The organism is Rhabdobacter roseus (assembly GCF_014202275.1).
Taxonomy (GTDB): Bacteria; Bacteroidota; Bacteroidia; order Cytophagales; family Spirosomataceae; genus Rhabdobacter; species Rhabdobacter roseus.
In genome coordinates this window covers 115,343-173,013 of sequence record NZ_JACHGF010000003.1, presented here as the reverse complement: position 1 = coordinate 173,013, position 57,671 = coordinate 115,343, and the positions used below count along the sequence as shown (strand labels likewise).

General features: G+C 54.5%; 44 protein-coding genes (2 of these 44 running past the window's edge). 33 read left to right on the top strand and 11 right to left on the bottom strand.

From position 1 onward, the window contains the following. Positions 1 to 542, bottom strand: the 5' portion of a protein-coding gene (locus tag HNQ92_RS10715; protein WP_184174023.1) for a LacI family DNA-binding transcriptional regulator. Its footprint begins 577 nt before the window's first position; 542 of the gene's 1,119 nt are visible here — the first part of the coding sequence; it begins with the start codon at positions 540 to 542; its stop codon lies beyond the left edge, outside the window. 171 nt (positions 543 to 713) lie between these two features. Between HNQ92_RS10715 and HNQ92_RS10710 the strand changes: the two genes are divergently transcribed. From HNQ92_RS10710 to HNQ92_RS10590, 25 genes are all read left to right on the top strand, one after another. Beyond that, positions 714 to 3,776: a SusC/RagA family TonB-linked outer membrane protein gene (locus tag HNQ92_RS10710; RefSeq protein WP_184174022.1), complete on the top strand. Its 3,063-nt coding sequence runs from the start codon at positions 714 to 716 to the stop codon at positions 3,774 to 3,776. 21 nt (positions 3,777 to 3,797) lie between these two features. Beyond that, positions 3,798 to 5,285: a RagB/SusD family nutrient uptake outer membrane protein gene (locus HNQ92_RS10705; protein ID WP_184174021.1), complete on the top strand. Its 1,488-nt coding sequence runs from the start codon at positions 3,798 to 3,800 to the stop codon at positions 5,283 to 5,285. A gap of 179 nt (positions 5,286 to 5,464) precedes the next feature. Beyond that, positions 5,465 to 8,824: a DUF4450 domain-containing protein gene (locus HNQ92_RS10700; RefSeq protein ID WP_343062985.1), complete on the top strand. Its 3,360-nt coding sequence runs from the start codon at positions 5,465 to 5,467 to the stop codon at positions 8,822 to 8,824. A gap of 86 nt (positions 8,825 to 8,910) precedes the next feature. Beyond that, complete coding sequence (locus tag HNQ92_RS10695; protein ID WP_184174019.1) at positions 8,911 to 9,663, top strand: SDR family NAD(P)-dependent oxidoreductase; 753 nt, start codon at positions 8,911 to 8,913, stop codon at positions 9,661 to 9,663. Positions 9,664 to 9,666: 3 nt separating this feature from the next. Further along, positions 9,667 to 10,887 carry an MFS transporter gene (locus HNQ92_RS10690; protein WP_184174018.1) on the top strand — a complete coding sequence of 407 codons (1,221 nt, stop codon included), beginning with the start codon at positions 9,667 to 9,669 and terminating at the stop codon, positions 10,885 to 10,887. Further along, positions 10,884 to 12,053 carry a galactonate dehydratase gene (dgoD, locus tag HNQ92_RS10685; RefSeq protein WP_184174017.1) on the top strand — a complete coding sequence of 390 codons (1,170 nt, stop codon included), beginning with the start codon at positions 10,884 to 10,886 and terminating at the stop codon, positions 12,051 to 12,053. Before HNQ92_RS10690 ends, dgoD begins: the two co-directional genes overlap by 4 nt. 52 nt (positions 12,054 to 12,105) lie before the next feature. Further along, complete coding sequence (locus HNQ92_RS10680; protein WP_184174016.1) at positions 12,106 to 14,310, top strand: DUF6259 domain-containing protein; 2,205 nt, start codon at positions 12,106 to 12,108, stop codon at positions 14,308 to 14,310. A 460-nt stretch (positions 14,311 to 14,770) separates the two neighbouring features. After that, entirely contained in the window at positions 14,771 to 16,921 is a 2,151-nt protein-coding gene (locus tag HNQ92_RS10675) for a hypothetical protein (RefSeq protein ID WP_184174015.1), read from the top strand. A gap of 78 nt (positions 16,922 to 16,999) precedes the next feature. Continuing rightward, positions 17,000 to 17,497: a hypothetical protein gene (locus HNQ92_RS10670; RefSeq protein ID WP_184174014.1), complete on the top strand. Its 498-nt coding sequence runs from the start codon at positions 17,000 to 17,002 to the stop codon at positions 17,495 to 17,497. Positions 17,498 to 17,804: 307 nt separating this feature from the next. Further along, positions 17,805 to 18,581, top strand: coding sequence for a hypothetical protein (locus HNQ92_RS10665; RefSeq protein ID WP_184174013.1), 777 nt, complete (start codon positions 17,805 to 17,807; stop codon positions 18,579 to 18,581). Between the two features lie 35 nt (positions 18,582 to 18,616). Then, positions 18,617 to 20,173, top strand: a complete 1,557-nt coding sequence (locus HNQ92_RS10660) for a sulfatase family protein (protein ID WP_184174012.1) — start codon at positions 18,617 to 18,619, stop codon at positions 20,171 to 20,173. Between the two features lie 450 nt (positions 20,174 to 20,623). Beyond that, on the top strand, positions 20,624 to 22,729 hold the full coding sequence (locus HNQ92_RS10655) for a right-handed parallel beta-helix repeat-containing protein (RefSeq protein WP_184174011.1): 2,106 nt from the start codon (positions 20,624 to 20,626) through the stop codon (positions 22,727 to 22,729). A 96-nt stretch (positions 22,730 to 22,825) separates the two neighbouring features. After that, positions 22,826 to 24,073, top strand: a complete 1,248-nt coding sequence (locus HNQ92_RS10650; RefSeq protein ID WP_184174010.1) for an SGNH/GDSL hydrolase family protein — start codon at positions 22,826 to 22,828, stop codon at positions 24,071 to 24,073. Positions 24,074 to 24,288: 215 nt separating this feature from the next. After that, on the top strand, positions 24,289 to 26,196 hold the full coding sequence (locus tag HNQ92_RS10645; RefSeq protein ID WP_184174009.1) for a PAS domain S-box protein: 1,908 nt from the start codon (positions 24,289 to 24,291) through the stop codon (positions 26,194 to 26,196). Beyond that, positions 26,193 to 26,600 carry a response regulator gene (locus tag HNQ92_RS10640; RefSeq protein WP_184174008.1) on the top strand — a complete coding sequence of 136 codons (408 nt, stop codon included), beginning with the start codon at positions 26,193 to 26,195 and terminating at the stop codon, positions 26,598 to 26,600. Before HNQ92_RS10645 ends, HNQ92_RS10640 begins: the two co-directional genes overlap by 4 nt. Before the next feature lie 596 nt (positions 26,601 to 27,196). Beyond that, positions 27,197 to 28,222, top strand: a complete 1,026-nt coding sequence (locus HNQ92_RS10635) for a cytochrome C (RefSeq protein ID WP_246439971.1) — start codon at positions 27,197 to 27,199, stop codon at positions 28,220 to 28,222. Positions 28,223 to 28,303: 81 nt separating this feature from the next. Then, positions 28,304 to 29,122: a ZIP family metal transporter gene (locus tag HNQ92_RS10630; protein ID WP_184174007.1), complete on the top strand. Its 819-nt coding sequence runs from the start codon at positions 28,304 to 28,306 to the stop codon at positions 29,120 to 29,122. Between the two features lie 732 nt (positions 29,123 to 29,854). Next, on the top strand, positions 29,855 to 30,379 hold the full coding sequence (locus HNQ92_RS10625; RefSeq protein ID WP_184174621.1) for an RNA polymerase sigma factor: 525 nt from the start codon (positions 29,855 to 29,857) through the stop codon (positions 30,377 to 30,379). A 10-nt stretch (positions 30,380 to 30,389) separates the two neighbouring features. Next, positions 30,390 to 31,211, top strand: coding sequence for a zf-HC2 domain-containing protein (locus tag HNQ92_RS10620; RefSeq protein ID WP_184174006.1), 822 nt, complete (start codon positions 30,390 to 30,392; stop codon positions 31,209 to 31,211). Between the two features lie 34 nt (positions 31,212 to 31,245). Then, positions 31,246 to 32,109: a DUF4097 family beta strand repeat-containing protein gene (locus HNQ92_RS10615; protein WP_184174005.1), complete on the top strand. Its 864-nt coding sequence runs from the start codon at positions 31,246 to 31,248 to the stop codon at positions 32,107 to 32,109. Between the two features lie 38 nt (positions 32,110 to 32,147). Beyond that, on the top strand, positions 32,148 to 32,981 hold the full coding sequence (locus HNQ92_RS10610) for a DUF4097 family beta strand repeat-containing protein (protein WP_184174004.1): 834 nt from the start codon (positions 32,148 to 32,150) through the stop codon (positions 32,979 to 32,981). 104 nt (positions 32,982 to 33,085) lie between these two features. Next, positions 33,086 to 34,603: an alpha/beta fold hydrolase gene (locus tag HNQ92_RS10605; protein WP_184174003.1), complete on the top strand. Its 1,518-nt coding sequence runs from the start codon at positions 33,086 to 33,088 to the stop codon at positions 34,601 to 34,603. 218 nt (positions 34,604 to 34,821) lie between these two features. Further along, positions 34,822 to 34,983 carry a hypothetical protein gene (locus HNQ92_RS10600; protein WP_184174002.1) on the top strand — a complete coding sequence of 54 codons (162 nt, stop codon included), beginning with the start codon at positions 34,822 to 34,824 and terminating at the stop codon, positions 34,981 to 34,983. Positions 34,984 to 35,040: 57 nt separating this feature from the next. After that, a complete protein-coding gene (locus HNQ92_RS10595) occupies positions 35,041 to 35,976 on the top strand; it encodes a hypothetical protein (RefSeq protein ID WP_184174001.1) in 936 nt (311 codons plus the stop codon). A 30-nt stretch (positions 35,977 to 36,006) separates the two neighbouring features. Beyond that, entirely contained in the window at positions 36,007 to 36,366 is a 360-nt protein-coding gene (locus HNQ92_RS10590; RefSeq protein WP_184174000.1) for a hypothetical protein, read from the top strand. Between the two features lie 17 nt (positions 36,367 to 36,383). On the opposite strand, the gene HNQ92_RS10585 is transcribed toward HNQ92_RS10590, so the two are convergent. The 3 genes from HNQ92_RS10585 to tsaD all read right to left on the bottom strand — a co-directional run bounded on the left by HNQ92_RS10585 (position 36,384) and on the right by tsaD (position 39,177). Next, complete coding sequence (locus HNQ92_RS10585) at positions 36,384 to 37,226, bottom strand: hypothetical protein (RefSeq protein WP_184173999.1); 843 nt, start codon at positions 37,224 to 37,226, stop codon at positions 36,384 to 36,386. Positions 37,227 to 37,292: 66 nt separating this feature from the next. Next, positions 37,293 to 38,126, bottom strand: coding sequence for an MOSC domain-containing protein (locus tag HNQ92_RS10580; protein ID WP_184173998.1), 834 nt, complete (start codon positions 38,124 to 38,126; stop codon positions 37,293 to 37,295). Positions 38,127 to 38,178: 52 nt separating this feature from the next. Further along, positions 38,179 to 39,177, bottom strand: a complete 999-nt coding sequence (gene tsaD, locus HNQ92_RS10575; RefSeq protein ID WP_184173997.1) for a tRNA (adenosine(37)-N6)-threonylcarbamoyltransferase complex transferase subunit TsaD — start codon at positions 39,175 to 39,177, stop codon at positions 38,179 to 38,181. 75 nt (positions 39,178 to 39,252) lie between these two features. Between tsaD and HNQ92_RS10570 the strand changes: the two genes are divergently transcribed. Beyond that, positions 39,253 to 43,845, top strand: coding sequence for a translocation/assembly module TamB domain-containing protein (locus tag HNQ92_RS10570; RefSeq protein WP_184173996.1), 4,593 nt, complete (start codon positions 39,253 to 39,255; stop codon positions 43,843 to 43,845). Positions 43,846 to 43,878: 33 nt separating this feature from the next. Here HNQ92_RS10570 and HNQ92_RS10565 read toward each other — a convergent pair whose 3' ends face one another. Continuing rightward, entirely contained in the window at positions 43,879 to 44,277 is a 399-nt protein-coding gene (locus HNQ92_RS10565; protein WP_184173995.1) for a hypothetical protein, read from the bottom strand. A gap of 70 nt (positions 44,278 to 44,347) precedes the next feature. On the opposite strand from HNQ92_RS10565, the gene HNQ92_RS10560 reads away from it, so the two are divergent. The 5 genes from HNQ92_RS10560 to HNQ92_RS10540 all read left to right on the top strand — a co-directional run bounded on the left by HNQ92_RS10560 (position 44,348) and on the right by HNQ92_RS10540 (position 51,875). Then, positions 44,348 to 44,809 (top strand): DUF2147 domain-containing protein, encoded by a 462-nt coding sequence (locus HNQ92_RS10560; RefSeq protein ID WP_184173994.1) that lies wholly within the window; start codon positions 44,348 to 44,350, stop codon positions 44,807 to 44,809. A gap of 165 nt (positions 44,810 to 44,974) precedes the next feature. Beyond that, positions 44,975 to 47,767 (top strand): M16 family metallopeptidase, encoded by a 2,793-nt coding sequence (locus HNQ92_RS10555; protein ID WP_184173993.1) that lies wholly within the window; start codon positions 44,975 to 44,977, stop codon positions 47,765 to 47,767. 222 nt (positions 47,768 to 47,989) lie between these two features. Beyond that, complete coding sequence (locus tag HNQ92_RS10550) at positions 47,990 to 49,360, top strand: leucine-rich repeat domain-containing protein (RefSeq protein ID WP_184173992.1); 1,371 nt, start codon at positions 47,990 to 47,992, stop codon at positions 49,358 to 49,360. 18 nt (positions 49,361 to 49,378) lie between these two features. Beyond that, positions 49,379 to 50,815: a leucine-rich repeat domain-containing protein gene (locus tag HNQ92_RS10545; protein ID WP_184173991.1), complete on the top strand. Its 1,437-nt coding sequence runs from the start codon at positions 49,379 to 49,381 to the stop codon at positions 50,813 to 50,815. A 145-nt stretch (positions 50,816 to 50,960) separates the two neighbouring features. Then, on the top strand, positions 50,961 to 51,875 hold the full coding sequence (locus HNQ92_RS10540) for an EamA family transporter (protein WP_184173990.1): 915 nt from the start codon (positions 50,961 to 50,963) through the stop codon (positions 51,873 to 51,875). A 3-nt stretch (positions 51,876 to 51,878) separates the two neighbouring features. On the opposite strand, the gene HNQ92_RS10535 is transcribed toward HNQ92_RS10540, so the two are convergent. From HNQ92_RS10535 to HNQ92_RS10520, 4 genes are read right to left on the bottom strand one after another with little or no spacing between them, the layout of a single operon-like run. After that, positions 51,879 to 52,526, bottom strand: a complete 648-nt coding sequence (locus tag HNQ92_RS10535) for a response regulator transcription factor (protein WP_184173989.1) — start codon at positions 52,524 to 52,526, stop codon at positions 51,879 to 51,881. Beyond that, on the bottom strand, positions 52,523 to 53,338 hold the full coding sequence (locus tag HNQ92_RS10530) for a sensor histidine kinase (protein WP_184173988.1): 816 nt from the start codon (positions 53,336 to 53,338) through the stop codon (positions 52,523 to 52,525). Before HNQ92_RS10530 ends, HNQ92_RS10535 begins: the two co-directional genes overlap by 4 nt. After that, on the bottom strand, positions 53,302 to 53,961 hold the full coding sequence (locus tag HNQ92_RS10525; protein ID WP_184173987.1) for a hypothetical protein: 660 nt from the start codon (positions 53,959 to 53,961) through the stop codon (positions 53,302 to 53,304). The genes HNQ92_RS10530 and HNQ92_RS10525 overlap by 37 nt, the downstream gene beginning before the upstream one ends. 42 nt (positions 53,962 to 54,003) lie before the next feature. Beyond that, the gene (locus tag HNQ92_RS10520; RefSeq protein WP_184173986.1) at positions 54,004 to 54,657 is read right to left on the bottom strand and encodes a hypothetical protein; all 654 of its coding nucleotides are present in this window, start codon (positions 54,655 to 54,657) and stop codon (positions 54,004 to 54,006) included. Positions 54,658 to 54,973: 316 nt separating this feature from the next. Here HNQ92_RS10520 and HNQ92_RS10515 point away from each other — a divergent pair, with 316 nt between their 5' ends. Further along, positions 54,974 to 55,303: a LytR/AlgR family response regulator transcription factor gene (locus HNQ92_RS10515; protein ID WP_184173985.1), complete on the top strand. Its 330-nt coding sequence runs from the start codon at positions 54,974 to 54,976 to the stop codon at positions 55,301 to 55,303. 8 nt (positions 55,304 to 55,311) lie between these two features. Here the strand turns inward: HNQ92_RS10515 and HNQ92_RS10510 are convergent, their stop codons facing one another. Continuing rightward, the gene (locus HNQ92_RS10510) at positions 55,312 to 56,475 is read right to left on the bottom strand and encodes an MFS transporter (RefSeq protein ID WP_184173984.1); all 1,164 of its coding nucleotides are present in this window, start codon (positions 56,473 to 56,475) and stop codon (positions 55,312 to 55,314) included. Between the two features lie 331 nt (positions 56,476 to 56,806). Here HNQ92_RS10510 and HNQ92_RS10505 point away from each other — a divergent pair, with 331 nt between their 5' ends. Then, entirely contained in the window at positions 56,807 to 57,562 is a 756-nt protein-coding gene (locus HNQ92_RS10505; RefSeq protein ID WP_184173983.1) for a murein L,D-transpeptidase catalytic domain family protein, read from the top strand. On the opposite strand, the gene HNQ92_RS10500 is transcribed toward HNQ92_RS10505, so the two are convergent. Next, positions 57,544 to 57,671, bottom strand: partial view of a L,D-transpeptidase family protein gene (locus HNQ92_RS10500; protein ID WP_184173981.1) — the final stretch only. 1,039 nt of this gene lie beyond the right edge of the window; the window shows 128 of its 1,167 coding nt (coding positions 1,040–1,167); its start codon lies beyond the right edge, outside the window; it ends in the stop codon at positions 57,544 to 57,546. The two genes, HNQ92_RS10505 and HNQ92_RS10500, sit on opposite strands and share 19 nt — an antisense overlap.

Genomic DNA, 57,671 nt, shown 5'->3' with positions numbered 1-57,671 from the left:
TTTTCGGTCAGGGCAAAACCCAGCGCTTCGTCCTCAAAAAGAACCCGGTGCCCCGCTACGTTTTCAGGGGCCCGGTCAAAAAACACGCAGGGGGTACCTTGCTGCTTGAGGTGCCGGAAGTGATCCGTTTTCTGCGTTTGCTCCGAGAGGCAGACCAGCATCCCGTCTACCAGATTCGACAACGCGTAGACCTGCACCAATTCCCGCTGGTAGTTTTCGCCCGATTTACAAACCATTACCTGGTACCCTTTCTGAAACGCCACTTCCTCGATGCCGTTCAGGACCGACGCGTAAAACGAGGATTGGATTTCGGGCAGCACCAGGCCGATCATTTTCGTCCGGCGCTCCCGGAGGTTCTGAGCCATGGTGTTGGGCTGGTAGTTCAGCTTCTTGGCCATTGCTTTAACCGCCTCTATGGTTTCCTGGCGGATGTCCGGGTGGCCCCGGAGCGCCCGGGACACGGTGGAGGCGGAAATAGATAGCTTTTCGGCAATGTCATAAATCGTTACACTGGTGCGCCGATTTCGGGCTAGACGGGGCATAAAGAATCTGGAGTAGGGGTAGCCATTCAATTTTTCAAAGCTACTTAAATTTATTTTTAACCGCAACCGATAACGCAATCGCTTGCATAATTTTGTTTATTTTTTTATAAGAAATGTTATATTAGTATTGCCCCTATAAACTATTCCTATACCCACTTTAACGACTACTGTATGTTGCATTTTTTAATTAAAATTCCCGGCAAGTACCTGCTATTGCTGGGGCTTTTCGTGTCGTCGGCTTACGCCCAAACGCCGGGCAATCTGACCATCAGTGGCATCGTGACGGGCCGGGCAGACGGCCAGCCGCTGGCCGGGGCTACGGTAGTAGTGGGCTCCACCACCCAAGGTACTACCACCGACGCTAACGGCCGCTATACCCTCTCGGCTCCCGCCGAAGGTACCCTGACGGTGAGTTTTATTGGTTACCTGGCCCAAAACGTACCGATCAACCGGCGTACCGAAATTAACGTGGCTCTGGCGGCCGATCCCAATGAGCTTTCGGAAGTAGTAGTAGTAGGGTATGGTACCCAGCGCCGCCGCGACCTGACCGGCTCCATCGTGTCAGTATCGGCGGAGGCTATCAAAGAGATGCCCATTACGTCGGCCGAGCAGGCCCTGCAAGGGCGGCTGTCGGGCGTACAGGTGATTCAGGGCAACTCCTCACCGGGCGGCTCGTTGAGCATCCGGGTACGCGGCGGTAACTCGGTACGCGGAGGCAGCGAGCCTTTGTACGTTATCGACGGTTTCCCGGTGTACAACAACATTGGGACCAACGACGGCCAAAGCCAGCCGATCAATCCCATGTCGGCCATCAATCCCAACGACATTACCTCCATCGAGGTACTTAAGGATGCCTCGGCTACGGCCATTTACGGCTCGCGCGGGGCCAACGGCGTGGTGATCATTACCACCCGGCGCGGGCAGGTAGGCGCGGGGCGCGTTGAGTTTGAGGCCTACTACGGCCAGCAGACCGTACGGCGCAAAATCCCGATGCTGAACGCCCAGGAGTACATGGAGCTCACCAACGAGCGGGCCCGCAACATTGGCGGCAATGTACCTTATCCCGATTTTAGCCGCTGGACGGCCGACACCGACTGGCAGGACGCCATTTTTCGTCCGGCCCCGATCAGCAACTACACCCTGACTTTTTCGGGCGGCTCGGAAAGCAGCCGGTACAGCATCTCGGGCAACTGGTTCGACCAGCAGGGCATTGTGGAGGGGTCAAGCTTTCAGCGGGGCTCGGTGCGGCTCAACCTGGACAACCAGCTCAGTTCTAAATTGAGCCTCAGTACCAACATTACAGCCTCGCGCGCCATGACCGACCAGGCCCGCACCAGCATCAACTTCACCAACGGAATTGTGTACAGTGCGCTGGTAGCACCGCCCGTGGCGCCCATCACCAACCCCGACGGGAGTTACTTCAACATCGGCACCGTACCCACGGCCGACCCCGCCTGGAACAACCCGGTGGTGCTGGCCGAGGGCTTCTCAAACGGATTGGTCGCGAACCGGTTTTTGGGAAATACCAACCTGACCTATTCCATCCTGCCCGACCTAACGTTCAGCGTGCGGCTGGGGCTGGACTACACCGTGAACCGCCGCGATAGGTACCTGTCGCGGCTGCTGCCCGGTTCTACCGGCAACGCCACCATCACGGGGAGCGATAACTCCACCTACCTGAACGAAAATATTCTTTCCTACCGCAAACAATTTAACAACCACAGCCTGAACGCCGTGGGCGGTTTTACCTGGCAGGAGACGATGGCTAGTTCTTTCTCGGCCAATTCGCAAAATTTTGCCCTGGATATTTTCGGTACCGACAACCTGGGCGCGGGAAGTACCCTGGGAGCCCCGACTTCCAGCCGCAGCCTCAACACGCTGCTTTCGTGGCTGGGACGTGTCAACTACGTATTCAACGACAAGTACCTGCTCACCGTTTCGGCCCGGGCCGATGGCTCCTCGCGCTTCGGCACGGGCAACAAGTGGGGCTTCTTCCCGTCGGCCGCGCTGGCCTGGCGCTTGTCGGAGGAGGCGTTCCTGAAGCAGGTAGACTGGCTGAGCGAACTAAAAGTACGCACCAGCGTGGGCGTGACGGGCAACCAGGAAATCGGGAACTACAACTCACTGGCGCGGTTGGGTTCCGTAGCGGCTATTTTTGGGGCCAATCAAGGGCGTGTCATTGGCTACGCTCAAACTTCCATGCCCAACGCCAACCTGAAGTGGGAAACCACGGCGCAGTACGACGCCGGGCTGGACATCGGCCTCTGGAGCGGCCGTGTCAACGTGAATCTGGACTACTACGTAAAAAACACCACCGACCTGCTCACCTCCGTGCCCGTTGCGATTTCCTCGGGCTATGCCAGCATCCTGTTCAATTCCGGCTCCATTCGCAACCAGGGCTTTGAGGTAGCCGTGGACGCCACGGTACTCAACAAAGAGCGGCTGCGCTGGAATATGGGCGTCAATTTCTCGACCAACAAAAACGAGGTAGTGAGCGTGGCCGTGGAAGGCGGACAATTCTTTGCGCCTAACATCTCCTCGCCCGTAGATCTACCCGTAAACGTCGTGCGGGAAGGAGAGCCACTGGCGGCTTTTTACGGCTACGTATCGGACGGCCTGTGGGAAACCAACCAGGCGGCGGGGAGCATCATGCCCAACGCCAAGGCGGGCGACCTGCGCTACAAGGATTTGAACGGCGACGGCGTAATCAATACTGCCGACCGCACCATCCTGGGTAAGCCCAATCCGGACTTTATCTACGGCATTACGTCCCAGCTCACCTTCGGTCCCTTTGACCTGAATGTGCTCTTGCAGGGGCTGGAAGGCGCCACGGTTTTCAACGCCAACAAGTACAGCATCGGCGATGCCTTTGCCCGGAACGCCAACCAACTGGCCGAAGTAAAAGACCGCTGGACGCCCGAAAACCCCAACCTGAACGCCAAGTACCCCCGGCTTTCCAACGTAAATCCGCTCGTGTCGGATCGGTTCTTTGAGGATGCGTCCTACTTCCGGCTGCGCAACATTCAGCTGGGCTACACCCTACCGACCTCGATCAAGTGGTTCCGCTCGGCCCGGGTGTACGTGAGCGGACAAAACCTCCTCACCTGGACCAGCTACACAGGCTACGATCCCGAGGTGGATTCGGTGGGCGGCGGCGATCTGCGCCAAGGCGTCGACGTAGGCGCCTACCCTTCGGCCAAGACGATCACGTTTGGGGTTAAATTCGGTTTTTAATTTCTTTAAATTCAGCTTACTATGAACTTGCTAACGCATCTACATACCCGGAAGTCCTGGCTCACCCTGTCGCTTTCCGTGGGCCTGCTTACCAGCTGTAACGAGCCGCTCCAGGAAGAGGTATTCAGCTTTATTTCAACGGTCAATTTTTATAAAACCGCCGCCGATGCCGACGCGGCCGTCATTGCCGCCTACGAGCCCTTTGTTTCGGACAACTACTACCGGCGTAATTTGTACAACGTGTGCCTGCTGGCCGACGACCAGGTTACGATCGGTCGGAACCCGCAGTTTCAGGAGATGGATAACTTCAACATGGCCGCCGACCACCCCTTCACCACCAACCTCTGGGTGCAGATGTACCGGGGCATCAACCGTGCCAATACGGGCATCAAGCGCATTCCGGGGATCGACATGGATGCCACCCGGCGGGCGTCGTTGATGGGGGAGTGTTACTTCATCCGGGCCTACAACTACTTCAACCTCGTGCGGCTCTTCGGCGGAGTACCTTTTACTACCGACGAGATCGAAACCGTAGACCAAACCAACAGCCCCAAGGCCAGCAAAGAAGTTATTTACGAGCAGATCATCGCCGACCTGCTGCAAGCCGAAAGTACCCTGCCCACGAGCCGTACGGGCATTGAAGTAGGGCGCGTGACCAAGAGCGCGGCCCAGACGCTCCTGGCCGACGTGTACCTGACCCTGGAGCGCTGGCCGGAAGCCGCCAGCAAGGCCAAGGCGGTGATGGATGTGGGCAACCACCAACTACTTACAGACTTTACGCGGGTTTTTGCCGTAAACAACGAGAACAACGCCGAAATTATCTTCTCGATCCAGTTTGATGGCAACACCATCGGCAACTGGCTGGCGTCGTTTGCCCACGCGGGAGGTACTACCAACCCCAACTGCGCCAACGGCGTACAGGTGTGGTCGGTGGAGGAGAAGTCGGACATGTGGCTGAACTGGGACGAAAACGACAAGCGGCGGGCCTTTACGGTCTACGATCGCTTCGTCAACAAAGCCGGACAAACCATCAACGTGTATAACACGGAGCGCCCCTTCCCGGCTTTTGGCAAGTACAACGCCCCCAACGAAGTGAACGAGTCGAGCTGTCCGCTCAACCCCATCGTGTACCGCTACGCCGACGTGCTGCTCATCTACGCCGAGGCGGCTTCGCAGGCGGCGGGCGCTCCCACGGCTGAGGCCTACGCGGCCATCAATCAGGTACGTCGGCGGGGCTACGGGCTGCCGCTCGGCACCGTATCGGCGCAGGATCTACCCGCCGGACTAAGCCGGGAGGCCTTCCGGTCGGCCGTACTCCGGGAGCGGAGCCTGGAGTTTGTGATCGAAAACCGCCGGTTGTTCGACCTGATGCGGACGGGACAGTTTCCGGCCATTCTGAAAACCCAGGGCAAGAATATCAACGAGCGGGCCACCCTGTTCCCCATTCCGCTGGCCGAAATCAACGCCAACACTTCCCTGACCCAGGCCGACCAAAATCCGGGGTATTGAGGAGGGAGAAGCAGCCGGGGGTACCTGATGGGACAAGCCAGCCAAGTACCTGGTGGCCTAAGCGGCTGCACGACTGGCCGGCCTACCCAAAGCCCCAGGTACGTTTGGCTCAAAAGAAGGTACCTGGGGTAGTTTTAAAATCAGCGGTCGGATACTGACAGCGAGTTGACAAGGTTGAAATGATAAACATAAAGCCCCCTAGTGCACTGGTGTTCCTGCTGATTATGGGTAGTTATTTTACTGCTTATGGTCAGCTGGATGGGCCAAGAACCCCTTATTTTGCGGAAGGTACTCGTGTGGTTGGGTTAAATAAAGGGTACTTTAATAATCGGCCCCTCTACGGCTCTAAGGCCGGTACCTTTGTTCTGGCGGGGGATAAACCTTTGATTCGGCTTGTATCAAGTCCATACCTATGCGGTACTTTTATGGCCGGGTTTGCCCGAGACGGAAAATCCAAATTATTGATTGATTTCAAGAAGTCGAAATCTAGTTATAGTGGCAATAGGATCGAGTGGATCTTAGAAGACCCGGCGTTTCCCAATTTGGTACTCACACTTGCCGTAGTACCTATGGACTCTTTAACGGGCTGCGCTATTCGCCTTTCGGTCAATCAGGCCCAAGCATCCGATAAGCTCTTTTGGGCCTACGGAGGAATTAGCTATAAAAGCAAGAAAAATAGGGGCAAGGAAGTAGATAGGAACTTGGCCTGGGAGCTTGATATAATGGGGTATCCGGAGCTTTCAAAATGGAATTTTAGCGCCGAAGAATGTAAAAATAACAGCATTGAAATAGAGGAGAAACGGCTTTTTATAAGATCAACCGTTGGGGGTAAATCCAGCGATGTATTCGTGGCGGGCCAATTTCCTAAGGAGTCAGAGGTACTGGTAAAAGAGGCCGATGTCATTCGTGATTTTACTACCTGGGATGATCTGACGGAAGCTAAAGTACCCCTGGCGGTGGGTGAGATTGATTTAAAAAAGGAAGCGCTGGATTTTTACTGGGCTTTTGAAGTACTTACCAACCCCACCGGCATTCCGTCCGAAGTGTCAGCCCGTGCCCTGTGGGATACCTCCTGCCGAAACGCGACCAGGATCACCGAGCAGGTAGCGGTTGCTACGCCGGACCACCACCTCAATGCGTTGGCCCCCTTGTCGAATACGGTGATCAGCAGCCTGTTTAAAGATTCGGTTTATTTGCACGGAGCCATGTTGTGGAACGAACCCTATCCTGGCTGGCGGACCGTCTACGGTGGGATTATGTACGGTTGGCACGAGCGGGTATTACAGCAAGCGCACTACTACCTCCCTTATCAGATACAGCAATCGGACAAGACCCGGCCCGCCGCCGACGAAACCAAGCTTTTGACCAAACAAAGTAATCAATCGAGGTTATACGGAGTGGGATACATTGCTCGGAACCAGGATATTCATAATTTTCAACCGCTCTTTTTTGATCAGCTCATCAGCGCCTGGAGGGCCACGGGGGACACCGCCCTGCAGCGCATCCTAAGTCCAGCGCTAACGCTTCACCTGCAATGGCAAACGGAATGCTTTGACCCGGATGGCGACGGATTGTACGAAAGCTACGTCAATACCTGGCCCACCGACTCGCAGTGGTACAACGGAGGCGGAACCGCCGAAGAAACGTCCTTTGCGTACCGGGGGCACCTGGCGGCGCGGGATATGGCGCGGCAACGCAACGACCAACCCGCCGTTGATTTTCACAACGCCGTACTGGACAAAATACGGACGAGCTTTTTCAGGAACCTTTGGCTCCCGTCAAAGGGCCATTCCGGATCGTACAAGGAGCAGGGAGGCTACCAAAGGGTACATGTAGACCCCTGGCTGTACAGTATATTCCTGCCGGTCGACGTAGGGCTGGTGGATTCGGTGCAGGCCATTTCGTCGCTGTATTATACCAAATACGCCTTGCAGAACGACCCCATGCCCTTAGGGGGGCGGCAGGTGTGGACCTCCAACTGGGTGCCGGGTATTTGGTCCATTCGGGAAAGGTACCCCGGCGACAACTACCATTTGGCGCTCGCCTACTTTCAAGCCGGCCTGGGTGACGAAGGATACGAGGTTTTTAAAGGTACCTACCTGGAAACCGCCTACAATGGAGCCGTTCCCGGCAACCTGGGCGCTGGCAGCGGAACGGATTTCGGCGACTGCGCGCACATGTTCGTCAGGACGTTGGTGGAGGGGCTGTTTGGCTACCGGCCGGACTACCCCAACGGCGTGGTCAAGATAGCGCCTACTTTTCCGGTAGCCTGGGATAGCGCAGCCATTCAGGTACCTGACTACGCCCTGGATTACAAAAGGAGCGATCGCGAAAGCCGGTATTATATCTCCTTGAAAAAAGCCGCCACGTTGAGCTTGTTTCTTCCGGCTGATTTTGAGCATATAACTGCAGTGTTTGTGAATGACAAAAAGGTAGATTGGCAGCTTCGCCCAGGTATTGGCCGTTCAATGATCCATGTAAAGTCGGAGATAACAACAACGGCGAAGATCGTCATCGTAGGAAAAGGGAAACGGGTTTACCATCAGGAAGAAAAAATCCATAAGAAGGTAGGCGAGAAGCTAAGATTAAAAATCAAGCAGGGCGAAATCGTTTCTGTCGCTGATGCGGAGCAAATTCTTCAACATGTAACGTACAAGAAAAACGTACTTGAAGCCAGGGTAGGACAAAATACCGGCAACCACTCCCTAAGCGTATACGTGAAAAACGGGCAGCATCCCCAACTACGCATTTACCGCCTCAAGATCACCGACCCGGAAGGAGAGCAAAAAGAGCACGACAAGTCCCTTAAGGAAGTACCTTTAAACGCATCCTGGGATTGTATAAATATCAAAAATGATCTCAACGCGGATGTTCGGACTATTTATCAACAAAAGTACCTTTCTCCCCGGCCCAATACGGTGTCTGTCCGGATTGGAACGGATGGCTACTCCCCCTGGACTTTTTTGTATTGGGGAAGCAAAGCTCCTGCCATCAAATTGGATTCAGCTAATTTACAGGCAACAGGAAAAAATACAACCTTACTGACCAAGCAAGGAGTCCCATTTCAATGGATGGGATTAGAAAAAAATATTGCCTTTGCTTCTTTATGGGACAACTGGCCAAACGATGTTACCTTTTCAGTCAATAAAAAAGGCAAAGCGGCGTATTTTCTTGTTTGCGGATCGACTAACCCTATGCAGTGTGCCATTGCCAATGCGGTTATTTATTTGAACTACGCCGACGGCTCCCGCGACTCGCTGTCACTCGTTCCCCCACATAACTACTGGAATCTTTCCCCCATTACCTCGTTGGCTCGGGCTCCGGGACAGATGGCCAGGAGTGACTACTTGGCCGAAGTAGATGCATTTTGTGTACCCAGGCCCCTGCCCGAAACGGTGCAGTTAGGCCAGAATTGCCGGGCCATGTTACTCAATAGAAGGCTTAAAAAAGGGGTTGAGTTACAATCGGTTGAGCTCAAGGCTTTGTCGCAGGAAGTGGTGGTCGGTCTGATGGGTATCACGATTTTGCAGACCGATTGAGGTACCTTGGGTCCTCTGTTTGAAAAAAAATAAAAGTACAAATTGCCAAAATAGAATCGTGTTCAAACGTCTCATGATCCACGTTCATGTTAGAATTAGAAGGTAAAATAGCGCTCGTAACGGGCTCGGCCCGGGGTATTGGCAAAGGGATCGCCCTTACGCTGGCCGAAAAAGGGGCGGATATTATTCTCAATGATAAAAAACCCAACCTGGAAGGCGACGTAGTAGCCGCGCGCATTGCCGAAATGGGCCGCCGGGTCACCCTCATCCAGGCCGACGTGAGTGTAGAGGAGGAGGTCAGGGCGATGTTTCAGCAAATCAAGACCGACTTCGGGCGGCTGGATATTTTGGTCAATAACGCGGGTACCTCGCAGGCCAAAACCATCTTCGAGGCCAGCACCGACGACTGGAACTACCTCCTCAGTACCAACCTCACCAGCTGTTTCCTTTGTGCCAAAGAGGCCATGGAGCTCATGTCGGGCCAGCGGTCGGGCCGTATTGTCAACATCAGCTCGGTGGTAGGGGAGCAGGGAGCGCTGTTTGGCCACGTCCACTACGCCGCCACCAAGAGCGGCATGTTGGGCTTTACCAAAACCCTGGCCCGCACGGCCGCCCCGCTGGGTATTACGGTCAACGCCATTGCGCCGGGCATCATCGAAACCGAACTGCTGCTGAAAACCCACGGCCCCGAGGGTATCGAGAAGCTGAGCGAGTCGGTGCCGCTGGGGCTAGGTACCCCCCGGCAAATCGGCCTGGCCGTGGCGTTTCTGTGCGGCGAGGGCGGCAACTACATCACGGGTACCACCCTCGACATCAACGGCGGGATGTACATGCGCTAGCCTATGAAAGATACTTGGTATAAATGGGAACTACTGTTTTGGCTCTGGCTGGCTTTTTTCTTCAACCAGGCCGACCGCCAGATCTTCAACGTCGTGCTGCCCCTCATCAAGGCCGACTTGCAACTGACCGACGCGCAGCTGGGCCTGGTGGCGTCGCTCTTCGTGCTGGTGATTGGTCTCTGCATTCCGGTGGCGGGCGTCGTGGGCGATCGCTTCAACCGCAAGACGATCCTGTGCGTGAGCCTGCTGGTATGGAGCGCGGCTACCTTCGTCACCGGAATAAGTACCCTGCTGTGGCACCTGATCTTCCTCCGAAGTATCGCGGTAGGTGGGGGAGAAGCCTTTTACGCGCCCGCCGCCAACGCCCTCCTGGGCGACCACCACACCAAAAGCCGGGCCGTGGCGCTGTCCATTCACCAGACTGCCCTGTACGCGGGCGTGGTACTGAGCGGCTGGCTGGGTGCCTGGCTCGGCGAGCGCTACGGCTGGAAAACTACTTTCTACGTCTTTGGTGGTGTAGGCGTGGGGCTGGCGGGGCTGCTGATGCTACGCCTGCGCAGCGCACCCGCCCGTGCTACAGGTACCTTGGAGGTACCCGACTGGCGGGCGGGCATCCGGGCGTTTGCCGCCGAGCCCCGCGCCTGGCTGCTGACGGCCGCCTTTGCGGGCATGGTGCTGGTCAACGTAGGGTACCTTACCTGGATGCCCACTTTTCTGCACGAGCAGTTTCGCCTGTCGCTGACCCAGGCGGGCTTTCATTCCATGTTTTACCACCACCTCTTCGCGTTCTTTGGGGTGCTTTTGGGTGGCCTGGGCTCCGACCGGCTGGCGCGCCGTAGCGCCCGGGGACGGCTGGTCCTTCAGGCGTGCGCCCTGCTGCTGGGGGTACCTTTCATCTGGTACATGGGCCAAAGTACCTCCCTGACGGGTACCTACGTGGCGCTGGCCGCCTTTGGCTTCTGCCGGGGCGTGTACGACGCCAACATTTACGCTACGCTCTTCGATGTGGTAGCACCCGCCTATCGGGCTACCTCGTCGGGGCTCATGGCCATGGCGGCTTTTCTGGTGGGCTCCTTGTCGCCGTATTTGCTGGGCGTCATGAAACCTACCTGGGGGCTGTCGGGCGGGTTGTCGAGCCTGAGTGTGGCCTACCTGGTGGCGGGTATTTGCGTAGCCATTACCTGGTTTATTTCTTCTTCCAAAAAAGCAACGACGTTCGTATGATCATCAAAAAAATAGAAACCTACATCTGCCACGCCTACCGCACCAACTGGGTTTTTGTGCGGGTCATGACAGACGTGGACGGCCTCTACGGCGTGGGCGAAGCGACCCTTGAATACAAAGAACTGACAGTGGCGCAGGCCTGCCAGGAGCTGGAGCGCCTCCTGGTGGGGAAAGATCCACGCAACATCGAGGCCCTCTGGCACCAAGTGTACCGCGACGCCTACTGGCGCGGTGGGCCGGTACTCATGAGCGCGCTTTCGGCCGTGGAAATGGCGCTGTGGGATATTTTGGGCAAAGAGCTGAACGTACCCGTGTACCAGCTGCTGGGCGGCAAAGTGCGCGACCAAGTACCCTGCTACGCCAATGGGTGGTTTGCCCCGGCCCGCACGCCCGACGAATTTGCCGAAAAGGCCGCGCAGGCCATCCAGCAGGGTTTCAAGGCCCTCAAGTGGGACCCCTTCGGCTCGGCCTACCTCACCATCGACCAGGGTACTTTGCGGCAGGCGCTCGACTGCGTGGCGGCGGTGCGGGAGGCCACCAGGGGCAAGGCGGATCTGATCATCGAAGGCCACGGGCGGTTCGACGTACCCACGGCCGTCCGGATCGGGCAGGCGCTGGGTACGTTTGATATTCTTTGGTTTGAAGAACCCCTGCCCCCGCAAAACCTCGAAGGCCTGGCCGAAGTGAAGCGGCGGGTGCCGGTACCCATTTCGGCGGGCGAGCGGCTCTACAACCGCTGGGAGTTCCGGTCGCTGTTCGAGCTCAAAGCCGCCGACTACATCCAGCCGGACGTCTCGCACGCCGGGGGTATCAGCGAGCTGCGCAAAATCGCCGCCTGGGCCGAAGCCTACCACATTCCTATTTGTCCGCACAACCCCAGCGGCCCGGTGGCCAACGCCGCCACGCTGCAACTGGCCGCCTGCACGCCCAACTTTTACCTGCTCGAAACCATGAGCAGCGACGTACCCTGGCGCGCCGAAATCAGCACGGAGCAGGTACGTTTCGAGCAGGGCGAGATGGTCATACCCGACCGCCCCGGTCTGGGCATCGATCTCAACCTGGAAGCCCTGAAAAAGTACCCCTACGAGCCCCGCGAGCTGCGCCACTACCAGGGTACCCTCACCGACATCCGCCCCGCCAACGCCCAATCCTATTTTCAAAACTGAGTATTGTAAAGTACCTTAAGCAATAGGTACTTTACCTAAACCTTTTACCACGATGACTAATCCACTGCGCGCTTTTTTTACGCCCTCTCCACTACCTGTTCGTTACTGCCTGCTAGGGGTACTTTGGGCCCTGGGGGGTACTTTGAACGCCCAGCCCTACCAACTCAAGAGCGCAGAAGGTACCTTGGAAATCAGCGCGCAGGGTACCTTTACGCTCCGTCCCGGCCAGGCGGGCCTGCCTACGCTGACTTCCGTCAACAAAGACTGGTGGCTGGTGCAGCTGTGGTTGCCGGATCACCGTGGCTTCGCGGGGCAGACCGTCAACGTGAAGGCTGGAGCGCAGACGCCGCAGTTTCAAGCGCGCGACAACGGCCTGCGGATTTCGTACCCGGAACTCAGGCAGGGAAACCAGGTCTATCAAGTAGCGCTCACGCTGGACATCGCCGTGGTCGACGACGCCTTCCAGATCAGCGGCAGCATCAACAATCAGGAGAAAAGCTGGGTGGTACGGACCGTGCAACTACCCGACTGGGAAAGTACCCCCACGGAAGCCGACTCCCTAACGCTCTACTGGCCCGTGGGCCTGGGCCAGCGCTTCACCGACCTCTCTACCCTGGGCAGCCGCTCCTTCAACTACCCCAGCGGCTCGGGTACCATGCCTTGGTTTACGCTGACCAATCGCCGGGGCGGACTATACGTAGCCAGCCACGACCCCCAGCGCGGGGCCAAGCGCCTCAGCGCGACCTACAACCAGGACAAAAAGGCGTTTTCGTTTTCCGTGCAGCAGCATCCCTTTTGTGCGGGCGGTCAGGAAGTACCCCTCACGCCGGTGGTGATCCGTCCCTACGCGGGCGAGTGGTACCAGGCGGCCCGCCTTTACCGGAGCTGGTTCGATCAGCACCTCCAGCCTGTGCCCATTCCCGAATGGGTGCGCGGCAACTCCGGCTGGCTGCTCGCCATTTTGAAGCAACAAAACGGCGACGTGATGTGGGACTACAACAGCCTCGGCCAACTGGCCGACGTCGCCGACGCCTGGAACCTGGACGTGCTCGGCCTCTTCGGCTGGGCCCACGGCGGCCACGACTACCTCTATCCCGACTACTTCCCCGACCCGCTCATGGGAGGTACTTCGGCGCTCAAAAAGGGCATTCAGGACGCCAAGAACAAGGGCAAGCGCGTGGTACTTTACGCCAACGGGCAGCTCATCGACACCGGCACGGAGTACTACCGCTACAACGGCAACGAGGTCATCATGGTCAACGAGCAGCGCCTGCCGTACACCTCGGCCATCCGCAAATTCCACAGCGCCACGCCGGTTACCTTTGTGCTGGCTTGCAACGCCAGCGTCGGCTGGCGCAAGCGCATGTTGGAGCTGGCCGAGCAGGCCAACGCCCTGGGGGCCGACGGTATTCTGTACGACCAGCTGGGCGTGCAGGGGCCCATCCAGTGCTTCGATACCACCCACCTGCACCAGACCCCGGCCACGGCCTACACCACCGGCCGTTACGAGCTGCTCAAGGACATAGCCGACCACATGCGCGCCAAAAACCCGGACTTTGTCATCATGTCGGAGGGCTTCTTCGACGGCCTGCGCGAGAGCATCGCCTACCACCACGGCTGGGGCGAAGGCTACAATTTCAGCAATCCATTCACGGCCGAAACCGAAGATACCACCGACCTCACGACCCTGATGAAGCGGCGCGTGACCTACCCGGAGCTTTTCCGCTACACCTTTCCGGAGGTAGTTGCTACCCAGCGCCACGCCACGCCCATGCAAAACCGCCTCAACGCCAACTACGCGGCGCTCTACGGCCTGCGCCACGAGCTCGAAAGCCGCTACCGGGCCGACGTACAGTACCTCCTGCACGACTCCCTCCCCGGCCCCGCCGCCTACGCCGATCCCGCCTACTACACCCCCGACGTACCCATGATGCAAAGTACCCCGCCCACCGTGGCCCGCAGCTACATGCAGCTGTTGCTGGCCTTTCAGCGGCGCTTTGCCCGTATGGTGTGGGAAGGTACCTTCATCGACACCGAGGGCATCACCGTATCCACCGACGCCGTGCTGGCCAAAGGCTACCGCCACGGCGACCAGGTGGGCGTCATGCTCTGGAACTTCACCGAAAAGCCGCAGTCCGTGCAGGTAACCGTGCAAGGCCTGAAAGCCCAGGAAGCCCACGAGCCCGAAGCCGGTAACGTACGGCCCGACCAGCTCATGCCGCCACAGTCGGTCAGGCTGGTGTTGTTTGGGAAGTAGATTGGGGAGATGAGGTACTTAGGGTAAGGAATGAGAGAGCACATTAAGGGTAAAGATACCTAAACAGCCAGCTTGGGAGAGTTTTATTGATAAGGGAAAGGGAATAGGTTTGTAAAGTACCCTGGTGCATTTCTCTTGTTTAAGCTGATGGAGTCTTGCCTGCGCAAGAGTTTACAAGCTAACTCACTAATCAATAGTAAATGTACGCGTATTTATGTATTGTTGCAAAAAAGCGGCAACACAAAATGCGCTATGCTTTTTTTTCGGGCTATAAAGACCATAGATTGCAAATATAATATTAATAGTTGATACATAAGTTTTATATGCGAACGGATATAAAATATGGAAAGGTTTACAGGGGACGAAAAATTTGACTTGATCCCTAAAATACGCATATATTTATGAAATGATATATAAACGAGGATGATACTTTAATCATTAAATCTATAAAAAATAATAAATGAAACTATTTAAAATATTTTTAGCCTCACCAGGCGATACAGAACCTGAAAGACTGGCGGCAGAAGCAGCCGTTGATGAAATTAATAAATCAATAGGTTCAAGGGATAATTTCAGACTTGAATTGTTAAAATGGGAGAGTGATACATATCCGTCTGTTGGAGAGGACGGACAAGATGTGATCAATAGACAAATTGGAAATGATTACCAAATTTTCATTGGTATAATGTGGAAAAAGTTTGGTTCGCCAACAAGAAGAAGCGGTTCTGGAACAGAAGAGGAGTTTCGACTAGCTTATACTAAATACACAAAGGAAGGCGATATTCAAATAATGTTCTATTTTAATTCATCACCTATTCCACAAGACTCAGATTTAATACAAGCTCAAAAAGTTAAAGACTTTAGAAGAGAAATAGAAGGATTAGGGGCGTACCATAAGACATTTGATTCAACAAGTGATTTTGAAAAGAAACTTAGAATGGATTTAGTGCGCTATGTTAAAGATGCGCTAAGAGAAGAAAATAAGATAATTGAATTAGTGCCTGATGCGAAAAAAAATAATCTACATGTAATACCTGAAATAAAGGATAGTTTCAAAGAGTTTTTAAATAGTTTTGAAGCAATATTTGCTCATAGTAAAGTAGATAAATTGCAACTAGAAGATATTTATATTCCACCCGACCTTAAAGACTTGAATAATGGAAAGAAGTCTACAATATCTAAGATTGAAAATCTAGATGATTTGACAAGTGCTATTGACGTAGAAGGGATAAAGTTTGTATTTGTTGGACATGATTTAGCGGGTAAGTCTGCAAATTGTAAATATCTATTTCAAAAATATTTTGAACTCGGACTTTACCCAGTTCTAATAAATGGGACAGACTTTGGCTCTAATATACGCCATGAAGTAATACAAAATATTATAAATAATAAAATATCGGAACAGTATGAAACATCTTTTCAGCTTTCAGAAATTGATATTACAAGAGTTATAATCATCATTGACGATTTTCATAAATCAACTAAAGGAAAAAACAAATACTGGCCTGTATTAATGAATAATTTAGAGAAGGTTTATAGCAATATTATTATTACAGGTAATGCATTGATGATTATTGAGAATTTAAATAAACAAGACCCTTTCAAAAATTTTAAACTTTATGCCATTCTAGAATTTGGGCCTAAGTTTCGATACGATTTGGTTAATAAATGGAATACGATTGGGGTTGAATCGCGCTTTCAAGATCATAATGAGATTCTTAGAAAAAATGATGCTTGTATTTCTTATATAAAATCTATTATTGGGAAGAATTATGTTCCATCCTATCCCTTTTACTTGCTTTCTATATTACAAGCGCTTGAGAGTGGGAATATTCAAAACCCTAATTACTCGATACACGGTTTTTATTATGAAGTCTTAATAAACGAATGTTTCAACAAAGCAATTAAAGACAGAAAAGAAATTAGTCTTTATTATAACTACTTAACGCAATTTTGTTTCTTTCTATTTGAGCAAGGCGTAAAAGATGTTTCTCTTGATGAGTTTGATGCGTTTCATAAAATGTATTGTGAAAAGCATGATTTGGTGTATCGTAAAGATGTAATTCTTGAAACATTTGATGCTGCTAAATTGCTCTATGTAAATAGTCGTGTTTATATTAACGAGAAATACGTTTACTACTTTTTTGTGGCAAAATATATTGCTAATGAAATTGCTAACAAGAGAGAAATAAAGGAACTTGTGACAAAAATGTGCTTACGTTTGTTTCGAGATGAATATGCGAGTATCATAATGTTTGTAACACATCTTTCAAAAGATAACTTTATAATTAGTGAGCTAATTAAAATTGCAAATTCATTACTGCCTGAAGCAGATGTGGCGCAATTGCAAGACGAAATAAAAGAAATTAACGAGTTAGTGGAGAAAATACCTCAACAGGTTTTGGAAATTGTGAATGTTGATAAACAGAGGAGTGCAGACCTTCAAGAGCAGGAAGAAAATGAAAGACTTGAAATGGAACTTGACGAAGAAGAGACAGATTATGATAGCTTTTCACTAGAGGATGATATTTCAACCATAGATTTTCTTGCAAAAATTACAGGAGCATTAAAGACAATTGATATCTTAGGGCAAGTCGCCAAGAAACATTGAGGAGAATTAGATGGAGAGCAAAAACTAAATTTAGTTGTTACTACTTATAATGTTGGATTAAAAACATTGGATTTTTATTTGCAATTACTTCAAAAAAATTCTAGAGATATTGTTGAGCATATAAGCCAGCTAATCAGGGAGAAACACTTTAGAGATAGGAATAGTTTAGAAAAAGGAGTTGAAGAAGCCTCAAAGAGTTTTGTGTTCAGGCTCTGTTTTATGACATCATTTGGCATAACGAAAAGAATTTCAAATGCAATTGGGTACGACAAATTAAAAAATAGTTTTGATAAAGCACTTGAAGCACAGCCATACAATTCGGTGAAATTAATCGATCTAGCAATTAAGCTAAGTTATTCAAATATAGTTTCACATATCGATATTATTGAAAAATATAAGGATGATATGGAGAAAAATAAATTGAGCGTTGTTGTACTACAAAATCTCGTAATAGACTATATGTATATGTTCGATGTAGACTATAAAACAAGAAGTAGAATATGTAGTAAGTTAGGCATTAGCGTCCAAGAACAGCGTAAAATAGATCATATTTCAACAATTAAAAGAAAAAAGTAGATAGGAATTAATGAAGATATAAATGTTATTTGTAGTTAAAGGTTTGGTTAATAATTTTACTCTACTGGCTATATATTGAAATGTTCTAGTTGAATAAATCTAAAATACACCATAACTTATTTTAAGTGAAGAGCTAATGGTTATTTGCTAAGAGTGATTTGTGGAAATAGGCAAGTTTTTAAGTAGGGAATGATGAGATATTTTCAAAATACTTATGATAAGTGTCTGAAAATGAGCCTTTTTTACAGATCTACAACCAAATAATCTGCCATTTTTAATCTGACTCATTATTGTTCAATATTTAAAAATGAAAAGACTACTCCACCTTGGATTTATTTTACTTCTTTCTTGCCATAGCCAAACGGAAACCCAGACGGGAGTTGAAAAAGAACAGCCGATAGCGGAGGCTGAAAAGACGGAACAGGAAAATTATCAGGTAGCCTGGGAAGGGAAGATCAACGAAAAGACAGCGGTTTTTCTTCATTATCAAATCCAAGATGAAGTGGTGGTGGGTGAGCTAACCTATGTAGATACAAAAGAAAAAGTACCCATTAGAATCATTGGCACGACGGACGAAGGCGGAGATTTTAGACTTATGGAGTTTGATAAAACGGGGAATATAACCGGAATACTAACCGGTACGTCCAGCGGCGAAGTATTTACGGGTCATTGGTTTTCGCCAAAAACCAGGAAAGAATGGACTTTGACCATGAGCAAGGTCGATACGCTGATACGAGCCGAACGAATAGAAACGAGCGTAGAGAATATCACCGGCGCCTACCATTATCAATACACCGAAGCCGGTCGCCAGGGCGATTTGGACATTGCACAAGTGAGCCCAGGTCACATGTCGTTCGGTATTTTTTCGGTAACGGAAGACCCCGCGCGCAATATGGCGCAAATAGAAACGGATACGGTCAGAGCGGCCACCGATTTTATTTACAAAGTACCCGAAAGCGATGACTGTGCATTTAGAATTCGATTTTTTAAAGAATTTGCCTTTGTAAACTACACAAAAGGCTACTGCGAAGGCATGTTTGGACACAATGCCACCATCGATGGGGTGTTTTATAAAGTGAAGTAAATGAAGGTACTTTTTCCCTAAACCCACTTTATTGAATGAATAGAAGGCATTTTTTTAAAACAACGGGTACCTTGTCGATGGCCAGCCTGGCGCTGCCGGGTTTGCTAGGTACTTTGCTGAAAGAGGAGAAAGCATTCCGCCATATTGTATTCATCATCGGCGACGACCACTCCACCGACGTGCTGGGCTGCTACGGGAATCCGCGCATCCGCACGCCCCACCTCGACGAAATGGCCCGGCGGGGGGTACGCTTCACGCACGCGTTTGCCAACTCGCCCGTGTGTACGCCCTCGCGGCAGTCGTTCCTGACCGGCAAACTACCCCACGCCACGGGCGTTACGCTGCTGCAAACGCCCTTTCCCGAAGAGCAAACGACCCTGGCCGACCACCTCAAGCCGCTGGGTTTCACGAGCGCCGTCATCGGGAAAAATCATTTTAATAATAAATTAAACCACGGCTTCGACCACAGGATCGAAGGCCGCGAGTACCTGGCCCACCGCCAGGCGCACCCGCCGCGCAAAATCCCCGACGAGCTGCGTACCAAAGGTACCTGGCGGCCTTTCAAGGATCCGGCGCGGATCTGGCTCAACGCCGACGCGCTGCCCGCGCCCTACTACGATGCCGACGCCGAGGGTACTTTCTACGCCAACCAGGCGGTGGAGTTTATTCAAAAACACCGCGACGGGCGCTTTTGCCTGTGGCTGGGCTTTAAAGAGCCGCACTCGCCCTTTGACTTCCCCATCGAGTACACGGGCCAGTACAAGCCCGAAGACATGGTGCTGCCGCAGGGGAGTCCCGAGGACGACCGCTGGATTCCGCTGGTATTCAAAGACCTGACCGACGACGAGAAGCGGGGCATCATTGCGGCCTACTACACCTCCGTCACCTACCTCGACAAAAACGTGGGCCTGGTGCTGAACGCCCTGCGCGAGCAGCAGCTGGAGCAGGACACCATCGTGGTGTACATCGGCGACCACGGGTACCTGCTCAACGACCACAAGCGCTTCGAGAAGCACACCATGTGGGAGCCCGCCGTGAAAGCCCCGCTGCTGATCCAGACGGGCGGGCGGCTGGGCGCCAACCGCACCAGTGACGCCCTGGTGGAGTTTATCGACCTGGTACCTACCCTGACCGAAGCCGTGGGGGTGAAGTCCATCGAGGGCGTGCAGGGCAAGAGTCTGGTACCGCTCCTGAAGCAGGCGGAAAAACGGGCTGGTGAAAAACACCAACCCGGCAAGGAACACCGGGAGTACGTTTTCTCCGAATTCCTGGTGGATAATAAAGTGATGCTGCGCAGCCGCGACTGGAAGTACGTATTCACCAGCGGCAAAAGCGACCTGGGCCAAGGCTACGAAACCGGCCACGGCGCGCCGGGCATCACGCACTGGCTCTACGACCTGAAAAACGACCCCCACGAAACCCGCAACCTGGCTCCCTCGGGCCGCCACGACCGCCTGATCCAGACCATGCAGCGCGAGCTGATCGCCCGCTTCCGCGCCACCCACCCCTACCAGCACCAGGTACCTAAAAACCTACCGTTGGTGGAGCAGCTGGTGCGGTTCTGCGAGCCGGTGGAGGAAATGGGGAAGTAGGGGAGAGCACCAGGCCCTGGTACTTTTGAGGGTACCTATCTTTGGTAAGGTACCGGCAGATTTGAGCGAAATGTACTTCTGTAGAAAATTTTGTTACCAACCACCCTGACCCGACCGCCGAGTGGCTTGCGAATGTATAAAGTAACGCGAGCGAGGCGATACGTAATCATGAATGCATGAAGTGCCGTAGGCACGCGATATTTATAGCCAAGGTACCTCAAGACTCCGGCCGCGTGCCTTTGGGTACGCAACAAGTGGTAGTGACGTACCCAAAAGCACGCGAGGTACTTTTATCAACCACAGCCTAGCGCCCGGCGGCCCGGTACCCCGGCGGCCGGAAACATTCAACCGATAAGCGCAGCGGTTTCATTAAAAAACCAGCCCGCTAACCAAGTATGCTTCCGGCTTTGCTCCCCTTTATGGGTAGTCAATCGTTTCTTTTCCTTTTTTATGAAATCCTTTTTCCTGTACCTCTCTTGGCTGTGGCTAGGCCTGGCCGCCAGTGCCTTTTCCCAGCAACTCTACGTAGCCCCCACGGGCAGCGACCAAAACCCCGGCACGGCCGAAAGACCCCTGGCCACGCTGCAAGGCGCGCGCGACAAGGCCCGCCAGCTACGCCGGGCGTCGGCTCCGGCGCGGCCCATTGAGGTGGTGGTGCGGGCCGGTACCTACTGGATGGCCGAGCCGCTGCGGCTCACTACCGAAGACTCGGGTACCGAGGCCAGTCCGCTGGTGTTTCGGGGTGAGGGGAGTGAGGCCCCCGTCTTCTACGGAGGGATGTCCATAGGTACTTTTGAGAAAATCTCGGATAGCCTCTGGAAGGCCGACGTACCCGAGGTGCGCCGCTACGGCTGGCGCTTTGAGCAGCTCTACGTCAACGGCCAGCGCGCTACCCGCGCCCAAACGGAGGGTTTCTTTCAGCCCCGGCGCGTCACCGAGACCGTCCTGGATTCCGCCCGCATCTACCGGGCCGACCTGGCCGTGCAGCGCATTGCCCTACCGCCGGAAAGTACCCGCTGGCTGGCGGGGCTGTCGCCCGCGGAACTGCACGACGTGGTCATTACCTTTTACCACAATTGGGACAATACCCGCAAGTACATCGCGGGCTTTAGTGCCGCCGATACGGCCCTGTACGTGGTGGGTGAGGGCATGAAGCCCTGGAACAAGATCAACGCCAAGTCGCTCTTTGTGTTTGAAAACCTCAAAGCCGCCCTGGATGCGCCCGGCGAGTGGTACCTGGAGCGCTCAGGTACCCTCTACTACCGGCCCCGTCCCGGCGAGCGCCCCGACCAAATGACTGCCCTGGCTCCCCTGAACGAAAAATTTGTGATCATTGCGGGCGACGAAAAAACCGGAAAACGGGTGCAGCACCTGCGGTTCGAGAACCTGTCGTTCCAGGTAGCCAGCTACCAGATGCCCGCCACCGGCGTAGACCCTACCCAGGCAGCGGCCCCCATCGAAGCGGCCATTCAGCTGGATTTCGCCGACCACGTGTCGTTTGTGAACTGCGAAGTAGCCCACACGGGCGGGAGTGGGATCTGGTTTCGGCGGGCCTGCGCCAACGGCCGCGTGGAGCGCTGCTACCTGCACGACCTCGGAGCCAGTGGCGTCAAGATTGGTGAAACGACGCTACGACCCAAGGCCGACGAAATTTCGCACCACATCGCGGTGGACAACAACATCGTGCGGTCGGGGGGGCACGTGTTTCCCTGCGCGGTGGCGCTCATTATTTTTCACGGCCACGATAACGAGCTTACCCACAACGAGGTGGCCGACTTCCGCTATTCGGGCGTGTCGGTGGGTTGGATCTGGGGCTACAAGCATTCGCCGTCCAAGCGCAACCGCGTGGCTTACAACCACATCCATCATCTGGGCTGGGGGGTACTTAGCGACATGGGCGGGGTGTATACGCTGGGGCCGTCGGAAGGTACCGTCGTGAACAACAACGTGATCCACCACGTGTACTCGTTCGACTACGGCGGCTGGGGCCTCTACACCGACGAAGGCTCTACGGGCGTGGTGATGGAGAACAACCTGGTGTACCAGTGCAAAAATTCGGGCTTTCACCAGCACTACGGCAAGGAGAACCTCATCCGCAACAACATCTTTGCCAACAACCTCCGGGCGCAGCTCCAGGCCACGCGGGTGGAGGAGCACCAGTCGTTTGCCTTCACCAACAACATCGTCTACTACGGCTCAGGTACCTTGCTGCTCAACAAGTGGTACCAGATCAACCTCGCCTCCGACCAGAACCTCTACTGGGACACGCGCCCCGGCGCCCAGGTACTTTTCAACAAGCAAACCCTGGCCGAGTGGCAGGCCGCGGGCAAGGACAAGAATTCCGTCGTGGCCGATCCGGGTTTTGCCAATCCCGCGGCCTTTGATTTTACCATCAAAAACCCCAAGGTACTTCGCAAGATCAACTTCAAGCCCTTCGATTACCAGCAGGCGGGGGTGTACGGCTCCGACGCCTGGAAAAAGAAAGCCGCGTTTGACCCGGCCCTGGCGACGGCCTTTGACCGCATCGTGCAGCAACGGGAATCGAGCGGAAAGTAAAGCAAACGCTCGCCTCGATTTGCAATCGGGGCGGACTCCTCTAGCGTTTTTAACGCCACTATTAAGGTAATTTAACGAAATAAGTCCCTCAGCCTCATGCAAAAACTCCTCCTCTTCCTCCTGCTCAGCTACGGGTACCTGAGTGCCCAGGACTTTTCCCGCGCGCAGGAATACCAGCCGCGGGCGGGGCTGCCGAATTTTTTCCAGAAGCTGCGCCAAGGCGATTCCGTCCGGATTGCCTACTTGGGCGGAAGCATCACCGAGGCGGGCGGGGGCTGGCGGGAGCAGTCGCTGGCGAAGCTACGAGCGGCCTACCCGCAGGCCAAGCTCACCCACCGCAACGCGGGCGTGGGCGGCACAGGCTCCAACCTGGGCGTGTTCCGGCTCCGCGACGAGGTACTTGGCTTCCGTCCCGACCTGGTGTTTGTGGAGTTTGCGGTCAATGACCACGGCCTCGCGCCCGAGGCCATCGAGCGGGCGGTGGAGGGCATCGTGCGGCAAACCTGGCGGGCGCTGCCGCGGGCGGATATTTGCCTGGTGTATACGGTCAATGTCCACGGGCGGGAAGAGCTGGCGCAGGGTACTTTCTCGCGGGCCATCCAGGCCATGGAGCGCGTGGCGCGGCATTACCAGGTACCTTCCATCCACCTGGGCATGGAGGTACTTGCCAGAGAAAAAGCCGGGACGCTCGTTTTTCAGGCTCCCAAGGGGCAGCATCCGGCGGGCAAAATCACCTTTACCGAAGACGGTACCCACCCGCTGCCCGAAGGCCACGCCATCTACGCCGAGGTAGTGGCCAGGTACCTGGCGGCCATGCCGGGACTGGGCCGGACCGGGAAGCACAAACTACCCCCGCCGCTCCGCGCCGATCACTGGGAGCAGGCCCAGTGGGCCGACGCAGCGCGGGCCCAGCGCACCGGTACCTGGACCGACGTAGCCACCGCCACCGACTCGCTCACCAAAACCCTGAGCCACCGCGTGGCGCATTTCCTGCGCACGGACGATCCGGCGGCCACGCTCACCGTTCGGTTTCGGGGTACTATCCTGGGCCTCTACGATGTGCTGGGCCCGACGGCGGGGCATGTACAAATACAAATCGACGACCAGCCACCGCGGCTGATCCCGCGCTTCGACAAGTACTGTACCTACTACCGTATGAACTTCTTCGTGCTCGATTCGCTGCCGGAGGGGGTACATACCGTTACGTTTTCAAGGGCTCCTGAGCCCCCCGACAAAGCCGTCATCCTGGCCGAGCGCGGGTCGGTCGTGGACGATCCGGCCCGCTACCAAAGTACCTACTTCATGCCCGCCCGGCTGCTGCTGGTAGGTACCTGGCTGGATTGAGCTGACTTGCCCGGAAGGGTTTAGCAATAAGTCACTTAACCCATCTGTGAATAACGGTGACAAATCGATATTTTTGTACGGTTTGCCTATACGTTTACACCAGAAGGAGCTTTCTTTTCTATTTAAATCCCTGTATCTTTGTCATCGGTTTTCATTAATCTAGCGGTGTTTTTCGTAGTCTATTCCAACCGGGTAGCCGGGGAGAATCTATTTATATGGATATTGACCACCCCTTACTGCTACAAAGTATTCGTGAAGCAATACTGTTGCTGGATGCCGACGGGTATATTTCCTATGCCAATCAAGCTACCATGACCCTTACGGGTTTTACCGCTCCGGAGCTGCTAAATCAACATTTTTCTCTCTTGTACCCCGACCGACAGGATGTCCTCAAAAGGGAGTATGAATTGAGTCAAGCTCAGAAAAAAGGGACGTTTATAGACCAGAGTTGGAAGATCAAAAAGGATGGCACCCTCTTCTGGGGCGAGCTAAGCTTATGGCCGGTGTACGATGCCCGCCAATTGCTGGCCGGTTTCAGTATTTTGCTACGGGATAATTCGGAGAAAAAGAAAAGAGAGCTTGAGGCTCAGGAGCGAGAAATGCGTTATCGTCTACTGGTAGAAGGGATGAAGGATTACGCCATTTTTTTGCTTGATCCGCAGGGTCGCATCATGACCTGGAATGAAGGCGGGCAGCGCCTTAAAGGGTATAGCGCTCCGGAGATCATCGGAAAAAATTTTTCCGTTTTTTACCAATCTTCCGAACTTGAAAAGCGGCAGCCCGAAAGAGAATTAAAACACGCTCAGGAGACGGGAAAGTACGAGGGAGAAGGCTGGCGGGTGAAAAAAAACGGCTCGGTTTTCTGGGCGCACCAGCTAATCACGGCTCTCTACAACGAGCAGAATCAGCTGATTGGCTTTTCAAAAGTGACCCGCGATCTAACCGAATACAAAGAGAGAGAAGAAATTTTGCGCCAAAGTGAAGAACGTTACCGCCTGCTGGTAGAGCAGGTGACGGACTACGCGATCTTCATGCTGGACGAAAAAGGCAAAATCATCAGCTGGAACGAAGGCGCCCGGCGAATCAAAGGATATAGCGCCGAGGAGATCATCGGCAAGTACTTTTCTATTTTTTATCCCGAAGAAGATATTCAGGCGGGCAAACCACCAACCGAACTAAGGATTGCGAGTACCGAGGGCAAATACGAAGAAGAAGGATGGAGGATTCGCCGCGATGGAAGCCGTTTTTGGGCCACGGTGGTGATCACCGCCGTGTACAACACCCAGCAAGTACTCATTGGGTTCTCGAAAGTAACCCGCGACCTGACGGAACGCAAAGCAGGCGAGAAAGCTCTGCGCGACAGCCACGATCGCTACCGCCGCCTGACCCGCGAACTGGAGGGGATCACCACCGAGCTATCGTTTAAAAACCAGGAGTTGGAACAATTTACCTCCATTGTTTCCCATGATCTGCAGGAGCCCGTTCGAACCATTAAAAGCTTTTTGACGCTCATTGAACGGAAATTGGACGCTACGGCAGATGAGGCCTTATGGGGTTACATCCAGAAGGCCTTGCTTACCGCGAACCGGATGCGGGAATTGATTCAGTATCTGTTGCACTATACGCAGCTGGGTAAAGAGGAGCTAGCCATCCAAACCGTTTCCTTCCAGGAGCTGGTCCAACAGGCCATGCAAAACCTAAAAACGGCTTTGGAGTCCAGCGGGGCGGAAATTAGCGTAGAAACGGAAGTGGACGTGCTCACCGGAGATCCGGTGCAACTGGTGCAGTTAATACAGAACCTACTGAGCAACGCGCTGAAGTTTATGGACACCCAGCCGCCGCGGATTCATATTGGCTGTACCCAAACGGAGGGGCAGATTCAAGTTGCCATAAAAGACAATGGCATTGGTATTGCCCAGGAAAATCTGACCAAAATCTTTGAAATTTTCCGACGGCTGCATACCAAACAAAAATACGAGGGTACAGGAATTGGATTGGCCATTTGCAAGAAGATTGTCGACCGACATGGCGGACGCATTTGGCCTGAATCCGAACCCGGCCAGGGTACCACCTTTTATTTTACACTTCCTGCACGAAGTACTTTGAACCAAGTAACCTTATGAAAAAGTACAAAATCATTCTGGTAGAAAATGACGAAGACGAGCGGTTCTTCATGAAAGAAGGGTTTCACGAGGCGGGCTTGTTTGATATCCTGGCGGAGGCGGAGAATGGGGATGAACTCCTGGCGTGGCTGACGCACCCTGAACGTACTTTACCCGACGTGATTTTATCAGATCTGAATATGCCCGGTAAGAACGGCTACGATATTCTGGCATTCATGAAGGCCAATCCGATCTACGCGTCTATCCCGATTATCATTACTTCTACGTCCTCGACCCCGGCGTTTAGGGAGCAATGCCTGGCTTTGGGAGCGACCGATTATATGACCAAACCGGACACCTTTGTTGAGTATGCTCCTTTTGCCCGGACCTTGTACCGGCGGATCGAGGAGAAAAAAGGAGTATGATTGTTTAAATTACGTTTCCGCCGCGCTGAGCCCTCGGCATTGCGATACGTTATGTCAGGGCCGGGCAGACTTAAACGAGTTACTTCTTCGTCTATCTTTCGATGATTCAATAGAATAGTCCCCGCAGGGGTACTACCTTCTACCACCAGTCCGGAAAGCCAGAAGTACCCCTGCTGAAGGTCATTGGCGGGGAGCATAACTAACCCGGCGACATCAACGTGTACCTGGAATCCTGGGCGTTTTTCAAACGACAGTTTCCATAACCGGCCGTTTCAACGCGTTTCTTTTTTTCTGAAAATACATTGGCTGCCACCGCATTTCTATTGTCGTTGCGGTGGCCTTCGCTGGTAGCGGAAGACGAACCTGCGCCTTGAGGTACTTCGCCAAGCGAGCTGGTAGCGTTTGGAAAAAACGGTTTAACCGAAAAGAATGACAATTAAAGAATGCAAAGCGGCAACTGACGCGGAGGTAGGTGTTGGGTTTTGAAAAGGTACTGCATTTTTGCTGATAACCTACGACCCCAAGGCCGAGCGGCATAGACGTGGAAGTAGGCCCAAGATGTCTGATTAGTCACGTTTAGAATCCGTGCACCGCCCATGAAAGTACCCCGTTCCAGTACTGCACACATGATCAACCTGGTACTTTATACGTGCGTCGTATTCGCCAATTGTGTGCGTCCGCAGGTAAAGCAGCCCAACGGCCAGCCTCTGGACGACAACTACCAAGTCCGCTCCACGCCCGCGTTGGTGGAGCGGGGCAGGTACCTCACCCAGCACGTAGCCGCCTGCGTCGACTGCCACTCCCAGCGCGACTGGTCCCGGCTCGCCGGGCCGATCATCCCCGGCTCGTGGGGTGGCGGCGGGCAGGAGTACGGCAAAAACTACGGCCTTCCCGGCCGGGTATACGGCCGCAACATCACCCCCTACGCGCTAAAGGGCTGGTCGGATAAGGAGTTGCTGGTGGCCATTACGGCGGGCGTGGGGAAAACGGGCAAGCCGTTGTTTCCGCTCATGCCCTACGCCAACTACCACCGCATCAGACAGTCCGATGCCGAGGCAATCATCGTGTACCTGCGTACCTTGCCTCCCGTAGCCCAGGAGGTACCTCCCAGCCGCGTGCCCCTTCCCCTGCGGCTGGGTTTGCGGTTGCTCCCTCACCGGGCGACTCTCGCACCCGATTCGGGCGCCACCTCCGGCCTGGCCTACGGCAGGTACCTGACCCAGCTGGCGGGCTGCGCCGACTGCCACACCAACCGCACGGCCGGTAAGCTCCTGAAAAAGGCTCCTTTTGCGGGCGGAATGTCCATTTCTCTGGCCGCCATGACGAAGGAAGGGGGTACTTTGCGCTCCGCCAACATCACGCCCGATTCCAGCGCGGGCCTCGGTAGCTGGAGCCGCCAGGCGTTCGTGGCGCGTTTCAAGGCCTATGATTCCGCCGTATTCGTGCCACCCGCCGCGCCCGAAGGGTTCAATACCGTGATGCCCTGGACGCTCTACGCGGGCATGACCGAATCGGACCTGGGGGCCATCTACGAGTACCTTCGCACGGTAAAGCCGGTTAAGAAGCCCGTGGTTGTGTATAGTCCGAACCGTAAGAATCAACCGGGAAAAGGGGCAGAATAAAAAAAAACGTATTGCTGCGGGCCCGGTAACTAGTGAAAGCGCGAATTCAGACCGTATATTGCGGGCTTAACCTCAACATGCATGTTTGAGTCGATCATAGACTATCTGGAAAGCATTCATCCGGTTCAGGCGGCGCTCTATGCCACCTTATTCACCTGGTTCCTGACGGCGCTGGGCTCCTCGCTGGTTTTTCTTTTCAAAAACATGAGCCGCGCCGCCCTGGACGGCATGCTGGGCTTTACGGGCGGGGTGATGGTGGCGGCCAGCTTCTGGAGCCTGCTGGCTCCGGCCATTGCCATGAGCAGCGGCGAGGGTTTTGTCAAGGTACTTCCGTCGGTCGTTGGTTTTTTGGCGGGTTCGCTATTTCTCTTTGGCCTGGATAAGGTACTTCCGCACGTACACATCAATTTCAAGGAAGCCGAAGGCATCAAATCGCCCTGGCAAAGGACCACCCTGCTGGTGCTGGCCATCACGCTGCACAACATTCCGGAGGGGCTGGCGGTAGGGGTGTTATTTGGCGGGGTAGCGGCCGGCGTGCCCGAGGCCAGCATTGCGGGGGCTACCATTTTAGCCATTGGCATCGGGCTGCAAAACTTCCCGGAAGGGATCGCCGTTTCTATGCCTTTGCGACGAATGGGCATGAGCCGGAGCCGGAGCTTTCTGTACGGGCAAGCCTCGGCCCTGGTAGAGCCCATTGCCGGCGTGGTGGGGGCACTGGCGGTTTCCTTCTTTACGCCGGTACTGCCCTACGCCCTGGCCTTTGCCGCGGGGGCCATGCTCTTCGTGGTGGTGGAAGAAGTGATCCCCGAAACCCAGCAGGATCGAAACACGGACATCGCCAGCCTGGGTTTTATGGGCGGATTTGTGGTCATGATGAGCCTGGACGTAGCCTTGGGCTAGAAGCCCGAAATACCATTTCTCCACCGCTACATAAATCTTTTTAAAAGTGTATTTGCAAATTAAAAAGGAAATATTATCTTGCCCCCTTTAATGGTGTGGATATATGTCAAACAGCCTGGTCGCGGATGTGACCAGGCTGTTTTTTTGGGTGTAGAGTTATGTAGGAAAGCGCAATTAAGTAAACAGCTGTTGCAAAAATAAGGTACGGCTAAACGTAGGTATACCCCTATTTTTAGGGGGTAGTGAAAAAAAACCGCTAACCGGTAAAAGTTAGCGGATGATCTTCTGGAAGTTTTGTAACGTTACGTTGTATTTGGAATACTCCGAGCTTATGACGGAAGCCGGAAGGAAGGGTCACGCCCTGAAACTAAATTTAATACGCGCCGTTTACTTTTGATCTCCCAAGGCTACGTTGCGCTTGTTTTCAGGAGGCGAGGTAGCGTGCCGGATTTTTTTGCCTGGCAATAAAACCGACGGCTTTTTGGTAAGGTAATTGCAGTAGGTTTTTGCGTAGTTACTTCGGTAGCTATTAAATGATAGTGTGTGTATAGTAATGTTAAACCCTACTGGGCTTCCGGTAGGGTTTCTCGTTTTTGAGCTTTTGGGATCGGGGCTTCCTTTTGAAATAAAAAAAACTTTTTCTGTAACCTTCTCCGTTGTCCCCGGTTTTCACGTCAAAATCCTCAAAAACCCCATCGTATTCGCTTGGACTCACTCATGGACAATGCCCTGATGCTCAAAGTCAGAGAGGGCGACCTGGACAAAATGGGCTTGCTCTTCGAGCGATACCACCGCGAGCTGTTCGGCTTCCTGTACCACATGAGTGGCCAGCCCGATGGGAGTGAAGACATGGTGCAGACGGTGTTTTACCGGATGCTCAAGTACCGGCATACCTTTACGGGCGAGGGTTCGTTTCGTGCCTGGATGTACCACCTGGCCCGCAATGTACTGGCCGACTTCAGACAGAAGCACAAACGAAGCGCGCAGCAGTACGACCTGGCCAACTACGCCGAAAAAATTGCGGGAGGACTGGCGGCCGACGAAGCCCTGCATAAAGAGCAGGAACTAGCCGCCCTGCGGGAAGCACTCGCCAGCCTAAGCCCCGACTACCGCGAAGTACTGGTACTTAGCCGGTTTCAGGAGCTGAAATACGAAGAAATAGCCCGCGTGCTGGGTACCACCGAAGGGGCCGTGAAAGTACGGGTACACCGGGCCATGCAGGAGTTGAAAAAGTTTTTTTTTAGTATTGAACAGTAACCCCAACGACATGAACTGCGAGAATGTGAAGGAACAACTGCCCGAATGGCTGAACGAACAGCTCCCGGCCGCCGAAAGGGCCGTGCTGGACGATCACCTGGCCGGGTGCCCGGACTGTCGGCAGGAACTGAACGCCACGCGCCAGCTGTGGCAACGGCTGGAGAACATCCCAACTCCGGAGATGCGCCCCGAAGTACGGACGCAGTTTTATGCCATGCTGGGTACGTTCAAAGCGGAAGAAACGGCGCGTCAGCGTAGCCGCTGGACGGCCCTGGTCCACCGGCTGCTACCCTGGTGGAAGCCCCAGGCGGCCCTGCGCCTGGCGTACAGCCTGCTGCTGGTAGCGGTAGGAGTAGCCGCGGGCTACGGGTTGCAGTATTGGCAAATGCCTCCGCTGGCCTACAAGCAGCAGATCGACACGCTCTCGGCCCAGGTCGTGGAGATGCGCCAGATGATGATGCTCTCCCTGCTGGAAAACCCCTCGGCCACGGAGCGGCTACGGGCGGTGAGCTTTACCAAAGACATTACCGACGTAGACGGGCGCATCATCGACGCCCTGCTCACCACCCTGAACAACGACCCGAACGTGAACGTGCGCCTGGTGACGCTGGAAGCGCTGGTTGAGCTGGCCGGCGACGCCCGGGTGCGCGAAGGGCTGGTCCAGGCGCTGACGCGGCAGGAGTCGCCCCTGGTGCAGGTGGCCCTGGCGGATGTCATGGTGCAGTTGCAGGAGCGGAAGTCCATCAAGCCCCTGCGGCAACTGCTGCGGCGCGAAGATACCAACGACCTGGTGAAGGCCAAACTGGCGCAAACGATCCGGGAGCTATCCTGACCTTACCTACCCATCTAACCCCCAACTACTTGCCATGAAAAAACAATTATGGGCCCTCCTCGGGGGGCTGGTACTTGGCTGTACCCATTCAGAAGCACAAAATCAGAAATTCAGCGAGCGCGTCAGGCAGGAATTTACCCTGGTCGGTACCGCCGGGGCCAGTACGCTGGTGATCTACAACATCAACGGGTTCATCCGGGTGGAGGGTACTTCGGGCAGTACCGTTTCGCTGGAAGCACACAAACAACTCACCGCCAAAGACCAGCTGGGGCTGGATAAGGGTAAGCAGGAGTTCAAGCTGGGCTTTGAGCAACGGGGCGACACGATCTTTGCCTACCTGGCCGAACCCTACGACTCGCGGCCTTCCCGCGAGCGCCGGGACTGGGGCCGCGATAAGCTCGAATATGATTTTACCGTCGATTTTACGGTCAAAGTACCCCGCGCCATGAACCTGAACGTCTCGACGATCAACCGGGGCGACGTCACGGTGAAGGATGTATCGGGGAGTTTGCGGGTGCGCAATATCAATGGGGCCATTGGACTCACCAATGCCTCCGGCCTGACCGACGCACACACCATCAACGGCAACCTGGAAGCTACCTACGCCAGTACCCCCGCCGACGCGTCGGCGTATTACACCCTCAACGGCGACATCAAGGTGAGCTACCCCGCCAGCCTTTCGGCCGACCTCCAGTTCAAGAGTTTCCAGGGCGAATTTTACACCGACTTCCCTCAGGCCGAAACTTTGCCCGCTCAGGTAGTTAAAAACAAGGAAAAGCGGGGCGATAAAACGGTATACAAACTCAACAAAACGACCGCCGTGCGCATCGGGAACGGCGGCAAAACGCTCCGTTTCGAGACCTTCAACGGCAACGTATACATCAAAAAACAATCCTGAAATTTTTAGTTAGCCAAAACCTGTAAACAAGACGTACCATGAAAAGCATAAGTACCCTGATCCTCCTCCTGCTCCTGTCCGGAGTAACGCCGCTCGTTGCCCAGCAAGAAGTGAAAGAACAATTGACCGTCCCCCTGTCGGATCCCGGCAAGCCCGGTACCCTGGAAGTAGGCCTGGTGAATGGCTCCATTCAGGTGCAGGGATACAACGGCAAGGAGGTCATGATTGAGGCGGTGGCTGGTGCCGAAACCAATAAAGAAAAGAATAAACCGGCCAATGAACCGGCCGGTGGCATGAGGCGCATTACCCCCAACGCGGGCCTGGACTTGTCGGCTGAGGAAAAAGGAAACCGGGTTAAGATTGAGTCCAACAGCTTTACGAGACCGGTGCATTTGACCATCAAAGTACCTCAACGGTTTTCGCTGAAGCTCAGCACGGTCAATGGGGGTACTTTGAGCGTCGAAAACGTAAGCGGGGATTTTGAACTCAATAACGTCAACGGGCCCATCGAGCTCACCAACGTGGGCGGCTCGGCGGTGGCCAATACCATCAACGGGCCCATCAAGGCCGTCTTCCGCGAGCTGAACAGCACCGCCCCGATGGCTTTTTCTACGCTCAATGGCCCCATCGACGTCACCTTTCCGGCTACGGCCAAAGCCAGCGTAAAAATGAAGTCGGACCGGGGTGACATCTTCAGTGATTTTGACATGACGATCGACAAAAGCCAGCCCCAGGCCACCCGCACCAGCCAGTCGGGCATGTACCGCGTAGCCGTAGAAAGCTGGGTGAACGGGAAGATCAACGGCGGCGGGCCGGAGATCATGATGAAAAGCATGCAGGGCAATATCTACGTGCGGAAAGCGAGCCGTTAGCGGTCATTGTAAAACGACACCAAACAAGTTTGCAAGACTGACAAATATTCTGCACACAGAATTTAAACCAAACAGGTAAAATATTATCAAATAAATATAAGCAAATGACAACAAACAGTTTGAAATACTTTTTTAATATTCATCTTACCTTGTATCTAATTTTTGGAATTAGCTTAACTGGTATAGGTCAGAAACAAGATGTGCCAAGAATAGAAACCTGCGATTGTAATTTTAAATTGGACCCTAATTATTTAGCAATTGCTCCTCCTTCTCTAAAATCAGACACTATATTTCAGAACAACATAGATAAAGGCTTTAAAACCGAATGTGGTTATTTAATAGTCCCTGAAAACAGAAAAAAGACAAATTCAAAAACCGTCAAACTTCCATTTGTTATCGTAAAAAGTAAAAATTCAAATAAAAAGACAGACCCTGTTTTTTTTACAGCAGGAGGGCCAGGAATTAGTTCTCTTGGTTGGGCAAATGGGATTACGAAAAGTACACTTATTCTAGATAGGGATTGTATTGCTTTTGAGCAACGGGGGACTAAATATGCTATACCTTATTTAAGAAGGTTTGACTTGGATATTGCAATGAGAGAGTCATATAGAAAAAATTTACCCAAAGACAGTATGGCAATTGTTGGGGTAAAACAATATAAAAAAAGTTTGGAAAAGGCTGGTATAGACCTTTCAGGATATAATACAGATGAAACCGTTTCTGATATTCATGATTTATTGGACATTTTAAAGATTGACTCTGTCAATCTTTTTGGTGGTTCTTACAGTGGTGGTTTGATGCTTGCTGTTTTACAAAAGGATGCTTCTAAAATACGGTCGTTGGTTTTAGATTCTCCCCTTCCTACATTTGTAGCTATTGATGAAGACGAGCCTGCAAATTTTCTCCAAGCCTTAAATGTTATTTTCAAACGGGTAGAGAATGATTCAATTAACAAAGAGTTGTATGGAAATTTGAAAGAAAATTTCAACCAGTATTTTACATCAATTATTGACAAAAAGTTTTATATAAAGTATGTTGAAAAAGGAACAACAGACACCTTGAATATTGAGTATACAAAAAATGAAATATTGGATTTTATTGTAAGTGAACTTTCGAACCCCCAAATTCCATTTATCATCACAGAAATTATCAAAGGGAACCATAGCCTTTATGCAAGAAAAAAAATTGATAATATTTTCAATAAGAATCCTGCACCAGATGGGATGAGAATATCAGTATATTGTGCAGACCAGGCTAATTATAATAATGAAGATGTAATTAGTCAATTTCATACGTTGTATCCTTATATGAAAAACTATCATATAAATGATGTTTATAAATCTATTTGTGATTGTTGGAAAGTGCCACCTGTGAGTCCAAAAACAAAACAACCATTCTATTCTGACAAGCCAGTGTTAATAGGTGATGGCGAAATGGACCAAGCTTGTAACCCGATTTATATGTCAATGATAAAGCATTATATGCCTAATGCCCAGCCATTTCTATTTAAAAATCGTTTTCACATGGTTGGAGGTAAAGATTTCTATGAAATGACACAACAATTTATTGACAATCCATATAGAAAGGTTGAAACAAAAAATAAAGACATCCTAGCTTATTGACAAAAATTAAATGTATGAAATACCCAATAAGAACAACGAACCGCTAACATCGTATTGGCAATAGTGGGGCTGACAGTTGTAAATTCAACATTTATAATTCTATTAGGCATTTGTGCAAATGATGGGCTGACGTTTTTCAAATGCCCCACCACCGCCAATACGTAACCGCTAGAAGTACCTGGGCAACCAGCCCCGGATGCCACCCGGATTTATTAGCCATGAAAAGTACCCCCGCTGGTGGGCAGGTACCTGGGTTTGCCGCCGGGGTACTGGTCCGCCGCCGGGGGTACTTCAATTCGCGGGGAGGGGTGAACAATCGGCGGCAGCGATTCGTCAGTTGGCGCAAGAGGAGCTTGAAGTGGGGCGGGACGGCGGCTTAAGTTTGTGGCGAAACTAGCCATGAATGTCCGCTCCGGCGGCACTAAACCAATCTCCCCATGAAAACGATTTTTCGCCTTTTACCCCTGCTCTTCCTGGGCCTGCTGGCCTGCCACCAACCCGGCCCCAACGTAGAACCTAGCCCCGGTACCGGCGGTGGTACCCCCACCGAAGTAGGTAAGCCCATCGGGGCCGTCACCACCAAAATCATCGGCGCGGCCGGCGGGTACCTCAGCACCCCCGACGGCAAACTGACACTCACCTTCCCGGCGGGTGCTCTGACCACCGACACGCCCGTTACGATACAGCCCGTCGAGAACAAGGCCATCAACGGCCTGGGCATTGGCTACGAGTTTGGCCCCGACGGGACCAAATTTGCCAAGCCCGTGACGTTCACCTACCATTACGAAGCCAACGAGCTGTTGGGTACCACCCCGCAGGCCATGGCGTTGGCGTCGCAGAATGCGCAGGGGATCTGGGTGATGGAGCGCTTCGTGAAAGTAGACCCCGCTACCCGTACCATCACCGGTAAGCTCGATCACTTCAGCTGGTGGTCCATCATCACCCTCTTTCACATGACACCCGAAGCGGGAGTCGTGGGGCCGGGCCAAAGCCTCAAGCTGCGAGTCACGCAGGCGGCTGAGCTCCCGGATATGCTCACGAGCACGAACGTCGATGACCTGCCGCTGTTGGCCGAACTTTCGGTAAAGGCCACCAAAAACGCGCTGATCAAGGAAATCAGCCTGAATGGCAATAGTAAGTGGTCGGACCTGCTCAACCCAGCCAACCCCAACGGATATCTGGGCTACGATGCCAGCGGCAAAGAGGCGGTGATCGAGTACTTTGCCCCTGCTAGAATACCAGAGCAAAATCCGGTAGCGGTGAGCGTAACGCTAGCGTTGCCCAGCAAGGCGCAGTTTATGCTCGTCAGTAACATCAGCGTGATGCGGGAAAATAGCTTTACTGTTAAAGGAACTACCTTTGATGACGTGTAGGCCACGGCGATCTTCTCGGGCGGACAATTTGTGCTGTCGATGATTGACCTGGCCAAACCCGCCGAAATGGGGAATCTGTACGCACGGGTTCATCTGACGGGTGAAGGCACGGCGGCTTTTGTGGCGGGCGAAACCGGCGTGGCGGCGGGAATGAAAGGCGGAAAGGTACAGGGCAAATCGAACTTTACAATTTGCGGAAATCCCCAAACGGAATCGGGCAGCGTGACTATTTCCAAGCTATACAAGCAGGACGGAAAAACCGTCGTGGAAGGTACCCTGCAAGGGTCGGTGGTAGAAGAACACGCCACCGACCCCAAAGATTGTAACGTCGTAACTACCCACGAAACCTTTTCGGTCAGTGCGCGGTTCAAAGTCGCCATATCTCAGTAAAGGTACCTGGAGCGGTTTTAAAGTACCAGCACCGGGATCACAAAAACCAGCTCGCCCCACATCCGAAAGCGCTCGTTATGGATGATTTTCTCGGGGTTGCGAAGCATCCAGAGGTGAGCCAGCGACATCACCAGCAGCATCACGGCCAGCCGCTGCACGTAGCGGTAGTCGGTAAGCAGGCAGACGGTGAGGCAGCAGAGCCCCGCCAGCAGTGTGATGCCGTTCAGGATCGACACCGTGCGCTTGCGTTGCAGCCAGCGGGCCAGGTTGTAGACCTCGCGGTAGCGTAGCGACTCGAAGTGCGAGAAAAGCAGCAGGCTTTGGAGCGTAATGATGAAAAACAAAGTACCCAACACCACGCTTTCCCAGCTCAGTTCGTCGCCCAGAAACCAGGTACTTCCCCACACCCCCGCCGCGTAAATGAACGACGTGAGCGGCTCCTTGAGCGCCTGCCGGTGGCTCTTCACGGGCAGGCGCGACACCAGCCAAAGATACAGCGCCACGAGCGCCACCATCCCGGCCCCAAACGCCCATAGCTCCCTGGGAATGAGCCACGACAGGCAGGCCGCCAGCAAAAGTACCCCCAGCAGCGCCTTGCCGATCTGCGACTCGTACGTACGGCTAAACGTGTGCCGCGGCGTGACGGGCTGGCCGGGGCGGCGGTTGTCCAGCAGGCGGTCCAGGGAGTAGATACCAAAGACGACCAGCGCCAGCACCAGCGTCACCCAGCCGTGGGTAGGCGTACGGCCGTTGGGCAGGTGGTTGGCGGCCAGGTGGCACACCACGGCCCCAGCCACGACGTCGAGGCTGAGCCAGTGGAGATGGATGGGGTGGAAACGGTAGGTAGTTTCGGGGGGCACGGTATACAGTACAGGGGGTAGTTGACTAAAATTTGGGTACAGAGGTACTTTGGAAAAAAAGGTACTTTAAGGGGTACTTGGCACGAGGGGTACTTGGCCCTGCTCCGCTACGGTCACGGTGTCGCCCTCGGCCAGGCGGCCCAGCGTTTGCGGCAGCAGGTTTTGTCCAAACAGAATCTTGTTCTGCTGCTTGCGGTAGGTCGCCAGGGTACGCAGCGGCTCGGGGCCGGTGGCAGCCGTGTCGGGGTCGATGGTGGTGAGTACGCAGCGGGCGCAGGGCTTCACACCCTGGAAAAGTACCTCTCCCACGGTAAATGTCCGCCACTGATCTTCGGCGTAGGGCAAGGTACCCGTCACCACCAGGTTGGGCCGGAAGCGCTTCATGCTCAGCGGCTCCGGCAGGCGCGCGTTGAGGTCGTCGAGGGAGGCCTGGCTGATCAACAGGCAGGGGTACCCGTCGGCAAAACTCACCACCTCTTGCGCCTGGGCGTAGCGCGGATCGACGAGCCGCCGGGTACTTTCGGGCATCAGCACCAGCCGCACGGCCCGCCCCAGCTTGTCGCTCAGCCAGCGGTCGGCCTCGGGGCTGACGGCGACAGCGGGTACTTCGTCGTCCCAGATCGTCACGCGGAGCGGCGTGGGGGTACTTGGCTCGAAAGGTACCTGGAGCACATCCTCCGGGGCGTGGCGGTGCCAAAGGCGCAGGCCGTCGGCATCCAGGCCCACGTCCAGCAGGGCCATCTCATGTACCTTTCGCTGGGTGATGAACCGACCGTTCTCGTCGACGATCATCCAGCGGCGGTCGTGCTGGAGGCCGCGCTGCTGCACCGTTGCTTCGGGCAGCCTGATTCCGCCGAGCGATTTGACGGGGTAAATCCATATTTCGGAAAGCGTATACATACGGGGGTAGGTACTTGAGTGGTAGGTACTTGGGGTTGTTTTAAAATCCGTTTCAAAACACCATCCGGGCCAGCGGGCTCACGGTTTGGTCGGTAAAGTCGCTCTGGAGGTACTTGTAGTGGGCGGCCATCGCGATCATGGCGGCGTTATCGGTGCAGTACTCAAAGCGCGGAATGTGCACCGTCCAGCCCAGTTTGTCGCCCGTGTCTTGCAAGGCTTTCCGCAGGCCCGAATTGGCCGACACGCCGCCCGCAATGGCGATCTCCCGAATGCCGGTTTGCTGGGCCGCTTTGCGCACTTTTCTTAGTAAAATATGAATCAGCGAATGCTGAATGCTGGCGCAGATGTCGTCGCGCTGTTCCTCCACAAAGGCGGGATTTTCCTTCGTTTTTTTCTGCAAAAAGTACATAAAGGACGTCTTAATGCCGCTAAAGGAGTAGTTCAGGTCGGGGATTTCGGGCAGGGGAAACTCAAACGCCAGCGGGTTGCCCGCCTGCGCGTAGCGGTCGATGAGCGGCCCGCCGGGGTAGGGCAGGCCCATCAGCTTGGCGGTTTTGTCGAAGGCTTCGCCCACGGCGTCGTCGAGGGTTTGGCCGATGATCTCCATGTCGAGGTAGTCGCGCACGAGCACAATTTGCGTATGGCCACCGCTGACGGTAAGGCACAAAAAGGGGAACTGGGGCCGGGGGGCTTCGATGAAGTGCGCCAGCACGTGGGCCTGCATGTGATTGACCTCAATGAGCGGCACGTCCAGCCCCAGGGCCAGCGACTTGGCGAAGGAAGTACCCACCAGCAGCGCCCCCAGCAGGCCGGGGCCGCGCGTAAAAGCGATGGCTTGCAGGTCTTTTTTTGCTACCTTTGCGTCGTTAAGGGCCTCGGCCACCACGGGTACAATGTGCTGCTGGTGCGCCCGGGAGGCCAGCTCAGGTACTACGCCGCCGTAGAGCCGGTGGATAAGCTGGGTAGCCACAACATTGGAGCGGACTTGGCCGTTAGATACCACAGCGGCGGAGGTTTCATCACAAGACGATTCGATAGCTAAAATAGTCATACAGATCGGAAAAATTTACGCAAATTTACGTATTTTAAGGCAATATGGGAGGGAGAATCCTCCCCGAAGCGCTACATGGTCAACTATCTGAGAGCGATTGGGAATGGTTTAATGGTATTGATGATCTTCCTGCTGCTTACGCTGGGGATCGTCACCATTGCGTTTCAGTTTCCGTCGGTCCAGACCTGGCTTGTCCATAAAGTGACCCTGAAAGTATCCAAAGCGGTTGGGTACCCGATTGAGATACAAAAGATTAGCATAAAATGGTTTGATGTAGTGTCGTTGCAGGGCGTGTCCATCAAAGATACGCAGCAGCGGCAGATGATTGACGTGGGGCGCATCGACGTTAACCTGAACGTGTGGAATATTCTGGAGAATTCGTCGCGCGAAATCCGGCTGGACGAAGTGACGCTCTACCAGCCCGACGTGCGCCTGATCAAAAACCCCCAAACGGGCGACCTGAACATGGATGAGTTCATTGCCCGCATCCAGCAGCTCACGCAGGGCGATACCACCAACTCCATCCCCGACCAGAACATTCCCTTCAAAATCAGCAGAGCCTCGCTGGTAGAAGGTACCTTTCACTACGACGATCCGCGCGAGCCCCGCATCCGCGACGCCACGGTATTTGACTACAACCACTTTCAGCTCAACAAGATCGCCGCCAACCTGGAAGACTTCCTGCTGCTGGGGGATACCATCCGCTTTCAGGCCCAGAAGCTCACGACTATCGACCAGCAGACGGCCCTGAAGGTACACCGCCTGGACACGCGCTTTCTGTACTGCGTCAAGAAAATCGAACTGGCCGAACTGAGCGCCCAGATCGGGCAGTCGTTCATTGGCAACTACGTGAGCTTCAACTACGACCGGCCATCGGCCCTGGGTGAATTCAACAGCCAGGTGCGGATGAAAGGCCGCGTAGCCAACAGCCGGGTACATTCCGCGGACCTGGGCCTTTTTGCGCCTTACCTGCTCACGCTCAACGAGACCTGGCGCATCAGCGGCGATTTCGACGGCATCGTGCACGACTTCCGGGTGGCTCGCACGCGGCTTTCGTTTGGTGAAAACAGCCTGCTGGTGGGCGATTTTGGGTTTCGGGGCCTGCCCGATACGGATAAAATGGTCATGGATTTTCGGCTGGACCCTTCGCAGGTTCAGACCACCGACCTGGTGCAGTACTATCCCGAAACCGACCTGCATGAGACTTTTCAGAAATTCGGGCTCGTAAAAATGGCGGGTACTTTTCAGGGCGATACCCGGGATTTTACGCTCGCCAGCAAGGTAAGTACCGACATCGGGGACGTCACAACCGACCTGGTGTTTCGCATCCGGGATTCGCCCAACTCCACCTACAAAGGCCAGCTCCGCACCACCGATTTTGACCTGGGTGTGTTGCTGGATGACCCCGAAACCTGGCAAAAAATTGATTTTTCCGGAAAAGTGGACGGCCGCGGCTTCGATCTGACGTCGGCCTCGACCAACCTCATCGCTACCGTAAGCCGCGTGGGTTTTAACCGCTACGACTACCGGAACATTGCCCTGCGGGGAAACCTCCAGAAAGCCTACTTCAACGGGCAGGTCAGTAGCCTGGACAGCAACCTCATCGTGAATCTGGACGGAGAATTTGATCTGTCGGGAGCGAATAATTTCTTTGATGTACAGGGAATCATCGAACGGGCCAACCTGGACGTGCTGGGTTTTGCCAAAGAGCCGCTGTCGCTGCGTACCCAGCTCGATGTGCAGCTGGCGGGCAACACCGTCGACGAGCTGGTAGGGCGGGCCCAATTTCTGAATACCTACCTCCTGACGGCCAAAAACAAACGGAATCTGGTGATGGATACGCTACAGTTGACGTCGGTCCAGGAGGGAGAGCAACGGACCATCCAGCTCGCCAGCGAATTCCTGACGGCGCGGGCCAAGGGGAATTTTGTGCTGACCGAAGCCGTGGCGGATCTAAACCAACTGATGACCGAGTACCAGCTCTATTTTTTTGGCAACGTAGCCGACCGCACCCAGTACTACGCCCAGAAGGCCAGCCCGCCGGTGAAGGAGCGCTACGAGATCAATTATGCCGTCGATGCCCGAAACCTGCAGCAATTCCTGGCTTTCCTCTACCCGGAGGGATACCTCTCGCCCGGAACACACCTGGAAGGTACTTTCCGGATGGACAATACGGCCCTGCTGACGCTCAACGCCAAGGCTGACACGCTGCGGATAGGTACCAACGAGTTTGTGACCGCCGAGCTGGACATCACTACCTCCAAGTTTGTGAATAGCTCGGAGGTACTTGCCTCGGCCCTGATTACGTCCAGCCGGCAGCAGATCAGCGTCCTGGCTCCCACCGAGCGCCTGGAGGTAGAGGCCGTCTGGGACGAAGACCACATCAACTTCAACAGCGCGCTGCGCCAGGTCAATAGTACCAACCGCGCCCGGCTCAACGGCGACATTCGCTTCCTGGATACCGGCCTGGCCATTCGCCTGCAAAACTCCCGGCTCAACCTGCTGGACGAAATGTGGCAGGTCAACCCCAACAACCTGATTTCGATCAACGGTCCACTGGTGAATTTCAACAACCTGACGCTGCAAAGTGCCAACCAGCGGCTGTCGCTGAACGGCAGCGTTTCCAAAGATTCTACCCAAAACCTGCTCTTTGAGGCTCGCAACTTCCGGCTCGCTACGCTCAATCCGGTGCTGGATACCAAGCTCGGCGGGATTCTGGACGGTGCCGTGAAGCTCAGTGACGATCTGCATTATGCCGAGTTGAGCGCTAATTTTAGCGTAGAAGGCCTGAGCTACGGCAAGTACGAGCTGGGGAACTTTGAAGGTACGGGGGAGTGGGATCAGCTCACGGAACAGTACTACGTTGACGCCCACCTGGACAAAAACCTCCGGCGCGCTTTTTCACTTTCGGGCTATTACAACCCGAAGCGCAAAGAAAATGCCCTGAACCTGAAAGCGATTTTTAACAATACCGACCTGAAGGTACTTGAGCCGTTTAGCGAAGGCCTGCTCTCGGACGTGAGCGGGCAGGCGCAGGGCACGGTGCTGGTGAAGGGTACTTTGGAGAATCCCATTTTGAGCGGAGAAGTGGCCGTGCAGCGCGGACGCATGAAGTTTGACTACCTGCAGTCGGTCTTTACGTTTAATGACAAAGTGTACTTCAGTGAGAGCGAAATTACGGCCAAAAACATGCTGCTCACCGACCAGGACGGCAATACCGCCACGCTGCGGGGAGGTGTGTACCACGATAGCTTCCGGTACTTTACGCTGGGATTTAACGCCGATCTTCGCAATTTTAAAATCTTGAATACCACCGATAAAGACAACGACCTGTTCTACGGCACGGCTTACGTCACGGGGCAGGTAGGGGTATCGGGGCCGATCGACAACCTGAGCATCGAGGCGAGCGTCACCAGCAACCGGGGTACCCGCATCTACATCCCGCTGGACGGCGCTACCGAGGTAGCTACCCAGGACTACATCCAGTTTGTGAGCCAGCTCCCCAAGGAAGACAGTACCCGGCTGGCGGGCGACCCGCCCAAGACCAACGGCGAGTACGGCGACATCAAAATGGATTTTAACTTCAACATTACCCCCGACGCCTACTGCGAAATCCAGCTGGACCGCCAGGCAGGTGACATCATCAAGGCCTATGGCAGCGGGCGGCTCAACATGAAGATCGACACCAAAGGGGCTTTTACCATGGCCGGTACCTACGAGATCGTGCGCGGCGACTACACCTTTACTTTCCAGAATGCCCTCAACAAAAAGTTTGATATAAAACCCGCCAGCCGTATTACCTGGTCGGGGGATCCCTACCAGGCCTTGCTGGACGTGAAAGCGGGCTACACGCAGCTCACGTCACTGGATGGCGGGGTACTTCCCATCAGTACCACGTCCGGCTCGGGCAATTTGCTCTCGCGCCGGTACCCCGTGGAGGTGATCATCTCCCTGACCGACCGCCTCATGACGCCCCAGATTGGCTACGAGCTGGTGGTGAAGGAATATCCGGCCTCGGCGGAGTACCGCAGCGCCGTGGCGGCCTTTGAAAACCGCCTGCGCAGCGACGAGCAGGAGCTAAGCCGCCAGGTGAGTAGTCTTATTTTATTCAACCAGCTACTAAGCCCGCAGGAGGTATTTCTGGCCCAGCCCAACCAGAGCCAGCTCTTCATTGGGAGTAGCATCAGCGAGCTGGTCTCCAACCAGATCAGCCGCTGGGCTTCCGCCCTGAACGAAAACCTGGAAGTAGGCGTGGCGGGCCTTTCGCTGGATCAAAATGCGCTCACCAACCTACAGCTGCGGTTTTCGTACCGTTTCCTGAACGACCGCTTCCGGATCACGCGCGACGGCCGCTTTACCTACGGCCCTAACCAGTACGACGCCACCAGCCTGCTGGGCGAATGGACGCTCGAATACTGGCTCACCCAGGGGGGGAGCGTACGCCTGAAAGCCTACAATCGCAACGTCCAGAACGCGCTGCTGCTGAGCAATACCCTCACCACGGGCGGGGTGAGTATGCAGTTTACGCACAGCTTCAACCGCCTGAGGGTACTTCCCCGGTCTGGTGTAGAAGTACCTTCCGCGCCGGACTCCGTAGAGGTAGACTCCGCCGCTTCCACCAGCAAGTTTAGCTTGCGTCAGGAGAAGAAAGTACCTGAAAATAAGTAAGAAGCTGGTTAAATAAAAGTACCTGGCGCGGAGCTACTGGCCCCGGTACTGCACCGCCAGGCCGCGCATGGTGTAGCCTTCAGAGGTAGCTGAGGTGTAGTACTTGTACTGCACGTTGATGAGCGCATCCGCGCCCAGCTTCTGGGCTTTCAGCACCAGCTGGGCCGTCAGCAACTGCTTTCCTTCGGCGTCGTTGCCCCGGTAGAGCATTCGGCTGCTGTTTTTTTGCTGCCGCTCGTTCAGGGCTTCGTCGCGGGTTATTTCTACCCATTGCAGCTCCGAAAAAGGGCGATCCGGCGCTTGGTTTTCGTAAAAAAGGTCGATGGGATAAGCCGGTCCCGACCGCAGCGGAATGGCTGGACGAAAACATCCCAGCGCTATTCCCAGCGTTCCCAAAAGCAGCAGCTTACCCAAAATCTTCTTCGTAACCATAAACGTCTTTCTCCTTTTTTCGTTAGAATACTTATAAAACGGATTTTGAACTCTTTAATTCCTTCTAGTCATGAGCAAAAAATCACCTCAGGTACTTGTCGGCCTTTTGCTGGCCGCCCTGGTAGGCTTGTCTTTTTCTTTTGTACCCGCCAACAACCCCGACGCCGTGGTAGGTACCTGGCTCACGGGCTCCAAGAAAGGCCACGTGCAAATTTACAAACAAGGCGGACAGTATTTTGGAAAAATTATCTGGCTGAAAGAACCCAACGACCCGAAGACCGGTGCCCCCAAGCTGGATGCCAACAACCCTGACGCCAATAAACGCAAGCAGCCGCTACAGGGGCTGGTAAATTTGCGGGACTTCACGCACGCGGGCGGCAATACCTGGGACAACGGCAAAATCTATGACCCCGAAAACGGCAAAGAGTACAGCTGCAAAATGACCCTGCGCGACAACAACACCCTGGACGTGCGCGGCTACGTGGGGATTTCGCTCCTGGGCCGGACCGATACCTGGCAGCGGGTGAAGTAGCAGGGGTACTTGCCCGGCCCGCAAGTACCCAAAGTACCCTTTTTTTAGCTAAAAGTTGTGTTAATAATTTTTAACTAAACCATTCGTCACTTATTGGTTGGGGAAGAGGTACTTTCCTTTTACCTTTCCCGGTAGATTTTCGCTAACCCATTTCTATTAAGCCAAATGCATAAACCATTATTTAAATCAGCACTCTGCCTGGTACTTGCGGGTAGTTGGGCGGTCACGGTGGCCTTGGCCCAGGACCTGCCCAAAGGGATGAAAAAAATTACCTCCGTGGAAGGCATTACCGAGTACCAAATGGACAACGGCCTGAAGGTACTTATGTTTCCTGACCCCTCTAAGCCTACGGCTACCGTCAACGTGACCTACCTGGTGGGCTCGCGGCACGAGGGCTACGGCGAAACGGGCATGGCCCACCTCCTGGAGCACATGGTGTTTAAAGGTACCCCCCGGCACCCCAACATCCCGCAGGAGCTCACCGAGCACGGTACCCGCCCGAACGGAACCACCTGGTACGACCGTACCAACTACTTCGAAACCTTCTCGGCGACGGAAGAAAACCTCAAGTGGGCCCTGGACCTGGAGGCCGACCGCATGGTGAATTCCTTCATTGCTAAGAAAGACCTGGAAAGTGAGTTCAGCGTGGTACGCAATGAGTTCGAGTCCGGCGAGAACGACCCCTTCCGGGTACTGATGGAGCGCGTGGTTTCGGGGGCTTTCCTGTGGCACAACTACGGCAAGTCCACCATCGGGAACCGCTCCGACATCGAGAATGTACCCATCGAGAATTTGCAGGCTTTTTACCGCAAGTACTACCAGCCCGACAACGCCGTGCTGACGGTATCGGGCAAGATCGACGAAGCCAAAACGCTGACGCTGATCAGTGAGTACTTTGGCAAAATACCCAAGCCTACCCGCGTGCTGCCCGTGTCGTACACCGTGGAGCCCACCCAGGACGGCGAGCGCTACGTGGAAGTGAAGCGCGTAGGTGACGTGCAGATGGTGTCTTGCGTGTACCACATCATGCCCGGCTCCCACGCCGACTACCCCGCCATGGACGTACTGGTAGAAATGCTGACGGCCGAGCCGTACGGAAAGCTGTACAAAAACCTGATAGATACCAAAAAGGCGTCGTCGCAGTTTGGGTTTAGCTTTGCGCTGCACGACCCCGGTATGGTGTTGTTTGGGGCGGATGTACTTAAGGAAAAATCGCTGGACGAAGCCCGGCAGGCCTTTCTGGCCACGCTCGACTCCGCCGCCCGCGTGAAACCCTCGGCCGAGGACGTAGAACGCGCCAAAGCCACCATCCTGAAAAACTGGGATTTGCAGTTTCGCAGCTCCGAGCGCGTGGGCCTGGGCATCAGTGAGTTCATTGCCACGGGCGACTGGCGGCTGGCGTTCCTGTTTCGCGACAACGTTCGTAAAGTGACGGCCGACGACGTATTTCGCGTAGCGGAGCAGTACTTCAAACCCTCCAACCGCACGGTAGGTACCTTTGTGCCTACGCCCAACCCCGAACGCGCCGAGATACCCGCCGCCCCCAACGTGCAGGAGCTCGTGAAGGACTACAAGGGAGAAGCGCTCATGGCGCAGGGGGAAGCCTTCGACCCGGCCCCGGCCAACATCGACAGCCGCACGACCCGCATCGAAAAGCCCAACAGCATGGAAGTAGCCCTGCTGCCCAAGCAGACGCGCGGCAACGTGGTAGCCGCCCGCCTCACGCTGCGGCTGGGCGACGAAAAAAGCCTCATGAATAAGGCCACCATCGCCAGCCTGACCGGCAGTATGCTCGACAAAGGGACCAAGAACAAATCCCGCCAGCAGATCAAGGATGAGCTGGACCGGCTGAAAGCCCGCGTGAGCTTCTTTGGGGGCAATAACCAGGCCGGTGCCGTGGTAGAGACCACCAAGGAAAACCTGCCCGAGGTACTTAAGCTCGTGGCCGAGGTACTTAAAGAGCCCGTTTTTGACGCCAACGAATTTGAGAAACTCAAGCAGGAGCAACTAGCCCAGATCGAGGCGCAGCGCAGCGAGCCCCAGGCCATTGCCGTCACGGAGTACCGCCGGGCAGTGTCGCCCTACGCCAAGGGAGACATCCGGTACGTACCTACCTTTGACGAAGAGGTGGCCGACATCAAAGCCGCCACGCTGGAGCAAGTGAAGCAATTCTACAAAGATTTTTACGGAGCCAGCAGCGCGTCCATCGCCGTGGTGGGTGATTTTGACAAAGAACCAATTCAGAAAATCATTACCGACGAGTTTGGTACCTGGAAAAATCCCACGCCCTTCAAGCGCATCGCGTCGCCCTACCAGGCCGTCAAGGCGCAGAACAAGTCCATTGAAACGCCCGACAAAGCCAACGCCATGTTTGTGGCCGGCATGAACATGCCGCTGCAAGATACCGACCCCGACTACCCGGCGCTGGTACTGGCCAACTACATGCTGGGCGGCGGCTTCCTGAACTCGCGCCTGGCTACGCGCATCCGGCAAAAAGACGGCCTCAGCTACGGCGTAGGCTCGCAACTGAGCGCCAGCTCGCTGGACAAGAGCGGTACTTTCTTCTCGTACGCCATCTACGCCCCGCAAAACGCCGAGAAGCTGGAAGCCGCTTATAAGGAAGAGATCGAGCGGGCGGTGAAGGAAGGCTTCACGGCCGAGGAAATCAAAGCGGCCAAGTCGGGCTATTTGCAGTCGCGGCAGGTGAGCCGGGCGCAGGATGCCGCGCTGGCGGCCACGCTCAACAACAACCTTTACCTGGACCGCACCATGCAGTGGGACGCCGACTTTGAAAAGAAAGTTGAAAGCCTGACCCCGGCGCAGGTTAAAGCCGCCATGGCCAAGCACCTCGACTACTCCAAGCTGACGATCATCAAAGCGGGTGATTTTGAAAAGGCGAAGAAGAACGCCCCCGCCGACGGCGCTCCCGCCTCGATGGGCGGTAGCCCGAAGGAGTAGAAGTACTTTTAAGGAGTAGAAGTACTTTTATTGAGAACCCTAAATACTCAGCCGCCACCGGATTTTCGGTGGCGGCTTTTTTTGTTGGTGTTTTTTACCAACAAATCTTGCCAAACTACCCCCCTCTTTCCCTTCCGCCACAAAAAATAAAAAGGGTACTTTGATTGATCTACTAATAATTTAGTTATATTCGTAGGTACTTACCAATGGCAGCAAACCTAAATGAAAAAGCTACTGACCCTGGGGCTGATCTTATACGTGGGGGTGGCCTGGGCCCAGCCTCAGGTTTTGACTACGGACGAAGCCCAAAAAACGGGATTACTCGAAAAAATAAAAGAAAAGTACCCCCACGCGCAGGTACCCGAGGGCCTCACGCCAAATCTTATTTCGGATAAGCTCAAAGCCTTCTTACCCACTAATCCGAAGCCGGGATTTTCCATTTTTCTACAGGTACTTATCAGTGCGGAGGGCAAGCCCGACTACGTCTTTTTTAACGTAAATTCTCCCGCCGCGATGAAGGATTCCGTCACGAAGATGATCCTGGATTCACTTCCCGGTCGGTTGGCCACCTGGCGGATTAATAACCCCGCCAAACAGGCTTTCCAGGCGATGGAGGGTTTTGGGATAGGGAAAGTACCCGAGCCCCGTCAGCTACGCACCGGCGATAGTACCCTCGTGACGCTGAACGACGCCCGTACGTACCAGGACACGCTGCGCGTCAAGCGACTGCTGCTGAATCAGCTGGAGCTCAGCCAGGTACCTTACGAGCTCGTATACCGTTTCCCCAACCTCGAAGAGCTGGACCTGCACGGCAACGAGCTCACCGACCTCCGGCTGGACCTGGCGCGCCTGCCCCGGCTCCGGCAGCTGGACCTGCGCGGCAACCAACTCGGGAAAGGTACTTTAGCATTGACCAAAAATAGCTCGCTCCGCATCCTGAACGTGCAGGCCAACGGCCTGGTCGATGTGCCCCAAGCGGCCCGGGCCTGTAAGGGGCTGACGAGCCTGTGGCTGGGCCGCAATGCGCTCACCGGGTTGTCGAGCCGTAGTTTCAGGAAATTAAAAAAGCTAGAAGACCTCAACCTGTACCAGACCAAACTAAGTACCCTGCCCCCGGGCGTCAGGAAGCTGCGCCGCCTGGAGGTACTTGATCTGTACTACAACGAGTTCACGGAGCTACCCGCGGCGGTCACGCGGCTGCGGCGGTTGACGCATTTGGCCGTGGCCAACAACCAGCTCACCGAGCTACCGCCCCGGATCGATCGCCTGCAGCGGCTGCACACCATCTACGTGCACCACAACCGCCTAAGTACCCTGCCGAGCCGCCTGGCGGGCCTGAACCAGCTCACGCTGCTGGATATTGGCTACAATTGGTTTACGAATTTTCCGCCCGAAATCACTGCGTTGCGGGGTTTGAAGGAACTGGATTTGTCGGGCAATAATTTTCAGGAATTTCCGCAGCCCTTGCTCCGAATTACTCAGCTGGAAAAGCTCTACCTGCGCGGCAATCCTTTTTTAAAGGAGAACGCCGAGCAGCAGTATGGGGTACTTTTCAACCAAATAAAGGCCCACGCCACGGAGGTATTTTACTAAGCCCGTAAACCTACTTGTATGACAGCGTCTACCCCCTTTTTCCGGCTGCTCCTTGCGGCGTATATGGTACTGGCAAGTACCCTCGTTGAAGCCCAGCCGGTGGTACTTCCGCTGGAACGTTCGCTGGCTCTGACGGTATCGAAAGAGGGTAACGAAAGGCAGTACGTGCCCATTGCGGCGCACGTAGCGGTGTATGATAGCCTAAAGCAGGGTAGTAGGGTACCTGATTTACCAACCGCGCTCCGGGATTCGCTCCGGCGGCGGTTGATTGGGGCGTCGAAGGAAGCGCTGTCGGAGATGCAGGGTGAGTTTGTGGTCAGTGCGCAGCTGTTTTTTGACGAACAGGGGCAGCTATCGCATTTCTTTTACAGCCTCAAGCCTTTTTTCTTACAACGCTTCGACGACCTTTTTCGTGAAAAACTACCCGCGCTGCTGGACCGGGAGTCGCTGCGGGTACCGCCGGGCGGGCGCGCCCGGCTCAGCATGACCTACTACGTCCGCAACTACCTCCGCGCCCGCTCCGGCGGCGACACTACCCGCATGACGCCGGAAAAAGCCCTGGCCATCCGCGACTCGGCTGCCGTTAAGATACTTGTGTTTTCGGGGTTGGGACTGGAAAAGGTACCTGAGGTAGTTTATCGCTTTCCGAACCTGGAAGAGCTGCACCTGCAGTACAATGAATTGAGCGAAGTAGCACTGGACCTGCGCCGCCTGCCCCGGCTCCAGAAGCTGGACCTGACCGGCAACCAGCTCACGGAAGAAGGACTGACGCTGACGCGCAACAAGTCGCTGCGGATCTTGAATATCCAGCGCAATGCCTTTACCAATGTACCCGTCGCGGCCCAGCATTCGCGGCGGCTGGTGAGCCTCTGGATAGGCCACAACGTACCGCATTCGTTGGGGAAGAACAGCTTCCGGGGCTTACGAAAGCTCGAAGACCTAAACCTCTACAACGCCGGCCTGCTGGAGATACCTACCTCGATCCGGAAGCTGCGCCGCCTGAAAACCCTCGACCTGTACTACAACGAGCTGACGCAACTACCCCCGGCGCTGGCGCGGCTGCGCCACATGGAGCAGTTGGCGATCTCGCACAACCGGCTGGAAACCCTGCCGGAGGCACTGGGCAAGTTGCAGAAATTGGAGAAGCTCTACGCCCACCACAACGCCCTAAGTACCCTGCCCACGGCGCTGACGAAGCTCGGAAAAATACAAATGCTGGACATCGGTTATAATCGATTTGAGGTACTTCCCGAAGTTGTTGCTCAGCTGCACAGCCTGCACGAGCTGGATATTTCCTACAACCGTTTTTCAGAAATCCCCTCCGCCTTACCGGGCCTAAAAACGCTAAAGGTACTTCACTTGCGCGGAAATCCGTTTATTCGGGAAAAGCCCGTTGCCCTTTATGCCCCGCTGATTAGCCAGATGCAGGCCCAGGCTACGGAGGTGTACTATTAGCAAGTAGCAGGGTTTCTTATTTTATAGAATAAATTAAAATTATTACATTTATTTACCAATTACGAATTAACTCTCCCTTCTAGGAACTCGCTCCGGCGGCAGCGGCGTTTAGGGCCATATACGTACCTGTAAAGTACCCGTTGTCATGGCCGCTATTACCACGCCCAACCTGACCCCGCCGCGCCTCAAGCTGGTGCTGAACCTGCTGTCGGTCTATACGTTGTGGGGGTCTACCTACCTCTTTATCCACTTCATGACCGAGCACATGCCGCCGCTCTACATGGCGGGTTGTCGGCTGCTCACGGCGGGGCTCATCCTGTATCCCTACGCCCGGCTCACCGGCCACGCACGCCCTACCAAGCAGGAGTGGCTATCGGCGGGGCTGGTGGGGGTACTTTTGCTGGCCATCGCCAACGGCGGCATGACCGTGGCCATCCAGTACGTGCCGACGGGCATTGCGGCCCTGCTGTCGGGGATGCTCCCTTTGTTTATTATGGTACTCAACTGGCTTACTTTCAGCAAGGTGAAGCCCTCCAAGCTCGCCCTGTCGGGGCTGCTGGTGGGGCTGGTAGGCATCGGGTTGTTGGTGAAGCCGGGGGGCTTTCAAAGTACCTCGTCGGAGAGCTGGCTGGGGATTGGCATCATCATGCTGTGCAACTTGTCGTGGGCTACGGGTACTTTGCTGTCGGGACGGCTCAAGCTGCCCAATCAGCTCGTTTCGAGCGCGGTACAGATGCTCGTGGGCGGCGGAATGCTGCTGCTGGTGAGCCTGGTGGTGGAGCCCGTAAACCTGGCCAGCATCAGCTACGCACCCACGAAGGCCATCGCGTCGTTGATCTACCTGGTTATTTTTGGTTCCATCATTGGTTTTACTTCGTTTGCCTGGCTGGCGCGCAACGCGCCCCCGCAGCTGGTATCTACCTACGCCTACGTCAACCCCGTGGTAGCCATGCTGTTGGGCTGGGCCTTCGCCGGGGAGGTACTTCCGGGGCAGTCGCTGGTGGCGGGGCTTATCATTTTGTCGGGCGTGGTGCTGATCTCCCTGGGGCGTAAACGTTGATTATTACGGAACAATAAGCCCGTGCCGGATGGCGTACATGGCCAGCCCGACGCGGCTTTTTACGGCCAGTTTCTCAAAGAGCGCTTCCCGGTAGCCGTCGATGGTGCGGCTGCTCAGGCACATGCGGTCGGCAATTTCCTTGTAGGTAAGCTCGGTGCAGGCCCAAACCAAAAACTCCGACTCGCGCTCACTCAGCCGCGGGCTGGCTGGCTGAGGTACCTCCGGCTGCGACAGCGAGTTGGAAAGTACTTCGGCCACCATTTCGGAGTAGTAAAATCCTTTTTTATACATGCTGAGCAGGGCCTCCTGCAACTCGCTGATCTCGGCGTCTTTGAGCACGTAGCCGCGCGCGCCGTTCCGGATCATCTTCAGAATATTCTCTTCGTCGTTGTACATCGACAGCGCCAGAATCCGGACGGTGGGGTAGTGCTGGCGCAGCCAGGCGGCGGTATCGTAGCCGTTCATGCGGGGCATGTTAATGTCCAGCAGCACCACGTCGGGAAGTACCTCCGGCCGGAGTAGCTGCGTAAGCTCCTCGCCATGATCGGCTTCCAGCACCACCTGGCATTCGGCAAAGCTATTGATCACCTCCACCAGCCCGCGCCGGAGCAGGCGGTGGTCGTCTACGAGGGCCACAGAAATTTTCTTCATGTTTCGAGAGAGTTAGGAATGGGTACTTGCAATAGCACCGAAGTACCCCCGCCGGGCTGGGTAGAAAACTGCGCCTGAGCCCCGATGAGTGCCGCACGGGCTTTGATATGGTGCAGGCCCGAGCCGCGTTCGTAGCTGCGGTTGGCGTCTACTTGGGCCAGGTCGAAACCCTGGCCGTTGTCGGCCAGGCTGAGCGTAAAGAGCTCGTCCGTGTAGCTGAGTGCTACCGTCAACTGGGTAGCGTGGGCGTGCTTGAGGCAATTGTTGATGAGCTCCTGCACAATCCGGAACACGATGACCTGGTGCTGCGGTGAAAGCCGGTACTCCTTGCCCCGAATCACCAGAAACGTCCGGAGATCAGCAGCGGTGCGTTCCAGGATATCCAGCTCAAAGCGGATCGCTTCCGGTAGCCTCGTGTGCAGTATGTAGTCGGCGTTGAGGGTTTTGGACAAATCGCGCAGGTCGTTGATGGCCTTGCCTACCAGGCCTTTGGTGACGAGTATGCGTTCGGTGTTGGCGTTGGGTGGGCCAATCGTGAGCGCATTAAGATTCATTTTAGCCAACGAAAGTACCTGCCCTACGTTGTCGTGGATTTCCTGGGCAATGTGCTGGAGGGTTTGCTCCTGGATCTCGATCTGGCTTTGCAGGAGTTCGCGCTGGTACGCTTCGGTCATGCGGAGTAGCTCTCGTTTTTGGCGGTGGTGGCGACGCTGGTGCAGGAAGAAGAACGTCATCAAAAACGCCAGGATCAGCAGCATGAGCAGGGTACCTGCGGCTACAATAAGGGCGATTTCTTCGCTCGTACCTTGCATATAAATCCAACGGTGAACATACTGTACAGCACGATATTAAGAATATGGTTGATCACATACAAGCGCGAGGCCAGCTCCAGGTTGGATTGGGCCAGTTGTTGAATCAGCGCCATCAGAAAAAAGGTGCCTGCGTAGTAAAAAAGTACCCCCGTGCAGATCCAGATGTGCGGGTCGCGCCAGATTTCCCCGTACAGGGTTTCGTTTTGGTACGATTCATAAAAGTAGCTGGCAGCCCAAAAAGCCAGCAAAATAGCCAGCAGCATAAAGCTGTACGAATTGTTGGGGCGCAGCGACAACAGGACCCCGATGTTGACGATACAGAATAGCACGTACCCTACCACCGAAACCAAGACGGCTTTTCTCAGGCGTTCTTTTCGTAGCGTGTGGTAGAAGTACGCGCCCATGAAGATATACTCCAGGGGCGCGTAGATCTGAAAGAGCAGCAGGTTGTTGCGCTTCAGGGAGAGCATGTGATACAACCCGATCATTTCGACTACCCAGGCCAGGCAAAGCGCGATGATCAGAAACCGGAAGGGCCCCCGCAGGTACTTATGGTAGTACAAACCCACGCCCATACTCAGCGTAAGTACTGTCAGGTAAGTGTAGAGGAAATAGTAAAACATAGTAAGGGGTACTTTTCTGAGAGGCGTCGCAGGGTCGTTGGTTTACTGGGGCGGGCAGCACATGGTCCCGAACTCGATGAGGACCTGGCTGGCCAGGGCTTCGTAGCCGGGTACTTCCGGGCAATAGGCCGGAGTTTCGAAGAGGCCGGGCGAAAGTACCAGGTTGGTGCGTTCGCCGTCAAAGACCAGGTGCACCGCCACGTAGTCCGGGCTTTCTTTTAGGAGCGCCCCGATGGTGGCGGGTTGGTGCGCGTAGCCCTGGTATTCGTTACGGAAGCGCGGATCGGCGGACAGCGCCTGATTCCGAGCCTGAAAGTACCCCTGACCCGCCCACAGCTCAGCTTCTTGAATGGGAACGTTGGGCACCGGCGCAATGGCACCCAGATAGAGCGGCGTCAGGATTTGGTCGCCGGTATCTTTTCCGCACAAGACCAGGTTCAGCCCCGCGAAATGCTCTTGTTCAGATCGACACAAAAACTGAAACACCACCCGACCCGCCTCGGGCTTGGGGTGTTGAGCGAGCGTACCCAGGATCTGCGCGAGCAGGGTTGTTTCAAAGTAAACTACCTTGGGGTCGCTATCGAGCGGTACGCTGGAGTTGGTGGCATTTTGCTGGTTTCGAAGGTCGTACAAGCGCGACCATTTGCAAAAAGCCCAGGTAGGAAGGCTTTGGTTAGAGAGAAGTAGATCAGGCATAGGGGAGGAAGGTAGGTGGTGTCAGGAAAGCTAAAAATCAGCCTGAAAGATAATCAAGAAAGTACCACCTTGTTAGAGCCACGGACGGAGGTGCTAAAAAGAGAATTGGAGGTAAAGTGTTTATTAGTAAGGATATAGCTTAAATAGGGTACGCTTTGATTGCAAAAATACGGGAAAAATACCCGCTCGGTAGCGGGAAAAAGACGACTTAAAACCGAGAAAAAGGCCGTTGATTTTCAGGAGACTAGCGGACACCTTTGTAAAAGTCTTTCCGGCCCATATCCACCCCCCTCTTCATTATCCTACCCTTATCTCTATGAACATGCTCGTTCGCATCAATCGAAACCACGCCCTACATCCCGCGCAGGTTGTCCTGCTGGAAGGGCGCTCCAACTACACCCTCATTCACTTCGTGGGGGGACGGCAGGTACTTAGTTCGTATAGTCTGAAGGTATACGAGCAGGCCCTCGCGGATGCGGGCTTTTTGCGGGCACACAAGTCGTACCTGATTAATCCGCTATGCATCAGGGATTTATCCAGGCACGTGGGCGGGCTTCGCCTCTTGCTGAGCAATGGCATGCAAATTGAGATCGCCCGCCGCCGTTTTGGCTTAGTCCGAAATTTCCTAATGAGGGCAGCCGCTTAGGAAGGTACCTACACCCGGGCCCAGCGCGTTGCGGCGGCTCCGGCCAGCAGCAGCAGCGCCACTACCCCAAAGCCGTAGGGTAGGCCGTAGGCTTCGGCAATGAAACCGATGGCCGGGGGGCCCGCCATGAATCCAATAAAACTAAAGGTAGCAAAGGTAGCCAGGCCCGCCGCGGGTGGTATACCCGGCTGCCGCATGGAGATGGCATACAGCATAGGGGCGCCCAGCGAGCAGCCCAGGCCCAGGACCAGAAAACCCAGCAGGGCAGTAAAAGGGTAGGGCAGTAAAATGGTCAGCAGCAAACCCACGGCGCCTAGGGTTCCGCCCAAAAAAAGGAGTTTTTTTTCCCCGTAGCGCGGAATAATGGTGTCGCCCACGAAGCGCCCCAGCGTCATGCTAAAAGAGAAGAAGCCAAAACCCAACGCCGACACCGAGGCAGTGGTGTGGGCGATCTCGCGCAGGTAAATGGCGCTCCAGTCGAAGGAAAGCCCTTCGGCCATCGACACCGTGAGGCCGATAAAGATCAGGATGAGGAGTGCTTTGGTAGGTTTGACAAACGAAGTACCCTGCGCGCCTTTAACTTCCGGGATGTCTCTTAAAATAGGCTGTAGAAATAGCGTAAAAACGACCAGCAACAGGGCTATGATAAGCATGTGTAGGGGCGCGCTCAGCTCTACCAGGATAAATAGACCCGCCAGAGCGCTTCCCAGCATACCGCCCAGGCTCCACATGCCGTGGCAAGCCGACATAATCCGTACGCCCTCGTGACGCTCTACGTTGGTCGCGCAGGTATTCATAGCTACGTTGAGCATGGCGGCGCAGGCGCCCATTATGCCCAGGCCGACGCCTAGTACGTAGCCGTTGGGCGCGTTAATGGGGATGAGTACACTCAGAAAGAAGCCTATCGCACTCCACAGGCATACCCGCGCCGAGCCAAAGCGCCGAATCACTTCGCCCGTAAAGGGATTAGCCAAAATGGAACCAATCGGCATAATGAACAGGGCCATTCCCAGCTGAGCGTCGTTGAGGCCCAGGTTGTACTTAATATAGGGAATGCGCGAGACCCAGCTCCCAAACAGCAGGCTATCGGTCGCAAAGACTAATCCCACTGCCCGAGCCCGCGGATTGTAAAAAAATGAGTTGATGGATCGAAATACGGACAGGGTACTCACGAATCGGCGACGGTTAATAATCTACTTTTGTGGGCACAAAGGTAGTAGACTTTGGAGAATCTTTGAAAAGGTACTTTATAAATATTCTTAGAAAGCGGTTTTCTAGGCTTTCGCTTTCTTTTGGTTTGGCCAAAAGGTGACATACAGAAAGGAACGACGCGACAAAGGAACCTATTGGTTTTGAATGGGTGTTACCTGCACGGATATTTCATTTTGCCTTTTTAACTATACGGAACCGAGTAGCCTGTTCGTTTCCAAATATCAACTCCTTACTACAAGTACCCGCGGATCTGGGTAATTTTTTTTAGTTGAACCACAAAAAGAATCGCTGATGAGAAATGCTTTGATGGTAGTGGTAATGGCCACAGTGATACTAATTGCCTCCTTTGGATTCAGGAAAATAGGCACATCGCCTTTTGTACAAAATCAAGCCTTAACCGATACGCTTCATATTCACGATACGCTTTCTTTACAAGTACCCGAGTGGAAGGTACTTTACGATTCGCTCCAACTGGCTACCCTGGGCCTCTCGGACGAGACCTTTCGGTACGCCTGGTACGGCTTCCAGAACATGAAGCTGCAAAAACCCATCATGGCCATTGCCGATTTCAGCCAGTCTTCCCGCAACAAGCGCCTGTATGTGATCGACGCCGTGAACAAAAAACTGATTCTGAACACCTACGTGGCCCACGGTCGCAATTCGGGTCAGGAGTTTGCCCAGAAATTCTCCAACGAAAACTCTTCTTATCAATCCAGCCTGGGTTTTTACCGTACCCTAAGTACCTACCAAGGCAAGCACGGCCTGTCGTTGCGCCTGGAGGGGCAGGAAAAAGGTGTGAACGACCGCGCGCTGGAGCGGGCTATTGTGATGCACGGGGCCGACTACGTCAGCGAAAATTTTATCCGAAACACGGGCCGCCTCGGCCGAAGCCTGGGCTGCCCGGCCGTATCTATGGCTGAGCACGAACGTCTGATCAAACTACTGACCGGCGGAGCGGGCCTGTTCCTGTATTATCCTGATGCCACCTACCTGCGGGCTTCCCAGTTATTGGCGGGCCTGGTTAATACTCAAAACACGGCTTTGTAAGGATCTCCATATAACATCAATTGGCCAAACTCGTTGACGTCGGAGGCCAGGTGAAAGATAAAGACCGGGATGTTTTTCTCGAGTTTATACGTTTTTGGCGGATGATCTT

Excerpts from the sequence above, each read along its gene's own strand:
- HNQ92_RS10710 (WP_184174022.1), top strand. The coding sequence starts at position 714 with ATGTTGCATTTTTTAATTAAAATTCCCGGCAAGTACCTGCTATTGCTG.
- HNQ92_RS10705 (WP_184174021.1), top strand. The coding sequence starts at position 3,798 with ATGAACTTGCTAACGCATCTACATACCCGGAAGTCCTGGCTCACCCTG.
- HNQ92_RS10700 (WP_343062985.1), top strand. The coding sequence starts at position 5,465 with ATGATAAACATAAAGCCCCCTAGTGCACTGGTGTTCCTGCTGATTATG.
- HNQ92_RS10695 (WP_184174019.1), top strand. The coding sequence starts at position 8,911 with ATGTTAGAATTAGAAGGTAAAATAGCGCTCGTAACGGGCTCGGCCCGG.
- HNQ92_RS10690 (WP_184174018.1), top strand. The coding sequence starts at position 9,667 with ATGAAAGATACTTGGTATAAATGGGAACTACTGTTTTGGCTCTGGCTG.
- dgoD (WP_184174017.1), top strand. The coding sequence starts at position 10,884 with ATGATCATCAAAAAAATAGAAACCTACATCTGCCACGCCTACCGCACC.
- HNQ92_RS10680 (WP_184174016.1), top strand. The coding sequence starts at position 12,106 with ATGACTAATCCACTGCGCGCTTTTTTTACGCCCTCTCCACTACCTGTT.
- HNQ92_RS10675 (WP_184174015.1), top strand. The coding sequence starts at position 14,771 with ATGAAACTATTTAAAATATTTTTAGCCTCACCAGGCGATACAGAACCT.
- HNQ92_RS10665 (WP_184174013.1), top strand. The coding sequence starts at position 17,805 with ATGAAAAGACTACTCCACCTTGGATTTATTTTACTTCTTTCTTGCCAT.
- HNQ92_RS10660 (WP_184174012.1), top strand. The coding sequence starts at position 18,617 with ATGAATAGAAGGCATTTTTTTAAAACAACGGGTACCTTGTCGATGGCC.
- HNQ92_RS10655 (WP_184174011.1), top strand. The coding sequence starts at position 20,624 with ATGAAATCCTTTTTCCTGTACCTCTCTTGGCTGTGGCTAGGCCTGGCC.
- HNQ92_RS10650 (WP_184174010.1), top strand. The coding sequence starts at position 22,826 with ATGCAAAAACTCCTCCTCTTCCTCCTGCTCAGCTACGGGTACCTGAGT.
- HNQ92_RS10645 (WP_184174009.1), top strand. The coding sequence starts at position 24,289 with ATGGATATTGACCACCCCTTACTGCTACAAAGTATTCGTGAAGCAATA.
- HNQ92_RS10640 (WP_184174008.1), top strand. The coding sequence starts at position 26,193 with ATGAAAAAGTACAAAATCATTCTGGTAGAAAATGACGAAGACGAGCGG.
- HNQ92_RS10635 (WP_246439971.1), top strand. The coding sequence starts at position 27,197 with ATGAAAGTACCCCGTTCCAGTACTGCACACATGATCAACCTGGTACTT.
- HNQ92_RS10630 (WP_184174007.1), top strand. The coding sequence starts at position 28,304 with ATGTTTGAGTCGATCATAGACTATCTGGAAAGCATTCATCCGGTTCAG.
- HNQ92_RS10625 (WP_184174621.1), top strand. The coding sequence starts at position 29,855 with ATGCTCAAAGTCAGAGAGGGCGACCTGGACAAAATGGGCTTGCTCTTC.
- HNQ92_RS10620 (WP_184174006.1), top strand. The coding sequence starts at position 30,390 with ATGAACTGCGAGAATGTGAAGGAACAACTGCCCGAATGGCTGAACGAA.
- HNQ92_RS10615 (WP_184174005.1), top strand. The coding sequence starts at position 31,246 with ATGAAAAAACAATTATGGGCCCTCCTCGGGGGGCTGGTACTTGGCTGT.
- HNQ92_RS10610 (WP_184174004.1), top strand. The coding sequence starts at position 32,148 with ATGAAAAGCATAAGTACCCTGATCCTCCTCCTGCTCCTGTCCGGAGTA.
- HNQ92_RS10605 (WP_184174003.1), top strand. The coding sequence starts at position 33,086 with ATGACAACAAACAGTTTGAAATACTTTTTTAATATTCATCTTACCTTG.
- HNQ92_RS10600 (WP_184174002.1), top strand. The coding sequence starts at position 34,822 with ATGAAAAGTACCCCCGCTGGTGGGCAGGTACCTGGGTTTGCCGCCGGG.
- HNQ92_RS10595 (WP_184174001.1), top strand. The coding sequence starts at position 35,041 with ATGAAAACGATTTTTCGCCTTTTACCCCTGCTCTTCCTGGGCCTGCTG.
- HNQ92_RS10580 (WP_184173998.1), bottom strand. The coding sequence starts at position 38,126 with ATGTATACGCTTTCCGAAATATGGATTTACCCCGTCAAATCGCTCGGC.
- tsaD (WP_184173997.1), bottom strand. The coding sequence starts at position 39,177 with ATGACTATTTTAGCTATCGAATCGTCTTGTGATGAAACCTCCGCCGCT.
- HNQ92_RS10570 (WP_184173996.1), top strand. The coding sequence starts at position 39,253 with ATGGTCAACTATCTGAGAGCGATTGGGAATGGTTTAATGGTATTGATG.
- HNQ92_RS10565 (WP_184173995.1), bottom strand. The coding sequence starts at position 44,277 with ATGGTTACGAAGAAGATTTTGGGTAAGCTGCTGCTTTTGGGAACGCTG.
- HNQ92_RS10560 (WP_184173994.1), top strand. The coding sequence starts at position 44,348 with ATGAGCAAAAAATCACCTCAGGTACTTGTCGGCCTTTTGCTGGCCGCC.
- HNQ92_RS10555 (WP_184173993.1), top strand. The coding sequence starts at position 44,975 with ATGCATAAACCATTATTTAAATCAGCACTCTGCCTGGTACTTGCGGGT.
- HNQ92_RS10550 (WP_184173992.1), top strand. The coding sequence starts at position 47,990 with ATGAAAAAGCTACTGACCCTGGGGCTGATCTTATACGTGGGGGTGGCC.
- HNQ92_RS10545 (WP_184173991.1), top strand. The coding sequence starts at position 49,379 with ATGACAGCGTCTACCCCCTTTTTCCGGCTGCTCCTTGCGGCGTATATG.
- HNQ92_RS10540 (WP_184173990.1), top strand. The coding sequence starts at position 50,961 with ATGGCCGCTATTACCACGCCCAACCTGACCCCGCCGCGCCTCAAGCTG.
- HNQ92_RS10535 (WP_184173989.1), bottom strand. The coding sequence starts at position 52,526 with ATGAAGAAAATTTCTGTGGCCCTCGTAGACGACCACCGCCTGCTCCGG.
- HNQ92_RS10530 (WP_184173988.1), bottom strand. The coding sequence starts at position 53,338 with ATGCAAGGTACGAGCGAAGAAATCGCCCTTATTGTAGCCGCAGGTACC.
- HNQ92_RS10525 (WP_184173987.1), bottom strand. The coding sequence starts at position 53,961 with ATGTTTTACTATTTCCTCTACACTTACCTGACAGTACTTACGCTGAGT.
- HNQ92_RS10520 (WP_184173986.1), bottom strand. The coding sequence starts at position 54,657 with ATGCCTGATCTACTTCTCTCTAACCAAAGCCTTCCTACCTGGGCTTTT.
- HNQ92_RS10515 (WP_184173985.1), top strand. The coding sequence starts at position 54,974 with ATGAACATGCTCGTTCGCATCAATCGAAACCACGCCCTACATCCCGCG.
- HNQ92_RS10505 (WP_184173983.1), top strand. The coding sequence starts at position 56,807 with ATGAGAAATGCTTTGATGGTAGTGGTAATGGCCACAGTGATACTAATT.